56 protein-coding genes and 1 tRNA gene (1 of these 57 running past the window's edge) are annotated in these 55856 nt (G+C 66.5%); 35 read left to right on the forward strand and 22 right to left on the reverse strand.

Annotated features, from left to right (window positions below; genetic code table 11):
* From G3O06_RS07985 to G3O06_RS07995, 3 genes are all read right to left on the reverse strand, one after another.
* Positions 1-287, reverse strand: a 287-nt coding sequence (locus tag G3O06_RS07985) for an RtcB family protein (RefSeq protein WP_277403699.1), incomplete at its 3' end; no start/stop codon positions are given.
* Between the two features lie 59 nt (positions 288-346).
* Positions 347-1489: a slipin family protein gene (locus G3O06_RS07990; protein ID WP_205815672.1), complete on the reverse strand. Its 1143-nt coding sequence runs from the start codon at positions 1487-1489 to the stop codon at positions 347-349.
* Positions 1490-1747: 258 nt separating this feature from the next.
* Positions 1748-1818, reverse strand: a tRNA-Cys gene (locus G3O06_RS07995).
* 335 nt (positions 1819-2153) lie between these two features.
* Between G3O06_RS07995 and rtcR the strand changes: the two genes are divergently transcribed.
* Positions 2154-3770, forward strand: coding sequence for an RNA repair transcriptional activator RtcR (gene rtcR / locus G3O06_RS08000; RefSeq protein ID WP_205815673.1), 1617 nt, complete (start codon positions 2154-2156; stop codon positions 3768-3770).
* A gap of 63 nt (positions 3771-3833) precedes the next feature.
* Here rtcR and G3O06_RS08005 read toward each other — a convergent pair whose 3' ends face one another.
* The gene (locus tag G3O06_RS08005) at positions 3834-4427 is read right to left on the reverse strand and encodes a nuclear transport factor 2 family protein (RefSeq protein ID WP_205815674.1); all 594 of its coding nucleotides are present in this window, start codon (positions 4425-4427) and stop codon (positions 3834-3836) included.
* Positions 4428-4555: 128 nt separating this feature from the next.
* Between G3O06_RS08005 and G3O06_RS08010 the strand changes: the two genes are divergently transcribed.
* A complete protein-coding gene (locus G3O06_RS08010) occupies positions 4556-5098 on the forward strand; it encodes a MarR family winged helix-turn-helix transcriptional regulator (RefSeq protein WP_174968232.1) in 543 nt (180 codons plus the stop codon).
* Positions 5099-5156: 58 nt separating this feature from the next.
* Here the strand turns inward: G3O06_RS08010 and G3O06_RS08015 are convergent, their stop codons facing one another.
* The gene (locus G3O06_RS08015; protein WP_205815675.1) at positions 5157-6368 is read right to left on the reverse strand and encodes an IscS subfamily cysteine desulfurase; all 1212 of its coding nucleotides are present in this window, start codon (positions 6366-6368) and stop codon (positions 5157-5159) included.
* 255 nt (positions 6369-6623) lie between these two features.
* Between G3O06_RS08015 and G3O06_RS08020 the strand changes: the two genes are divergently transcribed.
* The 4 genes from G3O06_RS08020 (at position 6624) to G3O06_RS08035 (ending at position 9880) form a co-directional block, all read left to right on the forward strand.
* Positions 6624-7172: a flavin reductase family protein gene (locus G3O06_RS08020; protein ID WP_205815676.1), complete on the forward strand. Its 549-nt coding sequence runs from the start codon at positions 6624-6626 to the stop codon at positions 7170-7172.
* 36 nt (positions 7173-7208) lie between these two features.
* Complete coding sequence (locus G3O06_RS08025; protein WP_174979097.1) at positions 7209-8687, forward strand: 4-hydroxyphenylacetate 3-hydroxylase N-terminal domain-containing protein; 1479 nt, start codon at positions 7209-7211, stop codon at positions 8685-8687.
* Positions 8688-8731: 44 nt separating this feature from the next.
* A complete protein-coding gene (locus G3O06_RS08030; protein ID WP_205815677.1) occupies positions 8732-9118 on the forward strand; it encodes a cupin in 387 nt (128 codons plus the stop codon).
* Positions 9119-9190: 72 nt separating this feature from the next.
* Positions 9191-9880, forward strand: coding sequence for a DUF2848 domain-containing protein (locus G3O06_RS08035; RefSeq protein ID WP_205815678.1), 690 nt, complete (start codon positions 9191-9193; stop codon positions 9878-9880).
* Positions 9881-9904: 24 nt separating this feature from the next.
* Here G3O06_RS08035 and G3O06_RS08040 read toward each other — a convergent pair whose 3' ends face one another.
* Together G3O06_RS08040 and G3O06_RS08045 are read right to left on the reverse strand one after the other, a co-directional pair.
* Entirely contained in the window at positions 9905-10669 is a 765-nt protein-coding gene (locus G3O06_RS08040) for a methyltransferase domain-containing protein (RefSeq protein WP_205815679.1), read from the reverse strand.
* A gap of 13 nt (positions 10670-10682) precedes the next feature.
* Positions 10683-11309: a LysE family translocator gene (locus G3O06_RS08045; protein ID WP_011355998.1), complete on the reverse strand. Its 627-nt coding sequence runs from the start codon at positions 11307-11309 to the stop codon at positions 10683-10685.
* Positions 11310-11489: 180 nt separating this feature from the next.
* Here G3O06_RS08045 and G3O06_RS08050 point away from each other — a divergent pair, with 180 nt between their 5' ends.
* The 3 genes from G3O06_RS08050 to G3O06_RS08060 all read left to right on the forward strand — a co-directional run bounded on the left by G3O06_RS08050 (position 11490) and on the right by G3O06_RS08060 (position 13926).
* Positions 11490-12290 carry a helix-turn-helix transcriptional regulator gene (locus G3O06_RS08050; RefSeq protein WP_174968239.1) on the forward strand — a complete coding sequence of 267 codons (801 nt, stop codon included), beginning with the start codon at positions 11490-11492 and terminating at the stop codon, positions 12288-12290.
* 125 nt (positions 12291-12415) lie between these two features.
* On the forward strand, positions 12416-12835 hold the full coding sequence (locus tag G3O06_RS08055) for an ATP--cob(I)alamin adenosyltransferase (RefSeq protein ID WP_174968240.1): 420 nt from the start codon (positions 12416-12418) through the stop codon (positions 12833-12835).
* Between the two features lie 95 nt (positions 12836-12930).
* The gene (locus tag G3O06_RS08060; protein ID WP_346779497.1) at positions 12931-13926 is read left to right on the forward strand and encodes a LysR family transcriptional regulator; all 996 of its coding nucleotides are present in this window, start codon (positions 12931-12933) and stop codon (positions 13924-13926) included.
* A gap of 326 nt (positions 13927-14252) precedes the next feature.
* Here the strand turns inward: G3O06_RS08060 and G3O06_RS08065 are convergent, their stop codons facing one another.
* Positions 14253-15161, reverse strand: a complete 909-nt coding sequence (locus G3O06_RS08065; RefSeq protein ID WP_205815680.1) for a LysR substrate-binding domain-containing protein — start codon at positions 15159-15161, stop codon at positions 14253-14255.
* Between the two features lie 108 nt (positions 15162-15269).
* Between G3O06_RS08065 and G3O06_RS08070 the strand changes: the two genes are divergently transcribed.
* Both G3O06_RS08070 and G3O06_RS08075 read left to right on the forward strand, forming a co-directional pair.
* The gene (locus tag G3O06_RS08070) at positions 15270-16352 is read left to right on the forward strand and encodes a tartrate dehydrogenase (protein WP_089447237.1); all 1083 of its coding nucleotides are present in this window, start codon (positions 15270-15272) and stop codon (positions 16350-16352) included.
* A gap of 226 nt (positions 16353-16578) precedes the next feature.
* On the forward strand, positions 16579-17889 hold the full coding sequence (locus tag G3O06_RS08075; protein WP_175000256.1) for an MFS transporter: 1311 nt from the start codon (positions 16579-16581) through the stop codon (positions 17887-17889).
* 77 nt (positions 17890-17966) lie between these two features.
* Here the strand turns inward: G3O06_RS08075 and G3O06_RS08080 are convergent, their stop codons facing one another.
* The 5 genes from G3O06_RS08080 to G3O06_RS08100 all read right to left on the reverse strand — a co-directional run bounded on the left by G3O06_RS08080 (position 17967) and on the right by G3O06_RS08100 (position 24259).
* Positions 17967-18761: a polysaccharide lyase family 7 protein gene (locus G3O06_RS08080; RefSeq protein ID WP_174916061.1), complete on the reverse strand. Its 795-nt coding sequence runs from the start codon at positions 18759-18761 to the stop codon at positions 17967-17969.
* Between the two features lie 350 nt (positions 18762-19111).
* A complete protein-coding gene (locus G3O06_RS08085) occupies positions 19112-19609 on the reverse strand; it encodes a shikimate kinase (protein WP_205815681.1) in 498 nt (165 codons plus the stop codon).
* Positions 19610-19828: 219 nt separating this feature from the next.
* Positions 19829-21163: an argininosuccinate synthase gene (argG, locus tag G3O06_RS08090; protein WP_174916059.1), complete on the reverse strand. Its 1335-nt coding sequence runs from the start codon at positions 21161-21163 to the stop codon at positions 19829-19831.
* 329 nt (positions 21164-21492) lie between these two features.
* The gene (locus G3O06_RS08095) at positions 21493-22563 is read right to left on the reverse strand and encodes an FUSC family protein (RefSeq protein WP_205815682.1); all 1071 of its coding nucleotides are present in this window, start codon (positions 22561-22563) and stop codon (positions 21493-21495) included.
* A 163-nt stretch (positions 22564-22726) separates the two neighbouring features.
* Positions 22727-24259: a sensor domain-containing diguanylate cyclase gene (locus tag G3O06_RS08100; RefSeq protein WP_205815683.1), complete on the reverse strand. Its 1533-nt coding sequence runs from the start codon at positions 24257-24259 to the stop codon at positions 22727-22729.
* A 592-nt stretch (positions 24260-24851) separates the two neighbouring features.
* Here G3O06_RS08100 and G3O06_RS08105 point away from each other — a divergent pair.
* The 4 genes from G3O06_RS08105 (at position 24852) to G3O06_RS08120 (ending at position 28919) form a co-directional block, all read left to right on the forward strand.
* Complete coding sequence (locus tag G3O06_RS08105) at positions 24852-26387, forward strand: amino acid permease (protein WP_174916056.1); 1536 nt, start codon at positions 24852-24854, stop codon at positions 26385-26387.
* A gap of 264 nt (positions 26388-26651) precedes the next feature.
* Positions 26652-26897 (forward strand): DUF3717 domain-containing protein, encoded by a 246-nt coding sequence (locus G3O06_RS08110; RefSeq protein ID WP_089497522.1) that lies wholly within the window; start codon positions 26652-26654, stop codon positions 26895-26897.
* Between the two features lie 179 nt (positions 26898-27076).
* Positions 27077-27994, forward strand: coding sequence for a LysR family transcriptional regulator (locus G3O06_RS08115; protein ID WP_021157347.1), 918 nt, complete (start codon positions 27077-27079; stop codon positions 27992-27994).
* Positions 27995-28103: 109 nt separating this feature from the next.
* Positions 28104-28919 (forward strand): alpha/beta hydrolase, encoded by an 816-nt coding sequence (locus G3O06_RS08120; protein ID WP_205815684.1) that lies wholly within the window; start codon positions 28104-28106, stop codon positions 28917-28919.
* A gap of 37 nt (positions 28920-28956) precedes the next feature.
* Here the strand turns inward: G3O06_RS08120 and G3O06_RS08125 are convergent, their stop codons facing one another.
* From G3O06_RS08125 to G3O06_RS08135, 3 genes are all read right to left on the reverse strand, one after another.
* Positions 28957-29310, reverse strand: coding sequence for a hypothetical protein (locus G3O06_RS08125; RefSeq protein WP_174916054.1), 354 nt, complete (start codon positions 29308-29310; stop codon positions 28957-28959).
* Positions 29311-29489: 179 nt separating this feature from the next.
* Positions 29490-31094 (reverse strand): MlaD family protein, encoded by a 1605-nt coding sequence (locus tag G3O06_RS08130; RefSeq protein WP_346779498.1) that lies wholly within the window; start codon positions 31092-31094, stop codon positions 29490-29492.
* Positions 31095-31117: 23 nt separating this feature from the next.
* Positions 31118-31780, reverse strand: coding sequence for a DUF3313 domain-containing protein (locus G3O06_RS08135; RefSeq protein WP_205815685.1), 663 nt, complete (start codon positions 31778-31780; stop codon positions 31118-31120).
* Positions 31781-32169: 389 nt separating this feature from the next.
* On the opposite strand from G3O06_RS08135, the gene G3O06_RS08140 reads away from it, so the two are divergent.
* Complete coding sequence (locus tag G3O06_RS08140) at positions 32170-32772, forward strand: TetR family transcriptional regulator (RefSeq protein WP_175000251.1); 603 nt, start codon at positions 32170-32172, stop codon at positions 32770-32772.
* A 120-nt stretch (positions 32773-32892) separates the two neighbouring features.
* Here the strand turns inward: G3O06_RS08140 and G3O06_RS08145 are convergent, their stop codons facing one another.
* Positions 32893-33513, reverse strand: a complete 621-nt coding sequence (locus G3O06_RS08145; RefSeq protein ID WP_175000250.1) for a TetR/AcrR family transcriptional regulator — start codon at positions 33511-33513, stop codon at positions 32893-32895.
* 94 nt (positions 33514-33607) lie between these two features.
* On the opposite strand from G3O06_RS08145, the gene G3O06_RS08150 reads away from it, so the two are divergent.
* Positions 33608-34849, forward strand: a complete 1242-nt coding sequence (locus tag G3O06_RS08150) for a glycosyltransferase (protein WP_205815686.1) — start codon at positions 33608-33610, stop codon at positions 34847-34849.
* Between the two features lie 15 nt (positions 34850-34864).
* On the opposite strand, the gene hutC is transcribed toward G3O06_RS08150, so the two are convergent.
* The 4 genes from hutC to G3O06_RS48945 all read right to left on the reverse strand — a co-directional run bounded on the left by hutC (position 34865) and on the right by G3O06_RS48945 (position 37937).
* Positions 34865-35560 carry a histidine utilization repressor gene (gene hutC / locus G3O06_RS08155; RefSeq protein WP_174916049.1) on the reverse strand — a complete coding sequence of 232 codons (696 nt, stop codon included), beginning with the start codon at positions 35558-35560 and terminating at the stop codon, positions 34865-34867.
* Positions 35561-35742: 182 nt separating this feature from the next.
* Positions 35743-36870, reverse strand: a complete 1128-nt coding sequence (locus G3O06_RS08160; protein WP_174968256.1) for a porin — start codon at positions 36868-36870, stop codon at positions 35743-35745.
* A 177-nt stretch (positions 36871-37047) separates the two neighbouring features.
* Positions 37048-37362 (reverse strand): hypothetical protein, encoded by a 315-nt coding sequence (locus G3O06_RS08165; protein WP_241019589.1) that lies wholly within the window; start codon positions 37360-37362, stop codon positions 37048-37050.
* A 209-nt stretch (positions 37363-37571) separates the two neighbouring features.
* Positions 37572-37937: a hypothetical protein gene (locus tag G3O06_RS48945; protein ID WP_241019590.1), complete on the reverse strand. Its 366-nt coding sequence runs from the start codon at positions 37935-37937 to the stop codon at positions 37572-37574.
* On the opposite strand from G3O06_RS48945, the gene kdpA reads away from it, so the two are divergent.
* From kdpA to G3O06_RS08230, 12 genes are all read left to right on the forward strand, one after another.
* On the forward strand, positions 37917-39620 hold the full coding sequence (gene kdpA, locus G3O06_RS08175) for a potassium-transporting ATPase subunit KdpA (RefSeq protein WP_174968257.1): 1704 nt from the start codon (positions 37917-37919) through the stop codon (positions 39618-39620). The genes G3O06_RS48945 and kdpA overlap by 21 nt on opposite strands.
* Positions 39621-39630: 10 nt before the next feature.
* The gene (gene kdpC, locus G3O06_RS08180; protein ID WP_205815688.1) at positions 39631-40332 is read left to right on the forward strand and encodes a potassium-transporting ATPase subunit KdpC; all 702 of its coding nucleotides are present in this window, start codon (positions 39631-39633) and stop codon (positions 40330-40332) included.
* An 80-nt stretch (positions 40333-40412) separates the two neighbouring features.
* Entirely contained in the window at positions 40413-42437 is a 2025-nt protein-coding gene (gene kdpB / locus G3O06_RS08185) for a potassium-transporting ATPase subunit KdpB (RefSeq protein WP_174979589.1), read from the forward strand.
* A gap of 80 nt (positions 42438-42517) precedes the next feature.
* Complete coding sequence (locus G3O06_RS08190) at positions 42518-44224, forward strand: DUF4118 domain-containing protein (RefSeq protein ID WP_205815689.1); 1707 nt, start codon at positions 42518-42520, stop codon at positions 44222-44224.
* Complete coding sequence (locus G3O06_RS08195) at positions 44221-44955, forward strand: response regulator (protein ID WP_174916044.1); 735 nt, start codon at positions 44221-44223, stop codon at positions 44953-44955. Before G3O06_RS08190 ends, G3O06_RS08195 begins: the two co-directional genes overlap by 4 nt.
* Before the next feature lie 289 nt (positions 44956-45244).
* Entirely contained in the window at positions 45245-46018 is a 774-nt protein-coding gene (locus G3O06_RS08200) for an ABC transporter substrate-binding protein (RefSeq protein WP_174916043.1), read from the forward strand.
* Positions 46019-46192: 174 nt separating this feature from the next.
* Positions 46193-46882, forward strand: coding sequence for an ABC transporter permease (locus G3O06_RS08205; RefSeq protein WP_174968262.1), 690 nt, complete (start codon positions 46193-46195; stop codon positions 46880-46882).
* A complete protein-coding gene (locus tag G3O06_RS08210; protein ID WP_205815690.1) occupies positions 46879-47592 on the forward strand; it encodes an ABC transporter permease in 714 nt (237 codons plus the stop codon). The genes G3O06_RS08205 and G3O06_RS08210 overlap by 4 nt, the downstream gene beginning before the upstream one ends.
* A 33-nt stretch (positions 47593-47625) precedes the next feature.
* Complete coding sequence (locus G3O06_RS08215) at positions 47626-48393, forward strand: ATP-binding cassette domain-containing protein (RefSeq protein ID WP_085040736.1); 768 nt, start codon at positions 47626-47628, stop codon at positions 48391-48393.
* A gap of 93 nt (positions 48394-48486) precedes the next feature.
* The gene (locus tag G3O06_RS08220; protein WP_175003585.1) at positions 48487-48921 is read left to right on the forward strand and encodes a cupin domain-containing protein; all 435 of its coding nucleotides are present in this window, start codon (positions 48487-48489) and stop codon (positions 48919-48921) included.
* Between the two features lie 294 nt (positions 48922-49215).
* Complete coding sequence (locus tag G3O06_RS08225) at positions 49216-49353, forward strand: HHHH-motif protein (protein WP_167347852.1); 138 nt, start codon at positions 49216-49218, stop codon at positions 49351-49353.
* A gap of 60 nt (positions 49354-49413) precedes the next feature.
* Positions 49414-49881, forward strand: a complete 468-nt coding sequence (locus G3O06_RS08230) for a hypothetical protein (RefSeq protein WP_175000244.1) — start codon at positions 49414-49416, stop codon at positions 49879-49881.
* Between the two features lie 106 nt (positions 49882-49987).
* Here the strand turns inward: G3O06_RS08230 and phaZ are convergent, their stop codons facing one another.
* Positions 49988-51343, reverse strand: coding sequence for a polyhydroxyalkanoate depolymerase (gene phaZ / locus G3O06_RS08235; protein ID WP_205815691.1), 1356 nt, complete (start codon positions 51341-51343; stop codon positions 49988-49990).
* A 288-nt stretch (positions 51344-51631) separates the two neighbouring features.
* On the opposite strand from phaZ, the gene G3O06_RS08240 reads away from it, so the two are divergent.
* The 6 genes from G3O06_RS08240 to G3O06_RS08265 all read left to right on the forward strand — a co-directional run.
* A complete protein-coding gene (locus G3O06_RS08240) occupies positions 51632-52294 on the forward strand; it encodes a glutathione S-transferase family protein (protein ID WP_205815692.1) in 663 nt (220 codons plus the stop codon).
* Between the two features lie 202 nt (positions 52295-52496).
* Positions 52497-52883, forward strand: a complete 387-nt coding sequence (locus G3O06_RS08245; RefSeq protein ID WP_254607939.1) for a hypothetical protein — start codon at positions 52497-52499, stop codon at positions 52881-52883.
* A 14-nt stretch (positions 52884-52897) separates the two neighbouring features.
* Positions 52898-53281 carry a hypothetical protein gene (locus G3O06_RS08250; RefSeq protein ID WP_174979071.1) on the forward strand — a complete coding sequence of 128 codons (384 nt, stop codon included), beginning with the start codon at positions 52898-52900 and terminating at the stop codon, positions 53279-53281.
* A gap of 89 nt (positions 53282-53370) precedes the next feature.
* Positions 53371-53799, forward strand: a complete 429-nt coding sequence (locus G3O06_RS08255; RefSeq protein WP_241019612.1) for a lytic transglycosylase domain-containing protein — start codon at positions 53371-53373, stop codon at positions 53797-53799.
* A gap of 277 nt (positions 53800-54076) precedes the next feature.
* Positions 54077-55318: a cyclic nucleotide-binding domain-containing protein gene (locus G3O06_RS08260; RefSeq protein WP_174916036.1), complete on the forward strand. Its 1242-nt coding sequence runs from the start codon at positions 54077-54079 to the stop codon at positions 55316-55318.
* 13 nt (positions 55319-55331) lie between these two features.
* Positions 55332-55856, forward strand: the 5' portion of a protein-coding gene (locus G3O06_RS08265) for a flagellar motor protein (RefSeq protein ID WP_089453483.1). The gene runs 240 nt beyond the window's last position; the window shows 525 of its 765 coding nt (coding positions 1-525); it begins with the start codon at positions 55332-55334; its stop codon lies off the right edge, out of view.

The following is a 55856-nucleotide window of genomic DNA, read 5'->3' on the forward strand; positions in this document are numbered from 1 at the left end:
CGGTCGGACGCCGTCAGCGTCGTGCGCGCGGCCATCATCCCGCAGCCGATGTCGACGCCGACCGCGGCCGGAATGATCGCGCCCTTCGTCGGGATCACGCTGCCGATCGTCGAGCCCTTGCCGAGGTGGACGTCCGGCATCACCGCGACGTGGCTGAAGATGAACGGCATCTGCGCGGTGTTGCGCAGTTGCGCGCGTGCTTCGTCTTCAACGGCCACGCCTTGCGTCCACATCTTCACCGGCTTGCCGTTGGCCAGTTCCATCACCTGGTAATCCATTTCATTCATGTTCATCACCTTGCTACCTTGTTCGTGAGGCACGGCGCCCGCGCGCCGTGCCCGTTCATTCATTGCGCGCCCTTGATGCTGACGAGTCCGTTCAGCACCTGGTCGAGACCGCCGAACACCGAGATGCGGTCGATCCGTTCCGCGACGCGCTCGAGCGTTTCCAGCTCCTTGAGCCGCAGCGCGGTCGGGTTTTCTTCCATCACCTTCGCGGTGTTCAGCAGCGAACGCGTGGCTGCCGTTTCCTCGCGGCGGCGAATCACGTTCGCCTGTGCGGACTTCTCCGCTTCGACCACCCGCGCGAGGATCGTCTTCATGTCGCCCGGCAGCACGATATCCTTCACGCCGACGCTGCGCACCTCCACGCCCGATTGGTCGAGGCGGGCACGTACCTGCGTGATCACGACGTCGTCGATCGACTGCTTGTCTTCCAGCAGTTCGTCGAGCGAGCGCGTGCCGACCGCCGATCGCAGCGCGAACTGCAGCTTGCGATACAGGTGTTCGACCGGCTTCTGCAACTGGCCGAACGCATGCAGCACGTCCGCATAGCACCACGTCGCCGACAGGTTCAGCCGTAGCGCGACCTTGTCGCGCGTCAGGATTTCCTGTCCGCCGACTTCGAGCGCCTGCAAACGCAGGTCGACGAGTTCGACCGCGACGTCGCGGTTGAAGCGCCAGAACGCTGCTACGCCCGCGTCCAGCAGCCGCTCGATCTTGCCGTCGATCTTCAGCACGCCGACGTGGTACGCCGGCACCTGCGCCAGCAGCACGCCCGTCAGGCCCGCCACGCCGCGCGCACGCAGCGCCGGTTGCGCGATGCGCTTCACGAGCGCGGCCGGCAGCATGCTGTCCTGCGCGAGATCGACGCGTTCGAGACGGTGCGTGGTCAGGCCGCGCCAGTACAGCCGGCGCGTGCCGGGCGCCAGAATCTCGACGAGCACGTCGTCTTCGTAGCGCAGGCCCGCTTCATCGTCGGCGAGATCCATCGCGACGAAGTACTGCGCGAGCACGTCCGGTGCGTCGTGACGCAGGTAGTCGGCCAGTGCCGCGTCGGCGAGCGGCGCGTCGAGACGCGCGGTCTGCACCGACAAACGCTTGAACGGATCGAAGGCCTTGAACACACCCGGTTCGAGCACCTTCACGAAATCGCCCTCATTCATCAGCAGCGCGCGTTCGTTCTTTTTCACTACATGTCGCATCCACATATTCTTGTCCTTTTCTTCAATGACCGCCGGGTGACACGCATCGTGCGGATCGCGGGGCGACGCAACCGGGCGGGCGGCGCGCTGGCCCGGCGCCGAAGGGCACGGCGACGCATCCTGCATCGCGTCGTCGTGCGCCTTCGCGCGGGCCGTGCGGCCGTCCGGCCGATCGCGCGGAACCGCAACCGGTCCGACGCGCGGCGGGCCTTGCGGCCCGCACCGGCGGGTACTGCTTTCATTACAAAGCTGTCCTTGCGGACAGCGTTCGAGCGGGATTCGAACCCGCTACACACCGGCTTGCGCCGGCTGCTCTACCTATGAGCTTCCGAACGGAGGGCGCCCCGGGACTCGAACCCGGGCGAAGCGCCTTGCGCGCCCGTTTGCCTTCGTCTGCCCATGGCGGCATGCACTGCCGCGACGAACCAGGTTCGGCGGCGGCGCACCAGCAGGGCTTTGTGAACCCTGGCTCGTGGGCCAGCGGGACATCCGGCGCTTTCTATTTAGCGAGGAGCGTGCCAGCGGGCGGCTTGATGCTCGAGAAAAATCTCAAGCCGTTGAAGTAAAAGGGGAAATTATTTCAAGTGGCGGGTGGGGCTTGCAAATCCCGTGGTAGCTCGATCCGGAAAATTCGATACAATCAGATCGCTTCTTATCCCATGAGATAAACATGCGAAAGACTGTTGCGATCGGTTTTCTCGGCACCGTGCTCGACCAGGGCGGCGGCTCGCAGCGCCGCTGGCGCAACTGGCGGCCGACGATTTCGCTGTGCGAGCAGCGCGACACGCCGATCGACCGGCTCGAACTGTTGCACTCGCCGAACTACGCGCGGCTCGCGAACCGCGTGAAGCAGGATCTGGAGCGCGTGTCGCCGCACACCGACGTGCGGCTCATCCCGATGGAGATTCGCGATCCGTGGGATTTCGAGGAGGTCTACGCGACGCTGCACGATTTCGCGCGCGCCTACCCGTTCGATCTCGACCGCGAGGAGTACCTGATCCACATCACGACGGGCACGCACGTCGCGCAGATCTGCTGGTTCCTGCTGGCGGAGGCGCGCTACCTGCCTGCGCGTCTCGCGCAAACGGCGCCGCCGCAGAAGACCGATGAAGGGCTGAGCGGGCCCGGCACGATGTCGGTGATCGATCTCGACCTGTCGCGCTACAACCGCATCGCGCAGCGCTTCACGCGCGAGCGCGACGAAACCGTGTCGTTCCTGAAGGCCGGCATTGCAACGCGCAACGCGCGCTTCAATGCGCTGATCGAGCAACTGGAGCGCGTGGCCGTGCGTTCGCGGGCGCCGATGCTGCTGGTCGGGCCGACGGGCGCCGGCAAGTCGTTTCTCGCGAAGCGCGTGTACGAGCTGAAGCGCGGCCGCCATCGGCTCGCGGGGCCGTTCATCGAGATCAACTGCGCGACGCTGCGCGGCGACGCGGCGATGTCGACCCTGTTCGGTCATGTGAAGGGCGCGTTCACGGGCGCGCAGTCGGCGCGGGCCGGGCTGCTGCGCGCGGCGGACGGCGGCCTGCTGTTTCTCGACGAGATCGGCGAACTCGGGCTCGACGAGCAGGCGATGCTGCTGAAGGCGATCGAGGAGAAGCGTTTCCTGCCGGTCGGCGCGGACGTCGAGGCGACCAGCGATTTCGAGCTGATCGCGGGCACGCACCGCGACCTGCGGCAGATGGTGGCGGCCGGCGCGTTCCGCGAGGATCTCTACGCGCGGATCAACCTGTGGACGTACGAACTGCCGGGGCTGGCCGAGCGGCGCGAGGACATCGAGCCGAACCTCGAATTCGAACTCGACCGTTTCGGCCGCGAGCAGGGCGAGCAGGTGCGCTTCAACGTCGAGGCGAAGCGGCGCTATCTCGCGTTCGCCGCATCGCCGCGCGCGGCGTGGGCCGGCAACTTCCGCGAGCTGTCCGCGTCGGTCACGCGGATGGCGACGCTGGCCGATGCCGGGCGGATTACCGAAGCGCTCGCCGAGCAGGAAGTCGAACGGCTGACGCGCACGTGGTCGTCGCCGGGCGGCGCGGGTGCGTCCGATGCTTGTGTCGACGCGGTGTTCGGCGCGCGGGCGGCGGAACTCGACCTGTTCGACCGCGCGCAGCTCGAACGCGTGCTCGATGTGTGCCGCGTGTCGGCTACCTTGTCGGAAGCCGGGCGCACGCTGTTCGCGGTATCGCGGCAGAGCAAGAAGCAGCCGAACGATGCGGACCGGCTGCGCAAGTATCTCGCGCGGTTCGGGCTGGATTGGGAAGGTGTGCGGCTGGTGCTCGACGGGGCATGACGAGTCCGATGGCGCGAGCGCCGCGTGGAGCCGGAAGGCCCGGCACGCGGCCGACGTGACCGGTTATGCAGCCGCCGCCGCTGCCTGCCGGAACGGCGCCAGGAAGGCCCACTCCGGCTGCGCCGCCGCGACATCCGCGAGCCCGTGCGCGAACGCGTGCGCCGGCAGCCACGGATACCCGAATGCCGCGTGCAGCGCATCGAGTTTCGCCGACTCCGGATCGTCGATCGTATCCATCCGTGCGATATGAATATGCAGCGCGGCAATCCGCGCGACGTCTTCGTTTTCGTCGTTGCCCGCGAACTGCCAGCGGTACGTGCCATGCCCGATCCGCAATGCGCCGTTGTCCTTCTGCCGCATCACGACGAGCCACGACATTCCGCTGACGCCGTGCGGGTCGACTTCGGGTTCCGTGCAGACGTAATAGGTCCGGCACCGTTCGAACCGCTCGCCGAATTCCTCGACCAGCGTACGCGCAATCGCAGCCGCGCCCGTCACGCGCGGCGGGAAATCGATATCGTCGTTTGCGAGCGAAAAGCTCAACTCGGCGTCGGCCGCGAAGCAGTCGGCGATCAGCGCGGGCCGGTTCAGGTCCTTCGCGCGCAGATAGCATTCGAGCAGCGCGCGAACCGTTGCGGGATGAAGCGGGAAGGGCATGGACGTGGCTCCTGTATCGGGAAATCGGGGCGCATGCACCGGCCGGGCCGGGTCAGGGGCGCATGTGCCTTTGCCGTATAATTTCGTTTCAAAGCTAAATTCGCATGACCGTACGGAGCGTCGAAGTCATGGCCAAGCAGCAAGAGGAGTCCGTTCTGACCATTACCAACCCGGCCTGCCTGATCGACGGCACGGACACGGAATTTCGCCACCTGATCAACGGGCTGCTGCCGTTCGCGGCCCGCCTGCTGTCGGTGCGCGACGGCTTCGGCTCGCTGATCGGCCTCACCGGCATCCAGTATTCGCTGCTCGTATCGGTCGCGCATCTATCGCACGACGACGTCGTGACCGTCAACCGCCTCGCCGATCACCTGCACCTGAGCGGCGCATTCGTCACGATCGAGACCGGCAAGCTGAAGAAGCTCGGCCTGATCGACAAGCGCTCGGACCCGGACGACAAGCGCAAGATGCGGCTCACGGTCACACCGGCCGGCTCGAAGCTGCTGAAGGCGCTTACCGATACGCAGCAGCGCATCAACAACGTGCTGTTCGAAGGCGTGACGAAGACCGAGTTCAAGGCACTCTGCTCGGTGATCGACCGCCTCGTCACCAACGGCGACCGCGCGACGCTCGATCTTGCCCACCTGATCGCGCGCCAGGAAAAAAGCTGACGCACGCGAGCCGCAGGCCCGCCCGCGATCGCCGGCCGGCCTGACGCATCGGCTGCGCTCAGTGCGCGGCCCACTCGATCGTATTCAGGTCGACCCCTTCGAGATGCATGTCCCACAGCGGGCTCAGCGCGCGCAGCTTGCCGACCGTGTCGCGCACCTGCGCGATCACGCTGTCCACATCGGCTTCGGTCGTGAAGCGGCCGAGCGTGAAGCGGATCGAGCTGTGCGCGAGCTCGTCGCTGCGGCCGAGCGCGCGCAGCACGTACGACGGCTCCAGCGATGCCGACGTGCACGCGGAGCCTGACGATACCGCGACCCCCTTGATTCCCATGATCAGCGATTCGCCTTCGACGAAATTGAAGCTGACGTTCAGGTTGTGCGGAATCCGGCGGGCGAGATCGCCGTTCACGTAAACCTCGTCGAGCGTCGACAGGCCGGCCAGCAGCCGGTCGCGCAATGCGCCGACGCGGCGGCTTTCCTCCGCCATCTCTTCCTTCGCAAGCCGGAACGCCTCGCCCATCCCGACGATCTGGTGCGTCGGCAGCGTGCCCGAGCGCATCCCGCGCTCATGGCCGCCGCCGTGCATCTGCGCTTCGATCCGCACGCGCGGCTTGCGGCGCACGTATAACGCGCCGATCCCCTTCGGGCCGTAGACCTTGTGCGCAGTCACCGTCAGCAGGTCGACGTTCAACGCATTCACGTCGACCGGAATCTTGCCGGCTGCCTGCACGGCGTCGCAGTGGAACACGATGCCGCGTGAGCGGCACAGCGCGCCGATCTCGGCGACCGGCTGGATCACGCCCGTTTCATTGTTCGCGAGCATCACCGACACCAGGATCGTATCGGCGCGCAGCGCCTGCTGCACCGTATCGAGATCGAGCAGGCCGTCTTCCCGCACGTCGAGGTACGTGACGTCGAAGCCTTGGCGTTCGAGTTCGCGGCACGTATCGAGCACCGCCTTGTGCTCGGTCTTCACCGTGACGAGATGCTTGCCCTTGCCCTGATAGAAGTGCGCCGCACCCTTGATCGCGAGGTTGTTGCCCTCGGTCGCACCGGAGGTCCACACGATTTCGCGCGGATCGGCGCCGAGCAACGCGGCGACGTGTGCGCGCGCTTCCTCGACGGCCTGCTCGGCATCCCACCCGTAGCTGTGGCTGCGTGAAGCCGGGTTGCCGAACTGCTCGTGCAGGAACGGCACCATTTTGTCGACCACGCGCGGATCGACGGGCGTCGTCGCGCTGTAGTCCATGTAGATCGGGCGGGATTGCATCGAAGCGGCTCCGGAAAGCGGTGTCTCCCGCAGTGCCCGAAAGCACCGGGGAATAGGGTAGCCGCAGTGTACGTGGACATTCACGGACGCCGCGCAACATCCATCCCGGCAGTAGGGTTGTCTTTCAAACAAAGCTTTCAAGGTCAGGGTTTACGACAGCTTGAACCTGCCTTTGTGTTTACATTTAATAAAAGCTAAATAACAAAGCTAAATCGCGGTGCTTTGTTGGCCCGGATTCCGCAGCGGAATCCGGCGATGCAACCCAAGGAGGACGAGATGAGCGAGAACCATGCCGGAACCGGCGCCGGTGCCGACGCGCAGCGGCGCTTTCGCACCGCGCTGTCGATGTTCGCGACGGGCGTCGCGGTGATTACCGCCACGCGCAAAGAGGGGATGCCGATCGGCATCACGGTCGCGTCGTTCAATTCGGTGTCGCTGGACCCGCCGCTGATCCTGTTCTCGGTCGACCGTCGCAGTCTGAGCCTCGGCGACCTGGCCGGCGCGGGCGGCTATGCGGTCAACGTGCTCGACGAGACGCAGCAGCACCTGTCGAACTGCTTCGCGAAGGCGAACGGCGACAAGTGGGGCTGGCGTGCCGACACAGTCGATGACGACGGCGCGGTGCTGCTGCCCGACGCGCTTGCGACATTCGAATGCGAACCCTATGCGCAGTACGACGGCGGCGATCACGTGATCTTCGTCGGCCGCGTGACGCGGCATTGCGCGCGCTCGGAAGGGCGCCCGCTGATCTTCTTCGGCGGCCGCTACCGCACGCTCGACGGCATGCACGCGCCGTCCGCCTGAATGCAAACCACGCTTCATTCCACCCTGGAGGACATCATGATCAAGAACGGGACTCAGCACATCGCGTCGCTGCGCGACGGACGGCAGGTCTACCTGAACGGCCAGCCGGTCGGCGACGTGACCGCGCATGCGGCATTCCGCAATTCGATCCGCAGCTACGCGAGCCTGTACGACTACCAGGCACGCGACGAGAACGTCGAGAAGATGACGTTCGTATCGCCCGACTCGGGCAACCGCGTCAGCCGGATCTGGCAACTGCCGACGTCCTATGACGAACTCGTCGAGCGCCGCGCCGCGATGGAGGCGTGGTCGGAGCTGCATTACGGCTTCATGGGTCGTTCGCCCGATCATGTCGCATCGTGCCTGTCCGGTATGGTCATGGGCGCCGACGTGTTCGAGCAATACGATCCGGCGCGCGCGGGCGCACTGCGCGACTACTACCGCTATGCGCGCGACAACGACCTGTTCCTGACCTACGTGATCGTGAATCCGCAGGCGAACCAGTCGAAGGCCGCGCACGAGCAGGAGGACAAGTACCTCGCGGTCGGCATCGTCGATCAGGATGCCGAAGGCATCACGGTGCGCGGCGCGAAGATGCTCGCGACGAGCGGGATCATGGCGAACGAGGTGTTCTGCAGCTGTATCCAGCCGCTGCGCGAAGGCGACGAGATGTACGCGCTGTCGTTCGCGGTGCCGATGAACGCGAAGGGCATGAAGATCCTGTCGCGCAAGTCGTACGAGGAGAACGCGACGTCGGTGTTCGACAACCCGCTGTCGAGCCGCTTCGACGAGAACGACGCGGTGCTGTATTTCGACGACGTGAAGGTGCCGTGGGAGCGGATCTTCGTCGCCGGCAACACGGCGATGTGCGCGAAGCAGTTCCACGCGACGCCCGCGCACGTGTACCAGAACTACCAGTGCCAGGTGCGCCTGATGACGAAGCTGCGCTTCCTCGTCGGGCTCGGGCTGAAGATCTCCGAGGTCAACGGCACGAACACGTTCCCGCAGGTGCGCGAAACGCTGGGCCAGCTCGCGGCCGAAGCGTCGATGGTCGAGGCGTGGGTCTACGGGATGGAAGCGAAGGGCACCGTCGTCAACGGCTTCTACGTGCCCGATCGCAACATGCTGTACGGCTCGCAGGTCGTCACGCAGCAACTCTACTCGAAGGTGCTCAACACGCTGCGCGAGCTCGCCGGCGGCGGAATGATCATGCTGCCGTCGAGCGTGCGCGACTTCGAGAACCCCGACCTGCTGCGCATCATCGAGAAGACGCAGAAGTCGCCCGTGTGTTCGTCCGAGGAGCGCGTGAAGTTCTTCAAGCTCGCTTGGGATGCGGTCGGCTCCGAATTCGCATCGCGCCACAACCAGTACGAGCTGTTCTATGCCGGCGCGTCGTTCGTCACGAAGGGGCATGCGTATCGCACGTACGACTGGCAGCGCGCGTCGCATCTCGTCGATTCGATGCTCGGCAGCTATTCGCTGAACCAGGAACTGTCGACACCGCGCGCCGCCTGACGCGCCGCGCCTGACTCAACCGCTATCGCTTACAGGAGAGACAGATGGCCATCAACAAGCTTCACGACGAATTCCACACGCTGGACATGCAGCGCGACTGGCGGCTGCCGGAGGGCTATGACCCGGCGTCCGGCGCGCAGGAACTGATCCTGTCCGGCGCGCTCGACACCGAGCGCAAGCGGGGCAGCCGCACGCGCCTGCTGCGCCTGCCGGCCGGGCTGCACACGAAGAAGCCGTTCGTGCACGACTACTGGGAGGAGGTGTTTCTCGTCGAGGGCGACCTGACCGTCGGCAACGACGAGCACGGCAACGGCGGCACGCCGTTCACGGGCTACACGTACGCGGTGCGTCCGCCCGGCGCATGGCATGGCCCGTTCAAGTCGAACGGCGGCTGCGTGCTGCTGGAGATCCACTACTACGACCCGGCGTAAGCACGGCCGATCAACGACACACGGCGGGCGGCGGCACGCAGCGCGTGCACTGCCCGCCACGAGGAGCATTCGATGAAAACCATCACGTTCGCGATCGACGGTCGCGACGGCCGCACCGAGCGCGCGATCGCGATCGACACGCTCGTGATCGCGGGCTGGACCGGCCGCGACACGGTCGCCATGGAGAAACACATCCGCGAGTTGGAGGAACTGGGCGTCAAGCGCCCGGCGACGACGCCCGTGTTCTACCGCGTCGCGGCCGATCGTCTCGATTCGTCGCCCGCGATCCAGGTGTCGGGCGGGCAGAGCAGCGGCGAAGCGGAATTCGTGCTGGTGCGCGACGGCGGCGAAACGTTCGTCGGCATCGCGTCCGACCACACTGATCGTGAAGTCGAGACCTACGGGATCACCGTGTCGAAGCAGATGTGCGGCAAGCCGTGCGCGAACACGCTGTGGAAGTTCGACGACGTGGCCGGGCACTGGGATCAGCTCGTGCTGCGTGCATACGCGACGATCGACGGCGAGCGCGTGCTGTATCAGGAAGGCAAGGTGACGGCGATGCACGCACCGGACGACCTGCTCGCGCAGTTCGCGCGCCACGACGGCCGCTTCGTCGACGGCACCGCGATGCTGTGCGGCACGCTTGCCGCGATCGGCGGCATCCGGCCGGCCGAGCGGTTCGAAGTCGAGCTGGAGGATCCGGTGCTGGGCCGCACGCTGCGGCATGCGTACGCGGTGGACACGCTGCCCGTGGCGGGCTGACGCCGTAGAAGAACGCAGGCGCGCTCACGCGCGGCAGATCGCGATGATCTCCGCGCTGGTCGCAGCGTTGAACGGCGCGTGTTGCCAGTCGCCGTACCAGTCCGCCGACGAGAATCCGGCTGCGATCACGCGCGCCTGCAGATCGGGTTGCGCGATGAAGCGCAGCCGGCTCGTGTTCGTCAGCGCCGTATCGTCGCGGCGGAAGCGGTAGTGCGTGTCGAACGTCACGATCGCGCCGTCCACCGAGCGCACCGCATGATGAAGATCGACGATGCCCGATTCGCGCGACTCGACGCTGCGTGCCGAATGCTCCGGCGTCCATGCACGCCACGGCGCGATGTGCGGGTTGCGGGTCTCGAACAGGAAGCGGCCGCTATCGGCGAGCACGCGCCGCACACCGCGCAGCGTCGCGTCGATATCGGGATCGGTCAGCAGGCACTGGAACGCATGCCCGGTCATCACGACCGCATCGAACGGGGGTACGCCGGGCGGCAGGTTGTCGAGCCCGCACGCGAGCCAGTGCACGGCTTCGGCGTTTGGCTGGCGCCGCGCGTATTCGATCATCGCCGGCGCGGGATCGATCGCGACGACGTCGTGCCCGGCCGCCGCGAGCCGGCGCGCGAACGTACCGGTGCCGCAGCCGAGATCGAGGATGCGTTGCCGCCCGGCGCCGATCACGGCGGCGTAGAACGCAAAATCCTGATCGCCCGCGTTGAACAGGTCGTACGCCGCGACGAGGCGCGGGTCGGTGTAGAGGGCTTCGCCGGCGGGCGCCGCGGCGGACGTCATGCGGCCGTGTGGGTCAGCGCTGCTGCACGGCCACGCGTAGCCCGAGCGCGATGAAGATCGAGCCGATGATCTTCCCCTGCCAGCGCGTGAGCCACGTGAGCCGCTTCACGAGGCGGCCGAGCGGGCGGATCGAGCACGCGATCAGCGTCGTGTAGAGCGAGCTGAGCACGACGAAGATCAGCCCGAGCACCGCGAACTGCACGAACGTCGAGCCGCGTTCCGGATGCACGAACTGCGGCATGAACGCGAGGAAGAACAGCGCGGTCTTCGGATTCAGCACTTCGGCGGGAATCGCCTGCAGGTACGCCTTGAGCGGCGTGACGGGCGACACGCTCGGCAGCGACGGATCGGACGGCTTCTCGATCAGCGCGCGCACGCCGAGGTAGATCAGGTACGCGGCGCCGACCACCTTCACGACGTTGAACGCGAGTGCCGACGTCATCAGCAGCGCCGACAGGCCGACGGCCGCGAACAGCGTATGCACGAAGTCGCCGCTCGCGACGCCGAGGCCGGTCAGGATGCCGGTCTTGCGGCCGCCCTGCACGGTGCGGCTCAGCACGAGCAACACGGCGGGGCCGGGGATCAGGAACAGGCCCAGGACGACGGCCGTGAAGGTGGTCAGCGTGGTCAGGTCGAACATGGCGGCTCCGGCAGGTGGGCGCAGCGGCGGGGGATCGGGGCATTGTATTCGCTTCGGCGTGCGGCTGCAGACGCAGCCCGGGCAGCGTCCCGGTGGCAGGGCCGCGCCGGCCCCTTTCTGGTATAAGCACGAAAGGGCGCGCGGTCAGCGCGTCCGGCTTCCTCCATCGTCCACCGTTTCATGCGCAAGCTTCCACCGACCACCGATCCCGCAGCGGATGACGAAGTCTTCCACGTGCCGCGTCCGCTCGTCGTGTTCGGCGGCTCGGTCGTCGAGCCCGAATGGCGGCTCGAGCGGCACAGTCATCCGCAGGCGCAGTTGCTCTATACGCTGAGCGGCGTCATCTATTGCGAGATCGACGGCGGCGTGTGGAGTGCGCCGCCGCAATGCATGGTGTGGATTCCGGGCGACGTCCCGCATGCGGCGCGCGGCTCGGCCGGTGCGACGTTCTACGCGGTGCTGGTCGAACCCGACGCGGCGCTCGACCTGCCTGCGCGCTGCTGCACGCTGTCGGTGTCGCCGCTGCTGCGCGAGCTGTTGCTGAAGGCGGCGAGCTTCCCGAACCTGTACGACGTCGACGGGCCGCAGGGGCGATTGATCGCGACGCTGCTCGACGAGCTGGTCGCGGCGCCGGTCGAGGATCTGTACCTGCCGATGCCGGCCGATCGCCGGCTGCGCAAGCTGATCGACCATCTGCTCGACGATCCGGCCGACAAGTCGCCGCTGGCCGAACTCGCGCGGCGCGCGGGCATCAGCGAGCGCAGCCTGACCCGGCTCGCGGCGAAGGAGCTCGGGATGAGCCTCGGCGACTGGCGCCGGCGGCTGCACGTCGCGCTGTCGCTGCGGATGCTGACGACCGGCCGCCGCGTGCACCAGATCGCGATCGATCTCGGCTACGAGAGCGCGAGCAGCTTCGTGACGATGTTCCGCAAGGCGACGGGCAAGTCGCCGACGCAATTCCTGACCGATCGACAACGCTGAGCGATGAAGGCCGTGCCGCCGCGCGTGCGCGATTGGCCGGATTGAGCAAGCGGTTGGCCGGGACGACAAATGACGCGGTGGGTCTCGATCCATAAAATGAGAATTGTTCTCATTTGGAGGTCGACATGCACATCACCACGACTGAATTCCCGTTTGTCTGGTTGCGTTACACCGGCTCGACGCACACCGACCCCGCCCGCCTGATCGCCGAACTCGACACGTTGCTGGCGCGTCACGAACGGTTCGTTCTTCTGACCGACGACGCGCCGTCCGGCGACGATCGCGGCGCGGACGATCACGAACTGCGCAAGCAACTCGCGAAGTGGAGCAAGGCCAACCGCGCGCAGTCGCGCGAATGGATCCCCGCGATGATCGCGATCGAGCCCGACGCGTCGCGGCGCGTGGCGCTCAATGCATTCTCGGGGGCGTTCGAGAAGGTATGGGGTTATCCGCTGAACGCGGCCGCAACCCGCGACGACGCGCTCGCGCTCGCGCAGCGGCTGCTCGACGAACCGGTGCGCGACGCCGTGGCGGCGAACGGCTGAACCGTCTGCCGCGCCGGCGGCGCGGCGTTCCTCGATATGCATGCACGGCGCGCGTTCGCGCGCCGCGGCATGCGGCAAACAGGCAGGGGTGTCCGGTGGACAATCCGATCCGCGCGATGCGCATCTTCACGCGCATCGTCGAAATGAACAGCTTTACGCGTGCGGCGGAGGCGCTCGGCATTTCGCGGGCCACCGCGACGCGGACCGTGCAGGAACTCGAAACGGCGCTCGGCATGCCGTTGCTGGTGCGTACGACGCGCGCGCTGCGGGCGACGCCCGAAGGTGATGCGTATTACCGGCGTTGCGTGCGTATCACGGCGGACGTCGACGACCTCGAAGCGAGCATCCGCGGCGCCGCGCTGCATCCGAGCGGGCCGCTGCGTGTCGAGCTGCCGGCGGCGGTGGCGGACTCGATCGTGCTGCCGGCGCTCGGCGAATTTCATGCACGGCATCCCGATCTGGTGCTGACGTTGGGCGTGTCAGGGCGTGCGGCCGATCGGGTCGGCGATGCGATCGATTGCAGCATCCGGCTCGGCGAGCTGCCCGATTCGTCGCTCGTCGCGCGCCGGCTCGGCACGCTCGAGCGCGTGACCTGCGCGAGCCCCGCGTATCTCGACCGCCACGGCGCCCTGCGCACGCTCGACGATCTGGCCGCGCATCGCGCGGTCAGCGTGTCGTCCGTTCCGGGCCAGCGCACGGCCGAACTCGATTTCCTCGTCGATGGCGCGGTGCGCAAGGTGCGGCTCGGCGGGATCGTCAGCGTGGACGACGAGCCGGCGTATCTGGCGTGCGGCGTGCATGGCCTCGGGCTGATCCAGCCGCCGCGCGTCGCCGCTCAGCCGCTGATCGACGCGGGACGGTTGCGGGAAGTGCTGCCGCGCTGGCGGCCCGATGCGATCGCGGTGTCGGCCGTCTATGTGAAGCGCCCGCATGTGTCGCCCGGCGTGCGCGCGTTCGTCGACTGGATCGCCGAGCGGTTCGAGGCCGCGGTGAGCGACCACGTGGGCATGGTCACCGCACGGGTGTGGCGGCCGATGACGGATGCCGTGGACAGGGTCGATCAGGTGGATGCCCAGATGGCCGTCGCTTGATCGGCGGGCATCGAATCAGGCGCGTTCAATCGTTCGCAAGGTGGAATGCGGCGCCGATGCGTTCCTGCTCGCGGGCGGGAAGCCCGAGTCTCGTCGCCAGTGTTCTCCATTTACCGACGATGTTGCGGAAGCTGTCGATGCGCTCATCGGGTTGTCTCGGGGGAGCGGTCGGCTGAAACCGCGCGCGGTTTCGGCGGCGGCCGGTTCATATGAAAGTGCCAATATTCTGGCGATTTTTTCGGCGAAATAGCTGAAATATTGGCTCTTTTGACCGAGCCTCACGTCTGTCGCTCCCGGATCGGCGTGCGTCGTTTCCAGCGTCCCGCTTACCCTCCCAGCTCACCTGCCAGAAAATCGACGAACGCCCGAATTCGCGTGGACATCTGGTGACGCTGCGCGTACACCGCATAGATGTCGGCGCTCGGCGTTTCGTGGTCGGGCAGCACGACCACGAGGCGGCCGTCGGCGAGATAGTCGCGCAGATCCCATTCCGCGCGCATCAGGATCCCGTGCCCGTCGAGCGCCCACTTCACGGCGATCTCGCCGTCGTTCGTCGTCAGGTTGCCGTTGATCCGCACGGCTTCCGTGTGGCGTCCCGCGCCGCGTCCGCTCGTCAGGCGCCAGACGCCGTAACCCTCGTCCCCCTGCCGGATGCCGATGCAGTTGTGCCGCGTCAGGTCGTGCGGTGTGCCGGGCGTGCCGTGCCGCGCGAGATACGCGGGCGCCGCGCACAGCAGCCGGCGATTCGGCGCGAGCCGCCGCGCGACGACGCGCGTATCGGGCGGCTCGCCGAAGCGGATGCACACGTCGAACGCATCGTCGGTGAGCGGTGGCGGCATCACCGACAACTGCAGTTGCACCGACACTTCCGGGTAGCGCGCGACGAAGCGCGAGATCGCGGGGCCGACTTGATTGCGCCCGAAACCGAGCGTCGCGTTCACGCGAAGCAGCCCCTTCGGGCGCTGCTTCGCGCTGCCGAGCAGTTCGCCGAGTTCGTCCATCTGGTCGAGGATCCGGCGCGCGTAGTCGAGATACACGTCACCTTCGGGCGTCAGCATCATCCGCCGCGTCGTGCGGTTCACGAGCGTCACGCCCGCGCGCCGCTCCATCTGCGTAAGGCGCTTGCTGACGGCCGCCGCGGTCAGCCCGAGTTCGCGCGCGGCCGCGCTCAGGCTGCCGGACGCGGCCAGCGTCGAGAAGAAGCCGAGATCGGCAGGCTGGACGGTATCCGCCATGACGGGATTCATGAATTTAAGTTAAAGATGCTTTGAGTCTAGCACCGGTTCCCGCACTTCTGGTTCGGTAAAGTGCATCCACGCTGACGATCAATCGAGGATGTGCGCATGAAGACCTACCGTATCGCAACGATTCCCGGCGACGGGATCGGCAAGGAAGTGGTGCCTGCGGCCAAGCAGGTGCTGGAAGCGCTGGCCCGCGGCAGCGACCGTTTCGCATTCGAGTTCGAGGATTTCGACTGGGGCGCCGATTACTACCGCCAGCACGGCGCGATGATGCCGGCCGACGGCCTCGACGCATTGCGCGGCAAGGACGCGATCCTGTTCGGCTCGGCGGGCGACCCCGACGTGCCCGATCACGTGACGTTGTGGGGCCTGCGCCTGAAGATCTGCCAGGGCTTCGACCAGTACGCGAACGTGCGGCCGACGCGCATCCTGCCCGGCATCGACGCGCCGCTGAAGCGCTGCGGGCCCGACGACCTGAACTGGGTGATCGTCCGCGAGAACTCCGAAGGCGAATATGCGGGCGTCGGCGGCCGTGTGCACCAGGGCCATCCGATCGAGGCCGCGACCGACGTGTCGATCCTCACGCGTGCCGGGGTCGAACGCATCATGCGCTTTGCGTTCCGGCTCGCGCAGTCGCGCCCGCGCAAGCTGCTGACCGTGATCACGAAGAGCAACGCGCAGCGGCACGCGATGGTGATGTGGGACGAGATCGCGAAGCAGGTCGCGCAGGAGTTTCCCGACGTGACGTGGGACAAGGAGCTCGTCGACGCGGCGACCGCGCGCATGGTCAACCGGCCGGCGTCGCTCGACACGATCGTCGCGACCAACCTGCACGCGGACATCCTCAGCGATCTCGCGGCCGCGCTCGCCGGCAGCCTCGGCATCGCGCCGACCGGCAACATCGATCCCGAGCGCCGCTATCCGTCGATGTTCGAGCCGATCCACGGCTCCGCGTTCGACATCATGGGCAAGGGGCTCGCGAATCCGGTCGGCACGTTCTGGTCGGTCGTGATGCTGCTCGAACACCTCGGCGAAACGGCCGCCGCCGCGCGCGTGATGCAGGCGATCGAGGCGGTGACGGCCGACCCGTCGCTCCATACGCGCGACCTCGGCGGCAGCGCGACGACCGCGCAGGTGACGGCGGCCGTTTGCGAGCGCGTCGCGAACGCGGCGGTCGCAGCCTGACGGCAACGGTGGCGATGCTCAGGCAGGCCGCGACGTAGCGGCTGGCGGCGGCGCGCTTGCGCGACCGGTAACCGGCTGTTGCCCGTTCATCGTCACACGGATTTTCCTGCCCGAGACTCGCGCATCCGACGCGAGCCGGGCGCCGGCCCGCCCGCTTCGCGGCGGTGCCGGCGAGCATTCATACACCGAGCACGACTCGACGGCTCGACCTCGAAGGAGGAGACACATGCAAGCGGATCTGGAAACCCGTGTCGCGCGGAAGCTGATGTGGCGCATCATTCCGTTCGTGATGCTGCTTTACTTCGTCAGCTTTCTCGATCGCGTCAACGTCGGCTTTGCCGCGATGACGATGAACAAGGCGATCGGCCTGTCGCCGACCGCGTTCGGGTTCGGCGGCGGCCTGTTCTTCATCGGCTACTTCCTGTTCGAGGTGCCGTCCAACCTGATTCTCCACCGCGTCGGCGCACGCATCTGGATCGCGCGCGTGATGATCACGTGGGGGATCGTGTCGGCCGTGTCCGCCTTCGCGGCCGGGCCGACGAGCTTCTACGTGCTGCGCTTCCTGCTCGGCATGGCCGAAGCCGGATTCTTCCCCGGCATCATCCTGTACCTGAGCCTGTGGTTTCCCGCGAAGCAGCGCGCGGTGGCCGCCGCGTGGTTCATGGCGGCCGCGCCGATCTCGACCGCGATCGGTTCGCCGCTGTCGGGCGCGATCATGCAGATGCCGCCGATGTTCGGGCTCGCCGACTGGCAGATGCTGTACGTCATCGAGGCGCTGCCGGCGGTCGTGCTCGGCTTCGTCGTGCTCAGGTGCCTGACCGATTCGCCGTCGAAGGCCGCGTGGCTGCGCGCGGACGAGCGCGACTGGCTGGTCGCGAAGCTGAAAGCCGAAGCCGATGCGCGCCACACGCATGCCGGGCATACGGCCGGCGCGTGGCAGGCGCTGCGTGATCCGCGCGTGCTGGCGCTTGCGCTGATCTACTTCGGCACGTCGGCGGGGCTCTATACGCTCGGCCTGTGGGCGCCGCTGATGGTCAAGCAGTTCGGCTTCACCGCGCTGCAGACGGGCCTGCTCACCGGGATCCCGAGCATCGCCGCCGTCGTCGCGATGATCGCTTGGGCGCGGCATTCGGATCGCAGCGGAGAGCGCACGTGGCACGTCGTGATTCCGTGCGTGCTCGCATGCATCGGCTTCGTGTTCGCAGGGCAGGCGAGCACCGCGCTGCTGACCGTGCTCGCGCTGGTCGTCGTCAACATCGGGATCAGCGCCGCGAAGGCGCCGCTGTGGGCGATGCCGAGCGCGTTCCTGTCGGGTGCCGGCGCGGCGGCCGGCATCGCGATGATCAACTCGATCGGCAATCTCGGCGGGTTCGTCGGACCGTTCGCGATCGGCTGGCTGAAGCATGTGACGGGCGGGTATGCAGCAGGGCTCTATGTGGTGGCGGGCACGCTCGCGGTGTCGGCGGTCGTCACGTTGATGCTGAGCCGCAAGGGTGCAAAGGAAGCTGTCGTGCCGGGCGTGCGGCATCACTCGTAGGCGCGACGCTTGCATCGAAACGCCGGACGGTCGCGCATGACGTGCGCCCGTCCGGCTTCATGCGTCATGCGGCGCGATCAGCTATGCGTGAGCGTCAGCGCATAGAACTTCACGACGGTGCCGGGCGTCGTCAGCGGCGTGCCGGATACGGCCGTCTGGTCGTAGTCGCCGGCCTTGAAGTAGAAGCTCTCGCCGTCGAAGCTCGAATCCATCGTGAAGGTCTTGGTCGTGCCGTTCGCCGTGACGGTGATCGTCGTCCCGCTCAGGCTCAGCGCGTAGCTGAACTGCTTGCCGACACCGACCGTGGTGATCGGCGTGATCGTCGACTTGCCGCCCTGGTTGGTGCTTTCGAGCAGCAACTGCACGACGCCGCCGGACGTGAACTGCAACTCGCACAGCGGCTTGCTCGGGCCGGTGCCCTGGAAGATCTGGCCGATCGTCGTGTGATCGGGCACCTGCGTGACGGCCACCGTCGCATTCAGCCGGTTCGTGCCGGAGGTCGGCCAGATCGCGTTCTCGCGCAGCTCCGTGCGCGGATGCAGCGAGCCGGATGTCGTCCAGCCTTGCGTCGGGTCCATCATCACCATCGATCCGTCGCTGCCGTCCGTGTAGAAATACGTCGGGTTCACGTAGCCGCCCGCGAGCGACGAGCCGCTCACCGTGTCGACCTTGCCGGACGAGCCGGTCGGCAACTGTAGTGTGAACGGCGCAAGGTTGAAGTTGGAGCCGGGCGGGTTCGACGGGCTGAGGGCCATCGCGGTGGCTTGCTGGCGGGCGGCGGCGGCCGGGCTGGCCGGATCGTCGCCGCCGCACGCGGACAGGCACGCAACGGACAGAACGGCGACGACGCACGGGATGATCCTGTTCTTCATGGTGTCTCTCTCTGATGGTCCGTGGCTGGGCGCCACGTTGTGGATAACGTTTTCCTAATTTGGCGCGCGATCATCGAATTGAGATCGGTTGCCCGTAGAAAGCACTCCAAAATACAGAAAGCAGGTGTGGCTCGACGGCGGATAAGGAGATACGGAAAAGCGGGGGAATATTGGAGCTTTCGATCGGCTTTCCAGGTGTCTGGGGCGGCCGGTCGGAAACGATGCTAGCAAGAAGCCTCAGAAGAGTAAACGTTTTCCTTTGTGGGGTGATGTGACTGCGGGCCGCCGGGTCACGGCAAGCGCGATGGGTGCAACGACGTGAAGTGTGTGGGCGGGCGTAGTCGCAGGCGTCACGACTCCGTCGCTACGACGTGCTGCGCGATACGCGCGGCACAAGCATCGGGCGTCGCATCGGACGTATCGAGCATCATCTGGCTGAATGGCCGCGACGCATAGCCTTCGCGATACATCTCGGCGATCCGGTTTCGCTCCCAGTCCGTCAGTGCGCGCGAGCCGCGATTCGACGAGGCGACCGCTTCCGGTGGCGCGAGCGTCACGACGAACAATCGCGCATCACGCGCATCGCAAGCGGCGCGCAGCCGCTCGAATTCCGGTTCGCCGATTGGATAGGCAATGACCAGATGACGCTCACGCGCAGTCGTGATCTGCGTGACGAGACGTTCGAGCGCGATCGCCCACTGCACGTCGAACGGTGCATCTTCGGGCGCATCGTGATCGTCGCCGTCGATGAAGCGCGCATCGGGCAGCACGCGTGCGAGTGCGAGACCGATCGTCGTCTTGCCGCTGTTGATCGGGCCGTTCAGGTGGATGACGGTAAGGGCGGTCATGAGTCAGTGCGGGAACCGGAAGACTCGCAGCTTGCCATGACTGGCGCGGTGGTGCAGGGCCGTTGGTGCGTCGAGCGGTGTGATGCGAGTGCGGAAAGGAAGGAGGAACGGCGGAGGAGAGGCGGAGGGACGGCAGGCTGCGTGCGCGAAGGATGCGCCCACACAGCCTGCCCTACCGTACCGCATCCAGCGATGCGGCACGGCGTCGAGCGGTGCGACTTACTTCTCGTCGCCCTTGATCTGCGGCAGCGCCGACGTCTCACCCGGCGTCAGCAGCCCGACTTGCGAATACACGCGCAGCTTGTCGCGCGTATCGGTGATGTCGAGGTTGCGCATCGTCAGCTGGCCGATCCGGTCGCGCGGCGAGAACGTCGATGCGACCTTCTCCATCGACAGGCGTTCCGGCTGATACGTGAGGTTCGGCGACTTCGTGCTCAGGATCGAGTAGTCGTTGCCGCGGCGCAGTTCGATCTTCACTTCGCCGGTGATCGCGCGCGCGACCCAGCGTTGTGCGGTTTCGCGCAGCATGATCGCCTGCGGGTCGAACCAGCGGCCCTGGTACAGCAGGCGGCCGAGGCGGCGGCCGTTCTCGCGGTACTGCTCGATCGTGTCTTCGTTGTGGATGCCGGTGACGAGACGCTCGTACGCGATGTACAGCAGCGCGAGGCCCGGGGCCTCATAGATGCCGCGGCTCTTCGCCTCGATGATCCGGTTCTCGATCTGGTCGCTCATGCCGAGGCCGTGGCGGCCGCCGATGCGGTTCGCTTCCAGCAGCAGTTCGACCGGGTCGGTGAACTCGACGCCGTTCAGCGCGACCGGCTGGCCGGCTTCGAAGCGCACCGTCACTTCTTCCGCTGCGATCTTCACGTCGTCGCGCCAGAACGCGACGCCCATGATCGGGTTCACGATCTTGATGCCGCTTTCGAGGCTTTCGAGATCCTTCGCTTCGTGCGTCGCGCCGAGCAGGTTCGAATCGGTCGAGTAGGCCTTCTCGGCCGACATCTTGTACGCGAAACCGGCCTGGTTCATGAATTCGGACATTTCGGCACGGCCGCCGAGCTCGTCGATGAACGTCTGGTCGAGCCACGGCTTGTAGATCTTCAGATCCGGGTTCACGAGCAGGCCGTAGCGGTAGAAGCGCTCGATGTCGTTGCCCTTGTACGTGCTGCCGTCACCCCAGATGTTGACGCCGTCTTCCTTCATCGCGGCGACGAGCATCGTGCCCGTCACTGCGCGGCCGATCGGCGTGGTATTGAAGTACGTGACGCCGGCCGTCGTGATGTGGAACGCGCCGCTTTGCAGCGCAGCGATGCCTTCGGCGACGAGCTGCGCGCGGCAGTCGATCAGGCGGGCGCCGGCTGCGCCGTATTCGATCGCGCGTTTCGGGATCGCGTCGTAATCGTCTTCGTCGGGCTGGCCGAGGTTCGCCGTGTATGCGTACGGGACGGCGCCCTTGAGTTTCATCCAGTGCAGTGCAGCGCTGGTGTCCAGGCCGCCGGAAAAGGCGATACCGACCTTCAGGCCGGTCGGGAGGCTTTCGAGAATCGTGCTCATAGGAATTACCGTGGATTGAAGCCGGTGGGATCGTATTTCGCGGAATATGCGAGTATCGGCTGTCCGGGAGGTTGGGGCAAGGGCTGATTTTCGTGCGGAACCGTCGTCCGGCCTGTCGCGGCGGGCCTGGCGGGCGGTTAACCGGGTGGAGAACGCCACGCAATCCGGTGCGAAATCGCAGTAAAAACAGGCACCGGCGAGCCCGGCTGCGGGCCCTGTTTCCGGGGCCGGATCGGCCGAAAGGCGGGGCTTCCGCCGTCAGGATGCCGGCGCGTCACTCCGAAAGATAATTGAAAGAAAACTAAACGAAGCCCGGATGCCCGCGAACGTCAGATGTTCCACGACTGCGCGGTGTCGAGCAGCTTCTCGCGCAACTGGTCGACTTCCCCGGCCAGCTTGGCCGTGATCGACACATAGCCGGACAACTGCGGAGGCGGCCCATCGTGCGGCGGGTCGGCCGGCCGGCGGCGCGGCGAGAGCCGGCTCGGCGTGCCGAATTTGAGCGCGCGGCTCGCGCCGACCAGCGTATCGCGGATGCGCCGGTTCACGGCCTTCATGTCGACGCGCATGTATTCGCGGGCCGCGACATCGTCGCGGGCCGGCACCGCGCTCGACAGGATCTCCAGATAGCCGATGCACAGGCGCAGGCTGCGCTGGATCGCCTCGAGCTGCGCCATCGACGTCTCGCATTCCTTCGATACCGACGGCATCAGCGAGCGCAGCTGCACGAGCAGCGTGCTCAACGCGGCCATTTCCTTCAGGTGCGCGTCGTCGCTGATCTGGCGGTCGCCCGCGAGCCGCGCATGCACGGCCGCGCACGCGCGCAGCGCGTCGGCGAGCTTGTAGCGCCACGAGTAGGTCGCATAGAGCGGCAGCGCGAACGAGAACGCCAGCGCGATCGCGATGCCGGTCAGCACGTTCACCGCGCGCCACAGGCCGTCGACGATCTCGTTGTCGCCGTGCCCGGCGACGATCACCATCGTGATCGCCGACAGCAGCGCGATATAGCCGGCCTTGCCGATCGCGTGATACGCGCAGAAGCCGCACGCGAGCGCCATCAGCAGGTAGATCGCGAGCGGCGCGTGCACGAACGAATACAGCAGGATCAGCCCGAGCCCCGCGAGCGCGCCGATCGACGTACCGAGCGCGCGCTCGGCCGCTTTCTTGCGGATATTGCCGTGGTGCTGCAGCCCGCCGACGACGATCAGCACGGTGATCGTCGACCACTCGCCGTGCGGCACGTTCAGGCCGGTGGACAGCGCAATCGACACGAGAATCGCGAGGGAGACGCGCGCTGCATGGATCAGCTTCGCGTGCCGGTAGCGGCGATACGGGTCGAGCAGCGGGCGGAGCGCGTTGCGCAGGAGCGGCGGCAGCCGGGTAGGGAGCGGGGTGGTCATGGCGGAGCTGGAGTGGCCGGAACGCGCACGGCGGCCTGCGCGGGCCGGCGCCGCGCCGCATGCGCAGCAGATGTAACGCTAGCCGAACCCGGCAGGACTGTCCACGGCGCGGTCATCCGGCCTGGCCGGTTGCCGCGCGACTTGAGGTCACGTCATCGCGATGTCACGTGTCCGCGGTGCTCGGCTGCGCCTCCAGCACGCGGTTGCGGCCGCCGGACTTCGCGCGGTACAGCGCCTCGTCGGCACGCCGCAGCAGCGTCGCGGCGTTCAGGCGGCCGTCGGCGGCGGTCGCCGTGCCGATGCTCGCCGTGACACGCCCGTACGGGCTTTTCACGTGCTCGATGCCGAGCGCCGCGATCGCGCGCCGGATGCCCTCGGCGACGGTCAACGCGCCTTGCGCATCGGTGTCGGGCAGCGTGACGACGAATTCCTCGCCGCCGTAGCGCGCGACGTGATCGCTGTCGCGCCGCAGGCAGTGCGACGCGGTTTGCGCGACGCGCCGCAGCACGTCGTCGCCGGCCGGGTGGCCGTAGTAGTCGTTGAACGCCTTGAAGTGATCGACGTCGACGAACAGCACCGACAGCGGGCGGCCGCTGCGCGATGCGCGCTGCGCCTCCTTCGCGAGTACGGTGTCGAACGTGCCGCGGTTGTCGAGGCCGGTCAGCGCATCGGTGTGCGCGAGCCGGTACAGCTTCGATTCGGCGACCTGCCGGCGCTTCAGTTCGCGCGACAGCGCCAGCGATCCCCACGCGATGAACCCGGTGAACAGGCACATCAGCACGACGGTCCAGACTGCGCGGTGGTGCCACGATGCGTAGATGTCGATCTCGGCGGGCGCGACGTCGACGATCAGCGGCAAGTCGGCGAGATGCTTGTAAACATAGACGCGCCGGATGCCGTCGATCGCGCCGGTGCCGGTCAGCACGCCTTCGCGGCTGCGCAGCGCCTCGATGAACAGCGGCGAATCGTGCAGGTCGAGGCCGACCACGCGCGCGTCGTAAGGCAGGCGGCTCACGAGTATGCCGTTGAGCTCGGCGATCGCCGCGCTGCCGTGCTTGCCGACCGCGAGGCCGTCGAGCAGCGCGCGGAAGTAGTCGATGCTGAGCGTGCCGACGACGATGCCGGCGAACGTGCCGTCGGGCCGGTTGATCCGGCGGCTGAGCGCGATCGTCAGGGCACCGCCGCGCAGCCGGGACGCATACGGCCGGCTGATGAAGAGGCCCTGCGCGAGCCCGTCGCGATGCACGACGAAATAGTCGCGGTCGGCGAAATTGCCTTGCCGGGCGGGCGACGCGCTCGAATCGATCACGATATTGCCGTGCGCGTCCATCACGAAGATCGACCCGAGAAATTCGCCGGTCGCCGCGCGGTCGAACAGCAGCCGGTGGCGCTGGCGCGGCGACAAGGTCATCAGTTCAGGATCGGCAATGCCGTCGACGACGTTCTGCAGCGACAAATCGTAGAGTTCGATATTGCGCGCGATATCGCGTTCGATCAGCAACATCAGGTTGCGTGCATTTTCGACCGCATGGTCATATGCATCGCGATGCGCCTCGATTAAAAGCGACGTGGAAAGCCCCCAGCTGAACATCAGCAGCACGATCCCCGCAACGAGTACGCCGCGGGGCGACAGAATGCGTGCCACGATCGACGCGGTTTGGCGGCGCAGCGTGGCGGGCAGCGTGAATGACTTCATCCTCGATGGGCGGCGGGCGGCGGATTTTCGCGTCGTTGGCGACTCCGTACGCTGTTTATTTTGAATCGGGGCGCATTATCTCGCGAATTCCCGACATTCGCGTGCACATGCAAAACATGCATGCGGATACGGCGATTCGAAACGATTACGCATCATTACCGCTATGTGCGCGGGTGATTTGATTTGAATCAATTGTCGATATCGGTTGTTTTGTCTGAATAATCCCCCTGATTACCCGGCGATTATGTACGCCGGCGTGGTATCTGGCGGATTGCGACAGGACGGTGGTGAAACGCCGGGCGGATCGGAAAGCCGGATAACCCCCAAAGGTATGGGGTTTTTACGCCGGCCCGCGGCCACGGCCCGGTTCGACGCGGCCAACCCGTTGATTCTGCGAAATCTCCGCGGCGGCGGCGGGCGGCGGCACCTGAGCTGCCCCCGTGACGAATCAGGTAGAATCCGCGCTTCGCCGCAGGCGCCCGCCGCGCAACGCGTATCGGGGCCGCATCGAATGCATCGCAGGACGCTCACCGCGCTCCGATTCCGCATGCGCCGGCTACGGATGCCGGCCCGCTCAACGTTCGTCTCGTTTATGTCCGCAATTCCGAAATCCGACCCATCCGGTTCGCCAGCGAACCCACCCAAGCTTCATCGCGCGCTGAAGGCGCGCCACCTGACGATGATCGCCATCGGCGGCTCGATCGGCACGGGCCTGTTCGTCGCGTCCGGCGCGTCGATCTCGCAGGCCGGCCCTGGCGGCGCGATGGTCGCGTACATGGCGATCGGCCTGATGGTCTATTTCCTGATGACGAGCCTCGGCGAAATGGCCGCGTTCATGCCCGTGTCGGGCTCGTTCGCGACCTACGGCGCGAAATACGTGGACGAAGGCTTCGGCTTCGCGCTCGGCTGGAACTACTGGTACAACTGGGCCGTGACGATCGCGGTGGAGCTCGTCGCCGCGCAGCTCGTGATGCATTACTGGTTTCCGGACGTGCCGGGCGTGTGGTGGAGCGCGGCGTTCCTCGGCGTGATGTTCCTGCTCAACGCGCTGACCGTGCGCGGCTTTGGTGAAGCCGAATACTGGTTCGCGCTGATCAAGGTCGTCACCGTGGTCGCGTTCATCGGCGTCGGCCTGCTGATGATCTTCGGCATTCTGAAGGGCGCGCCGAGCAACGGCTGGGGCAACCTGACGATCGGCGACGCACCGTTCGCGGGCGGCCTGCCGGCGTTGATGGGCGTCGCGATGATCGCGGGCTTCTCGTTCCAGGGCACCGAGCTGATCGGCGTCGCGGCCGGCGAATCGGAAAACCCGCGCACGACGATCCCGCGCGCGGTGCGCCAGGTGTTCTGGCGGATCCTGCTGTTCTACGTGTTCGCGATCTTCGTGATCGGCGTGCTGATTCCCTATACCGACCCGAACCTGCTGAAGACGGACGTGACCGACATCGGCGTGAGCCCGTTCACGCTCGTGTTCCGCCACGCGGGCCTCGCGTTCGCGGCCGGCGTGATGAACGCGGTGATCCTGACGGCCGTGCTGTCGGCCGGCAACTCGGGCATGTACGCGTCCACGCGGATGCTCTACAACCTCGCGACCGAAGGCCGTGCGCCGAGGATCTTCGCGAAGCTGTCGCGCGGCGGCGTGCCGCGCAACGCGCTGTACGCGACGACGGCCGTAGGCGCCTTGTGCTTCTTCACGTCGCTGTATGGCGACAAGACCGTGTACCTGTGGCTGCTGAACACGTCGGGGATGACGGGCTTCATCGCGTGGCTCGGCATCGCGGTCAGCCACTACCGCTTCCGCAAGGGCTACGTGAAGCAGGGCTACTCGCTCGACCAGTTGCCGTACCACTCGAAGTGGTTCCCGTTCGGCCCGCTGTTCGCGTTCGTGCTGTGTCTCGTGATCGCGCTCGGCCAGGACTATCAGGCGTTCCTCGCGAACCGGATCGACTGGGCGGGCGTCGCCGCGACCTATGTCGGCATTCCGCTGTTCCTCGTCGTGTGGCTCGGCTTCCGGTTCCTGAAGAAGAGCCGCTTCGTGCGCTACGAAGACATGGAAATCGCGCCGTGGATCGCCGCGAGCCGCGGCGCGCAGCGGCAGCCGGTGGCGAACCGCGAAACCGCGGGTTGACGCCGGCGCGGCACGTGGCCGCGTGACGTACGACGAAACGGGAAGCCTCGCGCTTCCCGTTTTTTTTGCCCGGCTTTTGCCTGCACGGGGTCAAAGCCGGTTATATTGCCCGACCCTACCGGGCCACGGCCCGGCCGGCGCGAGGCGCGCAGCGCGGATCGGCATCCGGCGCGCGCGACGTGCGGCGGCCGGCGAAATGCCCGGCGTTTTCATCGTTCCGTCCGGGCCGATACGGCCCGCGGAGCGCGCAACCCAGAGGAATCCATGAGCGCATCACCCGCCGAGCGGAAGGCCGGACCCGTTTCCATCGTGCGACTCGAAGCCGCGATCAACGCGTGGCGCGAAGTGTACCCGCCGGCTCCGGACGGCGAGGATGGCTACGCGCTCGACGCCGGCAGCAATTGCCTCGCGGAGCTGTACGGCACGATGATCTGCTACAAACTGCCGGACGTGCCGCTCGACTCGCTGAGCGACGCGCAGCGCGACGCGCTCTACGCGACCGAGGTGTGACGGACGGCGCGTTGCGCCGTCGTTCCGCGGCGTCGATGAAACAACGGGAAGCTCGCGGGCTTCCCGTTTTGCTTTGGGCGGCGCGGAGCCTTGCGTGGCGGTTTGCGCCGCGTGCGGTATCGTGATGACATCATCCGGCCAGGGTTGAACGCCGGATCGCTGTCCGGGAGGCATCGAACATGGAGTTGAGACACCTCCGCTACTTCGTCGCGGTAGCCGAAGAGCGGAATTTCACGCGGGCGGCCGAGCGGCTGCATATCGCGCAGCCGCCGCTGAGCCGGCAGATCCAGCAGCTCGAGGAAGCGCTCGGCGTGCCGCTGTTCGAGCGCAACGCGCGGCCGTTGAAGCTGACCGACGCGGGCCGCTTCTTCTACTCGCACGCGGTGCAGCTGCTCGCGCAGACGACCGAGCTCGAATCGATGACGAAGCGGGTCGGCAAGATCGAGCGCAGCATGTCGGTCGGCTTCGTCGGTTCGACGCTGTACGGGATGCTGCCGAAGATCATCCGGCGCTTTCGCAGCGAGTATCCGGCCGTCGAGCTGAGCCTGCACGAGATGTCGACGATGGACCAGATCAAGGCGCTGAAGGAAGGGCGCATCGACGTCGGGTTCGGGCGCATCCGCCACGAGGATCCGAGCGTGCGGCGCGTCGTGCTGCGCGAGGAGCGGATGATCGTCGCGCTGCCGGTCGGCCATGTGCTCGACAGTGCGAAGCCGGTGCTGTCGCTGCACGATCTCGTGAACGACACGCTGATCATCTTTCCGAAGGCGCCGCGCCCGAGCTATGCGGACCAGGTGCTCGCGGCCTTCCACGATCGTGCGTTGCAGCCGCGCAAGATCTACGAGACGCGCGAACTGCAGATCGCGCTCGGCCTCGTCGCGATGGGCGAGGGCGTGTCGGTCGTGCCGCACAGCGTGTACGGGCTGAAGCGCGACGACATCAGCTACAAGCCGCTCGACGATCCGAACCTCGTGTCGCCGATCATCATGAGCATGCGGATGCTCGACGAATCGGAGGACATCCGCGCGATGCAGGCGCTGATCTACCGGCTGTACGACGAGGCGCAGATGGAGTATCTGCCGCCGCAGCCCGAATGAACGCGCGGGCGGTGGGGGCTTGCTTGACGCTGTGTACGGGCGCGGGCCAACATCGCAGGATCCGACACGGCCGCCGAGGGGCGGCCGCTTTCATGCAGACGACAGACACATGACCGATATCCTGATCGAGGAGACATCCGTCGAGACGCCGCAAGGGCGCCTCTTTGCGAAACGCTGGCGCGGTGGTCCGGCGCAACAGGCGGCGGGTGCGTCGAAACAGTCCGCACCGATCGTCCTGCTGCACGATTCGCTAGGCTGCGTCGACCTGTGGCGCGACTTCCCCGCGCAACTCGCGAGCGCCACGCAGCACGACGTGATCGCCTACGACCGCCTCGGTTTCGGCCGTTCCGATCGTCATCCGGGGACACTCGGCACGACGTTCGTGCGCGACGAGGCCGATCACGCGTTCGCGGCACTGCTCGAACAACTGGGCGTTGATACGTTCGTCGCGTTCGGGCACAGCGTCGGCGGCGGGATGGCGGTCGGGTGTGCGGCCGCGTATCCGGCGCGTTGTCGCGCGCTCGTGACGATCGCCGCGCAGGCATTCGTCGAGGATCGCACGCTGGCCGGTATCCGCGACGCGGGGCAGCAGTTCGACGAACCGGGCCAGCTCGACCGGCTTGCGCGCTATCACGGCGACAAGGCCGAATGGGTGCTGCGCGCGTGGGTCGACACGTGGTTGTCGCCGGCATTTCGCGACTGGAATCTCGACGACGAATTGCCGCGCGTGCAATGCGCGACGCTCGCGATTCACGGCGAAGACGACGAATACGGGTCCGACGTGCATCCGAAGCGGATCGCCGCGCGCGTTGCGGGGCCGTCGTCGTATCTGTTGCTCGGCCAGTGCGGGCACATGCCGCACCGCGAGCGGACCGACGACGTGCTGGCCGCCGTGACGACGTTCCTGCGCGACGCGCTCGCCTGAGCGCTGCTGCCACCGGCGGGCGGGCGCCCGCCGGCCATCAGAACGCGAGCTGGATCACGAGATCGATCGCAAGCAATGCGATCGAGCAGCCGATCCCGAGGACTACGTTCGGCAGCCGGTGCTCGAAGTCGCGATGATCCTTGCGCATCGCGGCGCCGAGCAGGAAGATCGCCTCGACGACGATCTGCAGCCCGACGAACAGCAGCATCAGCAGATACTCGTAACCCATCTGCTTGAACGCGGCGAATTGCATCCCGTGATCGCGGATCCATTGGCCGACGCGCAGCAGTTCGTACACGAACAGCAGGGCGGGAAACAGGTAGCTGATGAAATAGGTCGGCGCGGTGGCGTGCCGTAGTTCGAGGTGGAAGTGCTGATGCGTGGTGGCCATCACGAATCCCTCCTTGCAACGCATGATTGCGGTCGCGACGGCGGCGCGACAACGTGCAAACGAAGGGATTACCCGAAGCGTCGTGCGCAGCCGTACGACATCAGCATACTGCTGCACGGGAAATTTGGCATGCGATGCGTGCGTTCGTCGTAAAAATGCATCTGCGCCGCGCGACGCATCTATCGCGCCGTATTCGACGGACGCGCTGCACCGGCGGGTTGCGTGGTGCGCGATGCATTCGGCAGCCACCCCTCCGGATGCTGTTCCAGATCGTCGGCCAACGCGCGCAGCGCGCTTGACGTTCGCGCGAATTGCGTCAGCGTGCGGCGGACGTTCGATGTATCGGCACCTTGTTGCGCGAGCATCGCCTGCGCGGCCGTGAATGATTGCCGTGCGGTGCCCAGCGCGATGCGTGCATGCGGTGCGAGTTCGGTATCGAGTTGCTTGAACAGCGCATCGGTGTTCGCGAGTGCCGCATTCATATCCATGCCCATGCGATCGAGCGGCAACCGGGAAAGCGTGCCGGCGATATCGGTAATCTGCACGCGCAGCACGTCGAGCGTGCCGGGCACGGTCGGCAACACGATCGGCTCGCGATTCGTGTCGACCGATGCGGGCGGTGCATGCGGGAACATGTCGAGTGCGACATACGAGCGGTTCGCGATCGGGTTGCCGACGCGCAACTGGCCACGCAAGCCGCGCGCGACGAGCGTGCGCAGCAGCGCCTTGCCGGCTTCACTGGCGCCGTTGCCGAGCACGTCGCGATAGCGCTGCCCGAGGCGATCGGGATAGAGCGCCATCGTCACGCGCATCGTGACGTCGCCGCGTGCTGCATCGTATTCGGTACCGACGGCCGTCACGTTGCCGAGTTCGATGCCGCGAAATTCCACCGGCGCGCCGACCTCGAGGCCGCGCAGCGAACGATCGAAACGCATCACGACGGGCGCGGCCGCCGCGTTCGGCGTGCGCATCGCGTCGATTTCGTCATCGGCCACGCGAAAGCGCGCGCCGTCCGGCGCCGCGATGCCCGGTGCGCGCCCGGGTGGCGACGCGAATGCAAGCGCACCGCTGAACAATGCGGCGATCGACGGCGTGTCGAGCTTCATGCCGCCCGCACCGAGCCGCAGGCCGAGGCCGCCGGCCTGCCACCAGCGCGCATCGACGTCGACGGTTCGATCGAAGGGCGCGGCGACGAACACGTCGATCGAGACGCCGTGCCCGTTGGGATCGAGCGCATAGCCGGTCACCTGGCCGACGCGTGCGCGCCGGTGATAAACGGGCGAACCGATCGCGACCGAGCCGAGCGATGTCGCGTGCAGCGTGTAGTGACGGCCGCCTTCTTCGGTGACAGGCGGCGCATCGAGCCCGGCGAACGTCGTGCGCGCTTCGCGCGAATGGCCAAGCGCGGCCGCGATGTACGAACCGGACAGCACCGTATCGAGACCGGAGAGGCCACCGGGCCCGATGCGCGGCCGCACGATCCAGAAGCGTGTGTCCGCCACCGCCAGTGCGTGCGCGTCGGCATCCAGCCGTACATCGATCATCACGCCCGGTTGCCCGCGCAACGCGCGAACGCGAGTGACGCGGCCGATTTCGACATTGCGCAGCCGCAGCGTCGATCGGCCGGCCGCCAGCCCGTCGGCGGTCGCGAAGGCGATCGTGATCGTCGGCCCGCGGCTGCCGAGCGACGCGATGCCCCATGCGAGGCAGAGCACAGCGGCCGCGAGCGGCACGATCCAGACGAGCGCCGCCCGCGCACGCGCCGGCACGCCTCTGCGCAACACGGGCCAACGTGCGCCGGCGGGTTTCAGTCGAATTGCGCGACGAGTGCATCGGCGCCCTTGTCGATGCCTGTCTTTGCCGCGCTGAGCGCGCCGAAACTCGCACCGATGTTCATCGCATTCGGATACTGCTTCGTCACGTACGCGTTGATCAGTTGGTTCGTCGATGCATCGCGGATCTCCACCGCGTACATGACCGAGCCCGTGAACGCGCCTTCGCGCCCACGGATCGCCTGCACGCCGTTGTATACGTTGCCCGCGAGATCGAAGTGCGCGAATGCGCCGGCAAACGTCGTCGTCGTCACGGCGCCCGTGAGCGTCAGCTTGACGCGCAGCGTGCCGGGGCCCGGAGCGCTGGTCAGTTCGAAGCGCTTGCCGAGCTTTTTCGCGAACGTGTCGCCCATGTACGTGGCGAGCGTCGACTTGTCCTGGTCGGTCAGGTCACCGAACTGATGGTCGGTGCCGCGATAGATGGCCACCGGATCGAGGATCAGCTTCCGGTAGATGTGCCAGTCGGCCGGCAATGCGTAGCGGTAGGGCACGCGGCCGGACTTGTCCTGCGGATCGCTGCGCAGGTATGGCGACGATTCGATACCGCTGTAACGGCCGGGCTGGACGCCGGCGCATCCGGCGAGCGCGAAGCAGAGCGCGGCGTTGAGCAGGTGGCTGGACTTGAACAAAGGGTTCATCTGACGCTCCGGGTCGGGGTTCGCGCCGGTAGAGCCGGGCGAAGGGTGGTGAAACTGGGCGGCATCGCCGCTTCGGGTTAATGAAAAAAACCAACCAGACGGTTTGTTTTTGGGGCGCAGTAACCCCATGAATAGCGGGAGTAACAAGCCGTCGGGCAACGGTGATCGGCCGGATAGCCCGGCTGCGGGCCGTGTTCACATCGCGCAGCGTGATGCGCGGTGCGCCCCCGCATCCGGCCAGGCCCGATGCGGGAGCCGATCGTAGCACCGCCATTTCTGGAAGTAAACCGACCAGGCGGTTTGTTTGTGATAGACTCCGCGCACTTCCTTCATACGATCGTGCCGGTCCGGCGCGGCCGCATTGCATGACTCCATAGCGGGGACAGTTCATGGACAACCCGACGCGTTCCGAGCGAACGCGCACTGCCGCGATCCAGGCGGCGCTCGCGATCCTCGAGCGCGACGGCCCGGGCAAGCTCACGTTCGATGCGATTTCGCGCGAAAGCGGCATCAGCAAGGGCGGGCTGATGCATCAGTTCCGCACGAAAGGCGATGTGCTGAACGCGCTGATGGAACATCAGCAGGACTACTACCAGCGATTCCAGCGCGACTACCTGGCCGCACGCGATCCGGGCGAGGCCCAGCCGACGCTGTCCGCGCAGATTGCGACGATGCGTGAAGTGATCGACCAGCAGCCGTCGGCGGCGCTCGCGATCATGGCGGCGCTGGTCGAGGATCCCACGCCGCTGCAGCAAGTGCGGGATATCGACGCCGAGAACGCGAAGCGCATCGCGGCCGAATCCGGCGATCCCGATCTTGCGCTGCTGCGCTGGAAGGCGGCCTGGGGGCTCGCGCTGTCGGCGATGTTCGGGCTGTGCCCGTTGTCGGCCGACGAGCGCGCGCGGCTGTTCGACCGGCTGCTCGACGAGACGCAATGGCCGTCGGGAAGCAGCGATGCCGCGCCGGCCGCGAAATCGGCTCGGAAAAAATGAAACGCGCGTTTGTTGCATGCGGGGTGGCGGTCGTCCGCTTCGGGCGCTCGCTGCTCGCGGTCGTGCTCGGGCGCTTGTGATCCAATGAGCGCCTGACCGGCCACCACTCACCGGCGCCGCTCAGCTTTTCGCTTCCGCGCCTTCGACAAACAGCTTCGCGACCGCCTGGAACTCCCGTTTCAGCGACAGCCCCGGCACGGTCAGCCAGCGCAGCATCGCCGCGAGATACAGGTGATGGAACCACGTCGCGAGCTGGTCGGCGCGCAGCGCGCCGTTCAGTTCGCCGGATTGCTGCCCGGCTGCGATCAGTTGCTGCCACACGAGCGCGATATCGCTGCCGTTCTCTCCACCGCTTTCCGGTTCGACCGCGCCGATGCTCAGGAAGCGATGGCGCAAATACGCGAGCAGGTAGGCGGGATGCTGCTCGCACCACGCCGCCGACGCGTCGAGCACGCAGCCGATGCGCGACGCGAAGGTCTTGCGTCGCGCGACGTCTCGCTGCAGATGCGCGAGATCGCGTGCGAGTTCACCTTCCAGCCAGTGCGCGAGCACGGCTTCCTTCGTTGCAAAGTGGTTGTACAGCGTGCGCTTCGCGACATCGGCCTGCGCGGCAATCTGTTCCATCGTGACGGCTTCATAGCCGTGCGCGTCGAACAGGCGTGCGCCGGTGGCGGCGAGATGCGCGAGCATCTGGATGCGCTTGCGTGCGCGGCGGCCCGGATCGTCGGTCGGAATCGGCATGGAGAGAGGTTGACTGAAAGTGCACGAGTTGCATTAGTATACGACGTGCACTTTTTTGAATCCACCCATTGCCGCCGCGCACGAGGAGTCACGCATGAAGCTCGTCATTGCCACCTACGGCACCGAAGGCGACACGCGCCCGCTCGCGGCGCTCGGCCGTGCGCTGATCGATGCCGGTCACGATGTCCGGCTGCTGGCCGATGCGGCAACGCTCGGCGCGGCCGCGGCGCTCGGTGTGCCGTCGGCGCCGTTGTCGGGCGATATCCGCGGGGCGATTGCGCCGGATGGCGCGTTGGCGGATGCGGTGCGCGGGCGTGGTGGTTTCAACGACACGTCGAAGGCGCTCGCGGCGATCGCCAATGCGAACACGGCCGCGTGGATGCGGGAGATCACGGATGCATCGGAAGGCTGCGACGCGATCCTCGTGTCGGGGCTCGCATCGTTCGTCGGCTTGTCGGTCGCCGAGTATCGCGGCGTGCCGGCGATCGGCACCGGCATGATCCCGATCACACCCACTGCGGAATTCGCGTCGCCATTCCTGCCACCCGGCAAACTGCCGCGCTGGCTGAACCGCGCGAGCCACCGGTTCGTGAACGCGCTGTTGTGGCAGGCGTTCAGGAAGGCGACGAATGCGGCGCGAGCGAGCGTGTGCGGGTTGCCGCCGCGCAAGCATGTGTGGACCGATCATCCGATGCTGTACGGCGTGTCGCCGGCGCTGCTGTCCGGCCCTGGCGACTGGCCGTCGAATGTGCAGGCATGCGGCCAGTGGCGGATCGATGCGCGGGCATGGGAACCGCCACCCGAGCTCTCGGCTTTTCTCGAAGCGGGAGAGCCGCCCGTGTACATCGGTTTCGGCAGCATGGCCGGCTTCGATCGCGCCGCGATGGTCGATGCGCTCGTGCACGCGCTCGCCGGCCGGCGAGCGTTGTTCTATCCGGGCTGGAGCGGCATCGATGCGTCGATGCTGCCGGCGCACGTTCACGTGATCGGCGATACGCCGCACGACTGGCTGTTCTCGCGCGTGTCGATGGCGATCCATCACGGCGGATCGGGCACCACGCATTCGGCTGCACGGGCCGGCATTCCGTCGGTCGTCGTGCCGTTCGCGGGCGATCAGTTCTTCTGGGCGAACCGGCTGCAAAGGCTCGGCGTGGCGGATGCGCCGGTGGCGGGGCGGCGCGTTGACGCCGCTGCGCTTGCGCGGGCCATCGCGTTTGCCGAACGGGACGAAACGAAAGCGCGCGCGCTCGAACTCGGCGCGCGCATTGCGCAAGAGGAAGGTTTGAAGCGGGCCGTCAGTGCGATCGAGCGATGGGGGCAGCGGGGCGCGCGGTAAGCCCGCGCAGCAACCTCAGAAATGCCCGGTGAACCGATAGCGGCTGCCCGGGTGCCACAGATTGGCGACCGACGCGACCAACCCCTGCGACCACGTGCGCCGATGCAGCAGCAGGCACGGCTCGCGGTCGTCCATCGTCAGGTGGCGGCGCGTTTCGGCGTCGGGCATCGCGGCCTCGATCCGGTATTCGACGCGCTGCAGCGGCGCGACGCGCGTCAGGTACTGGTTCGGCGTCGTGGTCGTGAAGTCCTGCAACGCATACTCGGGCGCGCAGGCCGGATTGACCCAGCGTTCCTCGAGCTGCACGGGCGTGTCGTTCTCGAAGTGCAGCACGCGCGAATGGAAGATCGGGCTGCCCGTGTCGATCTGCAGCTCGTCGGCGAGCTTCGCATCGGCGACGGCCGCGCCCACCTGCAGCACCTGCGCGCGATAGCCGTGGCCGCGTGCGGCGACTTCGTCCGAGATGCTGCGGATCGCGACGAGCGTCGATTCGTACTTCGGCGACGCGACGTACGTACCGGAGCCGCGCGTGCGCGTGAGCACCTGCTCGGCGGTCAGCTCGCGCAGCGCGCGGTTGACGGTCATCCGCGCGACGTTGAATTCGCGCGCAAGCTCGTTCTCCGACGGCACCTGGTCGCCTTCCGCCCATTCGCCGGCATGAATGCGCGCGAGGATGAAGTCCTTGATTTCCTGATAGATCGGTGTGGTCATGGGATCACGATTCGAGAGTCGGCAGCGGCCCGCCGCCGAATGCCGATCCGGCGCGCGCCCGGCGCCGAGTGTACCGGTTTCGCGGACGCGCAGGCCCGGATTCCCCGAATGATCCCTTTTTGGCCGACGCGCGTCCATGCGGGATTGCACAGAGCGGCCGGCCCTGGACAGCCGGCGTGCGGTCAGAACCGATGCCGGATGCCGACCGTCGCGACCACCTGCGTGTTGGTCGACGAAGCCGCGAGCCCCGTGACGTTCGCGAAGCCGAGCGTCGCGCCGGACGGCACGCCGAACTGGTGCTGGTAGACGGTTTCCGCGTACACGTCGGTGCGCTTGCTCAGCGCGTAATCGGCCATCAGCGTCACCTGGTGCCATTTCGGCCGGTGGCTGCCGGTTGCGTCGTCGTAGCGGCCGTTGGTGAACGTATAGGCGCCCGCGAACGAGACGGCCGGCGTCAGCGCATAGCGCGCGTTGACCTCGAAGTTGTCGAAGCGCAGCGCGTTCAGCGCGCCGGGCAGCGACGACGCGGCCGTTTCGTCGAACATCGAATGCGTCCACAGCGCGCCGACCGTCAGCCGGTCGAACGCGTAGCTGCCGCCTGCACCCATCACGCGCTGGCGCACGGCCGGGAAGTTCGGGCCGTCGTTGGTCGACAGTGCACCGCCGGCCGTGAGCCCGCCGCGATTGAGCTGCAGGTACGCGGCGCCAAGGCTGACCGGCCCGTTCGCATACGACACGCCCGCGCTGTATGCGCGGTTGTTCGCGAAGCCACCGGCCGCGTTGCTGAACCCGTACAGGCCGCCGAACTGCCAGCCGGCGAGCGTCGGGCTCGTGTATTTCACCGCGTTGTCGATGTAGAACGAATCGTCGATGTTGTCGTTGTCGAACGGGTGCGATGCGAGGTTGTTGCCGTCGCCGTTGTTCGCCATCGCGAGCGGGCCGAGGTAGTCGACCACGGCGTCGTACTGCCGGCCGAGCGTCAGCGCGCCGTACTGGTCGCTCTGCAGGCCGACGTACGCGCGGCGGCCGAACATCGTGTTCTTGTAGGACTGCGTGCCGTTGTTCAGGTTGAAGCCGTTCTCGAGGCGGAACAGCGCATGCAGGCCGCCGCCGAGATCCTCGTTGCCGCTCAGGCCGAAGACCGTATTCGACAGCAGGCCGCTGCCTTGCTGCCACGCGCTCTTACCTGACTGGTTGTTCGTATAGGCGATACCGGCATCCAGCATCCCGTAGAGCGTGACGCTGCTTTGCGCATGCGCGGCGGCGCTGAGGAACGCGAGGGAGAGGGTACCGACGACTGCTTTTTTCATTGTTTGCTTCCTGGAAAGGCCCGTAGCGACGGGAACGACGATCCGTTGCGCGCACCGGCGGCGAACAGGCGCGGCTCGTGACGAACCGCGCGCGTTCGCACCGGAGACGCGCGTTCGAATCGATGAAAGGGGAGCGGGCGCGTGACGCGTGTCACGCGCGGCCGCAACGGACGCCGGCTAGTGCTGCAGCAGGCGGATCGTGCCGAACTCGGCGGCCGGAAGCAGGCGGAGGATCGACAGGATGGCGGGCGACGCCTGCGACCGCGCGACTTCAAGCTCGATGCACGCGCGCCCGGTGCGGTTGTCGATCGCGGCCGTATAGAAATTGAGCGCGGTGCCGACCGCCTGGTGCAGCAGGCGCCGCACGACGGCGAGGTTGTCCGATTCGACGCGGATCGACAGCAGCACGAACTCGTCGGCAGGGCACCGGCGCCGCGAACGAACGGGCGGCAGATCGCGTGAAGCGGCGGTTTCGGTTCTGGTCGGTTTCATGCTGGCACCCCGGGTCGCATCGTGCTCCGCACCGCGGAGATTTCGTCTTGGACATGCCGCCCATTCTAGGAATCGCGGTGACGATACGGTGTATAGACTCGAACCGGCCCTGAAAAGAACGTATAAAAACGCTATCGCCACCGGCTTTCGTCTTTACAGCTTTTTTATTCCTTGTAAAGAAATTGAACACCGCTTTGATACGCGGATTTCTACACTGTCGCATCCCATTCGCCAGATGAGCATGGGGGCGTCACCGGGGCTTGCGCCGACACGGCAAGGCCCGAGACGCCAACGATCGCGCAGCGTTGCCGCGCATACGAAAAAAGGGGAAAGCCATGTTGTGGATCACCGGCGCGTTGTCGCTCGCGCTCTTTATCTATCTGTTTCATGCTTTGATCAAACCCGAGCGGTATTGATCGGCGCGATTCAACAGGAATTCGAAAATATCGGTGGATGTCATGAGCGATCTGCTTTTCATTCTGTTCACGCTCGCGTTCTTTGCCTTGACGGCGGGTTTCATCACCGGCCTTGACCGGATCTGAGCGAGCGTCGACATGTTCAACAATCTCATTCAATTTGCGATCGTTCTCGCGATCATGCTTGCGCTGGTGCCCGTCGTCGGGAAATGGCTCGCGCACGCCTTTACGAGCCCGCGCCACGCGTGGGTCGAACGCCGTACCTATGCGCTGCTCGGCGTGAACCCCGACGAAGCGATGTCGTGGCAACGCTACGGCATGGTGCTGCTGCTCAGCAATGCCGGGATGATGCTGGTCGGCTACCTGCTGCTGCGCATCCAGGACGCACTGCCGTTCGATGCGCTGCAGCGCGCCGCGCAAAGCCCGGACCTCGCGTTCAACACGGCCGCGTCGTTCATCACCAACACGAACTGGCAGGCGTATGCGGGCGAGAGCAGCCTGTCGAACTTCTCGCAGATGGCCGTCATCACGTTCCTGATGGTGGTCAGCGCGGCGACCGGCGTTGCGGCCGCGGGCGGCTTCATCCGCGGGCTGAGCCGCAAGAGCGCGGCGGACCTCGGCAACTACTGGGTCGATTTCACGCGCGTGACCTATCGCGTGCTGCTGCCGCTCAGCTTCGTGATGGCGCTCGTGTACGTGTGGCAGGGCATGCCGCAGACGCTCGCGTCCGATGCGTGGGCGACCACGCTCGAAGGCGCGCGCCAGCAGATCGTGATGGGGCCCGTTGCCAGCCTCGAATCGATCAAGCATATCGGCACGAACGGCGGCGGCTTCTTCAGCATGAACGCCGCGCATCCGTTCGAGAACCCGACGCCGCTCACCAACACGCTGCACATGCTGTCGATGCTGCTGATTCCGTCCGCGCTGACCTATGCGCTCGGCACGATGATCGGCCGGCGCCGCCAGGGCTGGGTGATCCTCGCTGCGTTCGTCGTGATGTTCGTCGGCTTCCTGGCCGTGATCTATTCGGCCGAGCAGCACGGCAATCCGCTCGTGGCCGGGCTTGGAGTCGACCAGCAGATGAGCGCCACGCAGCCGGGCGGCAACATGGAAGGCAAGGAGATGCGCTTCGGCATCGCGCAGACGAGCCTGTTCGCCACCGTCACGACGGCCGCGACCACCGGGTCGGTCGACGCGATGCATGACTCGCTGACGCCGCTCGGCGGGCTCGTGCCGATCGCGCAGATGATGCTGAACAACGTATTCGGCGGCGACGGCGTCGGGCTGATCAACCTGTTCACGTTCGCGATCCTCACGGTGTTCCTGGTCGGGATGATGATCGGGCGCACGCCGGAATTCCTCGGCAAGAAGATCGAGGCGCGCGAGATGAAGCTCGTGATGCTCGCGGTGCTTGCGCATCCGTTCAGCATCCTCGGCTTCACCGCCGTGGCGTCGATGCTGCACTCGACGATGGACAGCCTCGCGAACCTCGGCCCGCACGGCTTCAGCGAAGTGCTGTACGCGTACACGTCCGGCACCGCCAACAACGGCTCCGCGTTCGCGGGCCTGAACGCGAACACGCCGTTCTTCAACACGACGATCGGCTTCGCGATGCTGATCGGCCGCTACCTGACGCTGCTGCCGATGCTCGCGGTCGCGGGCAGCCTCGCCGCGAAGAAGAGCGTGCCGGAAAGCGCGGGCACGCTGTCGACGTCGACGGGCCTGTTCGCCGGCCTGCTGGTCTTCGTGATCCTGGTCGTCGGCGGTCTCACGTTCCTGCCCGCGCTCGCGCTCGGCCCGGTCGTCGAGCACCTGATGATGTCCGGCGGCCAACTGTTCTGAGGAAAACACCATGATGCAAGGCAATCGCCAGGCAGCGGCCGCCGCCGCGCCGGCACCCGGTTCTTCGTTCGGCGCGGCGACGCGCGGCCTCGTGCGGCCCGTGATCGCTTCGTCGGTCCTGTTCATGCTCGTCACGGGGATCGCGTATCCGCTGGTCACCACGGGCATCGCGAACGTGTTGTTCCCGTCGCAGTCGCGCGGCAGTCTCGTGCAGCAAAACGGCACGACGATCGGCTCGGCAGTGATCGGGCAGCAGTTCAAGCGTGCCGGCTACTTCCACGGGCGGCCGAGCGCGACGGTCGGCACCGATCCGGCCGATCCGTCGAAGACGGTCGACCAGCCGTACAACGCGGCCGGCAGCGGCGCCAGCAACCAGGGCGCCACCAGCAAGAAGCTGCTCGCGGATATCGCGCAGCGTGTGCGTGCGTACCGCCAGGAGAACGCGCTCGCCGCCGGCACGCCGGTGCCGGCGGATGCGGTGACCGCATCGGCGTCGGGGCTCGATCCTGAGATCTCGGTCGCGAATGCACGGCTGCAGGCGGCACGCGTCGCGCAGGCGCGCGGCGTCGATGCCGCGCAGGTCACGGCGCTGGTCGACCGCATCGCGTCGCCGCGCCAGCTCGGCGTGCTCGGCGAACCGCGCGTGCGCGTGCTCGCCTTGAACCTCGCGCTGGACCGCGCATTCGGCCAGGCGGCCGGCGCGAAGCAATAGCAGGAACCACGGAGTCACTCATGTCCCATATCGAAACCCCGATCAATCCAGCAGTGATGCCGGTCGGCGGCGTGCCGCCGATGCGCTGGACGGCCGTGCTGCGCGAGGCATTCCGCAAGCTTGCGCCGCGCGTGCAGTTGAAGAACCCCGTGATGTTCGTCGTGTATCTCGGCAGCATCGTCACGACCGTGCTGTGGCTGCAGGCGCTGACCGGCACGGGCGACGCGCCGGCCGGCTTCATCTTCGCGGTCGCGTGCTGGCTGTGGTTCACCGTGCTGTTCGCGAACGCGGCCGAGGCGCTGGCCGAAGGCCGCGGCAAGGCGCAGGCCGATGCGCTGCGCGCGGCGCGCAAGCGCGTGTACGCGAAGGTGCTCGACGAGCCGAAGCAATACGACAGCACCAGCCATCGCGTGCCGAGCGACGAGCTCGCCGCCGGCAGCATCGTGCTCGTCGAGGCCGGCGACACGATTCCCGCCGACGGCGAAGTGATCGACGGCGTCGCGTCGGTCGACGAATCGGCGATCACCGGCGAATCCGCGCCGGTGATCCGCGAGTCGGGCGGCGATTTCTCGTCGGTGACGGGCGGCACGCGCGTGCTGTCCGACTGGATCATCGTGAAGATCACCGCGCAACCGGGCGAGGCATTTCTCGACCGGATGATCGCGATGGTCGAAGGCGCGAAGCGCGGCAAGACGCCGAACGAAGTCGCACTGACGATCCTGCTCGTTGCGCTGACGATCATCTTCCTGCTCGTGTGCGTGACGCTGCTGCCGTTCTCGCAGTTCAGCGTGCTGCTGAACGCGTCGGGCACGGCGGTGAGCCTGACCGTGCTGATCGCGCTGCTCGTCTGCCTGATCCCGACGACGATCGGTGCGCTGCTGTCGGCGATCGGCATCGCGGGGATGAGCCGCATGATGCGCGCGAACGTGCTCGCGACGTCGGGCCGCGCGATCGAGGCGGCCGGCGACGTCGACGTGCTGCTGCTCGACAAGACCGGCACGATCACGCTCGGCAACCGCGAGGCCGTGCAGTTCCGGCCGGCACCCGGCGTGGACGAGCGCGCGCTGGCCGAGGCCGCTCAACTGTCGTCGCTCGCCGACGAAACGCCCGAGGGGCGCTCGATCGTCGCGCTCGCGAAGCAGCGCTTCTCGCTGAACGTGGCCGCGGCCGCCGGCAGCATCACCGTGCCGTTCAGCGCGCGCACGCGGATGAGCGGCCTCGATATCGGTGAACGCCAGGTGCGCAAGGGCGCGGCGTCGGCGATCCGCGCGCATGTCGATGCGCTCGGCGGTGTGTTTCCTCAAGCGGTCGAGACGGCGGTCAACGATATCGCGCGGCGCGGCGGCACGCCGCTCGTCGTGGCCGACGGTTCCCGCGTGCTCGGCGCGATCGAGCTGAAGGACATCGTCAAGCACGGGATCGCCGCGCGCTTCGCGGAGCTGCGCAAGGTCGGCGTGAAGACCGTGATGATCACCGGCGACAACCGGCTCACCGCGGCTGCGATCGCGGCGGAAGCCGGCGTCGACGACTACCTTGCCGAAGCGACGCCCGAGGACAAGCTGCGGCTGATCCGCGAGCACCAGGCGAAGGGCCATCTCGTCGCGATGACGGGCGACGGCACCAACGACGCGCCCGCGCTCGCGCAGGCCGACGTGGCCGTCGCGATGCACAGCGGCACGCAGGCGGCGAAGGAAGCGGCCAACATGGTCGACCTCGACAGCAACCCGACGAAGCTGATGCAGGTGGTCGAGGTCGGCAAGCAGATGATCATGACGCGCGGCGCGCTGACCACCTTCAGCGTCGCCAACGATCTCGCGAAGTATTTCGCGATCATCCCGGCCGCGTTCGTCGCGACGTATCCGGCGCTTGGCGCGCTGAACGTGATGGGGCTGCACAGCCCGACATCGGCGATCCTGTCGGCGGTGATCTTCAATGCGCTGATCATCGTCGCGTTGATCCCGCTCGCGCTGAAGGGCGTGAAGTATCGCGCGGAGCCGGCCGAGAAGCTGCTGGGGCGCAACTTGCTGATCTATGGCGTGGGCGGGATCATCGCGCCATTCATCGGCATCAAGCTGATCGACATGTTGTTGACGCCGTTTATCTGACCGAACGCGCCGTCGCGGCCCCGCTCACGCCTTCTCGGCGTGCGCGGGGCCGTTCGGCGTTTCAATTGCCGGAAGCGATCATGGATGTGAATGTGAACGTGAGCGAAGCGAATCGACGGACAACGGGGCAGCGGGACACCGCCGCCCGCCGCGGCGAGGCCGGCGTGCGCCGCGACCGCTGGCGAACCGTGCTGCGCGCGTGCGCGGCGCTGGCCGACCGCATCGCGGGCGCCGGGCCCGACACGCGGCCGACGCTGGCCGTGCGTGAAGCGCGCCCGCGCACGCACGTGTGGGTGTCGCAGTACGCGGTGCCGCTGCTGCTCGCCACGCTCGTGTGTGCGCTGGCGACGCTCGCGGCGAGCGCGCTGCTGCGCGTGTTCGACCTGTCGAACGTCGTGATGCTGTTCCTGATGACCGTCGTGCTGATCGCGCTGCGGCTCGGCCGGCTGGCCGGCGCGTGGGCGGCGTTCGTGTGCGTCGGCTGCTTCGACTTCTTCTTCGTCGAGCCGAGGCTGTCGTTCGCGGTGTCCGATACGCAGTACGTGTTCACGTTCGCGCTGATGCTGGCCGTCGCGCTCGCGATCGGCCAGCTCGCGGCGCGCTTGCGCGCGGAGGCGCGCGCCGCGCGCGCGAACGAGAAACGCTCGGCCGCGCTTGCACGGGTCGCGCATGACCTGTCGGCCGCGATCGAGACCGAGCAGATCGCGTCGATCTGCACCGGCACGATCGCGCCGCTGCTCGGTGTGCGCGTCGCACTCGTGCTGCCGGATGCGGATGACCATCTGATGCCGGCGCAGCACGCCCGGTTCGTCGAAGCACCGATCGCCCGCTGGGTCTACGAGAATGCGCGCGGCGCCGGGTGCGGGCTGCCGCCGTTCGAGCGCGCGGCCGCGCAATACCTGCCGCTGAAGGCGCCGATGCGCGTGCGCGGCGTGCTCGTGCTGTTCGGCGACGCGCAGCCGGTACCGACGGACCCCGACGATCGCCGCCTGATCGATGCGCTGTGCTCGTCGATCGCGATGGCGCTCGAACGCGTGCACTACGTCGGCGTCGCGCAGCACACGCTCGTCCGCATCGAAGGCGAGCGGCTGCGCAATGCGCTGCTCGCCGCGGTGTCGCACGACCTGAAGACGCCGCTGACCGCGATCCGTGGGCTCGCCGAGACGCTGGAGCGGCCCGAGCGGCTGGCCGAAGGGCAGCCGGCGGCACTCGCACACGGCATCCGCAACCAGGCCGAGGCGCTGCACGGGCTCGTCGTGAACCTGCTCGATCTCGCGCGCATGCAGAGCGAGGGCGTGCGGCTGAATCGCGAGTGGCACATGCTCGACGAGATCGTCGGCAGCGCGCTCGCGCATTCGGCGGGCGTGCTGGCCGGCCGCGACGTGAGCGCCGACTTGCCGGCCGACCTGCCGCTGATCGACGTCGATGCGCTGCTGATCGAGCGCGTGCTGATGAACCTGCTCGACAACGCGTCGAAATACGCGGGCGCGGACGCGGCCGTGGCGGTGCGCGCACGCGTGTTCGGCGAAACGCTCTACGTATTCGTCGAGGACGACGGGCCCGGCTTCGTCGCGCGCAACACCGAGCCGCTGTTCGAGCCGTTCGAGCGCGAACGCAAGGAATCGTCGATCAGCGGCGTGGGGCTCGGGCTCGCGCTGTGCCGCAGCATCGTCAACGCGCACGGCGGCTCGATCCGCGCGGTGCCGCTCGATCCGCACGGCGCGCGGTTCGAGATTCGCCTGCCACTGGGCGCGCCGCCCGATATCGAACACGAGAGCCGGACATGATCAGATCGCGCGTACTTATCGTCGAGGACGAAGCGGACATCCGCCGTTTCGTGCGGATGGCGCTGGAACAGGAGGGGCTCGACACCTGCGAGGCGTCGACGGCCCGCGAGGCCCGGATGTATGCGTCGAGCAGCAAGCCCGATCTCGTGATCGTCGATCTCGGGCTGCCGGACGATGATGGCAAGACCTTCATCCGCGAGCTGCGCGAGTGGTCGACGGTGCCGGTGATCGTGCTGTCGGCGCGCCAGCAGGAAGTGGAGAAGGTCGCGGCGCTCGATGCGGGCGCGGACGATTACCTGCCGAAGCCGTTCGGCGTGCCCGAATTGCTGGCGAGGGCACGCGCTCAGTTGCGGCGCGCGGCATTCGTGTCGGCCGACGGGCAATCGTCGTCGATCGTGCGGTTCGGCGACGTGACGGTCGATCTCGGCAAGCACGAAGTCGCGCGTGGCGGTGAGCCCGTCCACCTGACGCGCCTCGAATTCCGGCTGCTCGCCGCGCTGATTCGCGCGCGGGGCGGCGTGATCGCCGCGCGGCAATTGCTGGCGGAGGTCTGGGGTATCCACGACGCGGATCGCGCGCACTACGTGCGCGTGTACATGACGAACCTGCGGCAGAAGCTCGAACCGGTGCCGGCGCGCCCGCGGCACTTGCTGACGGAGCTGCAGTTCGGCTACCGGCTGGTCGGTCTGGAAACGGTCGGGATGGCGGACGGGCCGCGCGGTGCGGTGTAGTCAGGTCTAGACAAGTGAAAGCCGGCTCACGGCGGCGCGCGTACGTCTGGAGAAAGCTGTTGTTTAGCTTTTCGTAATTCGTAATTAATTGAAATTAAAGGAAAAATGCCGTTGTCGAAACAATCCGCCGACAACTAGTGATAAACACGGATTGCTGGCACACCTTCTGAAAAGGCAAAGTTGTATGTACAACTTGGGGCGTCGCCGGAAGGGCGACCCCGGGTTGGAAGGGTTCACGGCGGCGCCGCCCGACGGGACCCCTGCCCAGTTCGCCTCTGACAGGAACGCCATGAAGAAACTCGCGCTCAGTATTGCCCTTGCCTGCATCGCGGTCGGTGCCCACGCCAAGGATTGGTCGACGATCCGGTTCGGCGTCGACGCCAGCTATCCGCCGTTCGAATCGAAGGACGCAAGCGGCAAGGTCGTCGGCTTCGACGTCGATCTCGGCAACGAGATCTGCGCCCGCCTGAAGGCGAAATGCGTGTGGATCGAGAACGACTTCGACGGGATGATTCCCGCGCTGAAGGCGAAGAAGTTCGACGGCGTGTTGTCGTCGATGTCGATGACGCCGGCGCGTGCCGAGCAGATCGCGTTCTCCGACAAGCTGTTCAACACGCCGACGCGTCTCGTCGCGAAGAAGGGCGCGAACCTGCAGCCGACGGCTGAATCGCTGAAGGGCAAGTCGGTCGGCGTCGAGCAGGGCACCATCCAGGAAACCTACGCGAAGGCGTACTGGGCGCCGAAGGGCGTGCAGGTCGTGCCTTACCAGAACCAGGACGGCGTGTACCAGGACCTGATGTCGGGCCGCCTCGACGCGGCGCTGCAGGACGCGGTGCAGGCCGACATCGGCTTCATGAAGACGCCGCGCGGCGCGAATTTCGAATTCGCCGGCAAGGACATCGACGATCCGAAGACGCTCGGCAATGGCGCCGGCATCGGGCTGCGCAAGGACGACGCCGACCTGAAGGCGAAGATCGACCACGCGATCGCCGACATCATCAAGGACGGCACGTACAAGAAGATCGAGAAGAAGTACTTCGCGTTCGACGTCTACGGCGGCTGACCCTGCATGCGGCGCGCATCGGCTGTGGCGCGCGCCGCGTTCGTTATGGGTGCAACCCGCTTCGCGTGATGCGTCCGACTTGATGAGCAGGTTGCATCAGGTAGTGCGCAGATATCGTTTGATGCGCGGCTAATGGCTATTGACAATCCAGCCACCTCGTTCTGGATCCCTCATATGATCTTCCAAGGATTTGGCCCGCTGCTGTGGGCCGGCACGGTCGAGACCGTGAAGCTCGCGGTGCTGTCGCTCGCCGCGTCGCTCGTGCTGGGCCTCATCGGCGCGAGCGCGAAACTGTCGACGAACCGCATGCTCAAGTCGGTCGGCACCTTCTACACGACGCTGATCCGCGCGGTGCCGGACCTCGTGCTGATGCTGCTGCTGTTCTACGGGATCCAGATCCTGCTGAACAACTTCACCGACATGCTCGGCTGGGACCAGATCGACATCGATCCGTTCGTGGCGGGCGTCATCACGCTCGGCTTCATCTACGGCGCGTATTTCACAGAGACGTTCCGCGGCGCGTTCCTCGCGGTGCCGCGCGGCCAGCTCGAAGCCGGCTTCGCGTACGGGATGAGCGGCTGGCGCGTGTTCCGCCGCATCCTGTTCCCGCAGATGATGCGCTTCGCGCTGCCCGGCATCGGCAACAACTGGCAGGTGCTCGTGAAGGCCACCGCGCTCGTGTCGATCATCGGCCTTGCCGATGTCGTGAAAGCGTCGCAGGACGCGGGCAAGAGCACGCTCGATTTCTTCTTCTTCACGCTGGCTGCAGGCGCGATCTACCTCGCGATCACGACGGTGTCCAACGTCGTGCTGCATCACCTCGAGAAGCGTTATTCCGTGGGCGTCCGGAGGCTCGCACTGTGATCGAACTCGTCAGCCAGTACTGGCAAAGCTATCTCTACACCGACGGCTACCGCTTCAGCGGCCTCGCGATCACGCTGTGGCTGCTGGTCGTGTCGATCGCGCTGGGCTTCGCGCTCGCCGTGCCGCTTGCGATCGCGCGCGCATCGTCGAACCGCTGGATCTCCGGCCCGGTGTGGCTCTATACGTACGTGTTCCGCGGCACGCCGCTCTACGTGCAGCTGCTGATGTGCTACACGGGCATCTACAGCCTGCAGGTCGTGCACAACCACGTGCTGCTCGACACGTTCTTCCGCAACGCGATGAACTGCACGCTGCTCGCGTTCGTGCTGAACGAATGCGCGTATGCGACGGAGATCTTCGCGGGCGCGATCAAGGCGACGTCGGCCGGCGAGATCGAAGCCGGCATGGCCTACGGGATGTCGCGCTTCAAGCTCTATACGCGGATCATCCTGCCTTCCGCGCTGCGCCGCTCGCTGCCGAGCTACAGCAACGAAGTGATCCTGATGCTGCACGCGACGACGCTCGCGTTCACGGCAACCGTGCCCGACATCCTGAAGGTCACGCGCGACGTCAATTCGGCGACGTACATGTCGTTCGAGGCCTACGGCATCGCAGCCGTGCTGTACGCCGTCGTCGTGTTCACGCTCATCTGGGCGTTCCGCAAGCTCGAGACGCGCTGGCTCGCGTACCTCTCGCCGCGCGGCCATTAACGCATTCGCAAGATTCGCAAGGAAGGACCCAGCATGTACAAGCTTACCGTTGACAACCTGCACAAGAAGTTCGGCGACAACGAGGTGTTGAAGGGCGTGTCGATGAAGGCGAAGGCCGGCGACGTGATCAGCATCATCGGCTCGAGCGGCTCGGGAAAGAGCACGTTCCTGCGCTGCATCAACTTCCTCGAGCAGCCGTGCTCGGGGCAGATCACGATCGGCAGCGAGCCGATCCAGACCACCCGCGACCGCAACGGTTCGCTGCGCGTGGCCGACCAGAAGCAGCTGCAGCGGATGCGCACCAAGCTGTCGATGGTGTTCCAGCACTTCAACCTGTGGGCACACATGACGGTGCTCGAGAACGTGATCGAAGCGCCGATGGCCGTGCTCGGCGTCAGCAAGGACGAAGCGATCGCGCGGGCGCGCAAGTACCTGGAGAAGGTCGGCCTCGCGCCGCGCGTCGAGGGCATGTATCCGTCGCACCTGTCGGGCGGCCAGCAGCAGCGCGTGGCGATTGCACGTGCGCTCGCGATGGAGCCGGAAGTGATGCTGTTCGACGAGCCGACGTCGGCGCTCGATCCGGAGCTGGTGGGCGAAGTGCTGAAGGTGATGCAGAAGCTCGCCGAGGAAGGGCGTACGATGGTTGTCGTCACGCACGAGATGGGCTTCGCACGCAACGTGTCGAATCACGTGATCTTCCTGCACCAGGGGAAGATCGAGGAGGAAGGGAATCCGCAGGAGATTCTCGTGAATCCGAAGAGCGAACGGCTCGGGCAGTTCCTGTCGGGGCGGTTGAAGTAAGCCGGCAGGCGGCGTCGCGGGCTGCCCGGGACGCCGCACACTGGAACGCTAAATGCTTGTCACGCGTGATCCTTTCGATGAAGGAGCACCGCGATGAGCACACCGACCACCACCGCCTTTTCCCATGTGAAGCCGCAGGACACCGCCTATCACGGCGAAGGCCTGCGCGACTTCTTCCTGTACCGCGATCTCGGTATCGCGGCCGCGACGAACGGCAAGGTCGTCGCGCAACTCGTCCGGGCGAATCATGCACCGGAGGCGGGCACCGGCTGGCACCGTCACGAGGCCGAGTTCCATATCGTGATCATGCTGAAGGGCTGGGCGCGCTTCATGTACGGCGAACGCGAGACGCTGGTGAGCGCCGGCGACTGCGTGCATCAGGCGCCGGGAATCGTCCATTACCTGTTCGACTACTCGCCGGACATGGAGTATCTGGAGATCGTCGGGCCCGCCGATTTCAAGTCGATCGATGTCGAGGGGCCGTGCGCGGTGCCGCCGCCGACGCCGTGGGGAGAGGCGGGGGCGTAGCTGCCGCGCATGATGCGCACGCGTGTGACAAACCGCCTTCGGGCGGTTTTTTCGTTATGGCGCTCCGAGCGCACCCGCGGCCCGCTTTCCTCTTCGTTACATTCTTTCGAATCCTAAGGGTTGCGAATCTGAAGATCCGGAAAGAAAAGAAAGACATTCGTCAGCTTCGGCGCGTTGACGGCACTGCGATGTCAAAGATCGTCAATTGCGGGTGGATGCGGTGCACGGCCTGTCGACGACCGGCGTTAAGGAGGTACCAGCCGGATCACCGGTTGATTTACCCGGGAGAGTTTCATGAAGCGCATCGCGAAGATCCTGACGGCCACCGCAGTGGCATGTGCCGTTCTTGCTCCGGCACTGGCCGAAGCGCATTCGCACCGTGTGTGCCATTTCGATCACCACCACCATCGCGTGTGCCGCTGGGTGCGGTAACGCGACTTTCCCGGGGATACCCGGAACGCATTCGTTGTTCAGGCAAATCAGGAGAGGATCATGAAAAAGACGATGTTGATCGCCGCGCTGGTCGCCGGCATGGGTATGTCGATCGGTGCGTTCGCGCAGGTGCCGGCCAGCGCGCCGGCCGGCACGACCGGTCTGTGCAAGGACGGCTCGTTCTACTCGGGCGCGTCGAAGAAAGGTGCATGCGCGGGCCACAAGGGTGTGAAGACCTGGTACGGCGCATCGTCGGCGGCAGCCGCGAGCGCACCGGCCGCAGCGCCGGCAACGGCAGCCTCCGCTGCGCCTGCATCCGGCACCGCGCCGGCGAAGAGCGCGGCTGCAACGACCGCGGCGGCAGCGCCGGGCGGCGGCGCGGGCAAGGTATGGGCCAACGACAGCACGAAGGTCTATCACTGCTCGACCGACAAGTACTACGGCAAGACGAAGCACGGCAGCTACATGTCGGAAGCGGATGCGAAGACGAAGGGCTACCACGCGTCGCACGGCAAGGCCTGCTCGTAACGCAGGCTGACGCGCGAGGCCGCTTCCTCGCGCGTCGTCCGCTCGCTGCAGCACCTCGCGCCCCGCCATCCCCGGCGGGGCGTTTCATTTTCAGCGCCGTATGGCTTCAGTGGGCGTGATTCGATTGCGTGTCGGTCGCCGCATCGTGCTCCGCTGCGCGGGCATCGAGCAGCGCGCGCAGCGTCACGTAGTGCGTGCCGTTCGTGTCGCCTTCCGCACCCGCGGTGCGATCGTACGGCTCGTTGTCATGGATCGTCGCGCGTACGATCGGATAGATCTGCGTTTCCCATCGGCTGCCGTTGAACACACCGTAGTGGCCCGCCCCCGTCTGCACGTGGTGCGTCTTCAGATACGGCGGTAACCCCGAACACAGTTCCTGCGCGGCCACCGTCTGGCCCACTGCGCAGATATCGTCTTTCTCGCCTTCGATCGTCAACAGCGCGGTGCGATGAATCGCCGCCGGTTCGACGAGCCGATCCCCGACCGTCAGTTCGCCACGCGCGAGTGCATATTGCTGGAACACCTTCTCGACCGTTTCCAGATAGAACTCCGCAGTGAGATCGGCAGTGGCGAAGTATTCGTCGTAGAAGTGCCGCAGCGTGTCGGCCTTCGCCGGATCGCCTTTCGCGCGCTCGTAGTACAGGTCGGCGAACGACGCCGCATGACGATCGGGATTCATCGACATGAACGCGCCGACCTGCACGAAGCCCGGATACACGCAGCGCTGCGCCCCGACGAAGCCCGCCGGCACGACGCTGATCAGGTTGCGCGCGAACCATTCGATCGGCTGGCTCGTCGCGAGCGCGTTGACCTTTGTCGGATTCACGCGGCAATCGATCGGGCCCGCCATCAGCGTCAGGCTCGCGGGCTGCGCCGGATCGCCGCCGGCGGCCATCAGCGCGACCGCCGCGAGCGCGGCGACGGTCGGCTGGCAGATCGCGAGCACGTGGGCATCCGGGCCGATCTGACGGATGAAGTCGATCACGTGCGCGACGTATTCGTCGAAACCGAAGCGCCCGGCCGACAGCGGGATGTCGCGCGGGTTGTGCCAATCGGTGATGTACACGTCGTGGTCGGCCAGCATCGTATGCACGGTGCCGCGCAACAGCGTCGCGAAATGCCCGGACATCGGCGCGACGATCAGCACGCGCGGCTGGCGCGCCACCGGCAGCGCCTTGCGGAAATGCAGCAGCGTGCCGAACGGTGTGGCCGCGGCGGCTTCCTCGACGATCGGCACCGTTTCGCCGTCGACGACGATCGACGCGATGTCGAACGGCGGACGCCGATGCGAGAACGCGCAGCATTCGAGCAGTTCGCACAGCGCGTCGAGCATGCGGCCGGTCGGCGTCGATGTAGCGGGCGGCCACAGCGACATCGTCGCGCGGGCGGCGGCGGCCCATGCGCGCGCCGGGCGCGTGCATTCGGCAGACCATTGATAGAACGGATAGGCAAGCAGATTCATGACCTTCGCTCGTTGTGCCGCGTTGCCTTGAACGAGGCAAGCGATGTGCCAGCCTGCGGCTGGCACGCGCGTTGCACGCGGTTCGGGAGCGCGGCGACGCAGGCGGCACGCGACACACGGCAGCCGCGCGCGATGCGTTGCCCGGCCGGCCTGGCGTGCGGCACGTGCCGCGACAGCGTGCGGTGCTGCGCCAGTTCGGCGAATGTGCCGCACAGGCATGGTGCGGGTGATGCCGCGTGGCGTCCGTTTCGGTGCAGGGGCACGAACGGCTTTGGACAGGGGAGCGACATGGAAGTCACCGGACAGACGACGCTGACCATCAGCAGCCGCAATTACTCGTCGTGGTCGATGCGCGGCTGGCTGCTCGCGAAGCTGAGCGGGCTCGTGTTCGAGACGGTCAGCGTGCCGATCGATGCCGCGTCGCGTGCGGAATTGCTGCTGCTGTCGCCGTCGATTCTCGTGCCGTGCCTGACACACGACGGCAACACGGTGTGGGACACGCTTGCGATCGCCGAATACCTGAACGAAATCCGGCCGCAGGCGCGGCTGCTGCCTGAAGACCGGAAAGCACGCGCGCATTGCCGCTCGATCTGCGGCGAGATGCATTCCGGTTTCAGCGCGTTGCGATCCGCATTGCCGATGAACCTGCGCGCGCATTTCCCCGGCTTCCGGATCTGGTCGCGCGCGCAGCACGACATCCAGCGGATCGTGACGATCTGGCGTGAATGCCTGGCCGCGTACGGCGGCCCCTGGCTGTTCGGCGCGGAGATCGGCATTGCCGACGCGATGTATGCGCCGGTTGTCACGCGCTTCCTGACCTACGACGTGAAACTGGAGCCCGATATCGCCGAGTACTGCATGCAGGTGCTCGCGCATCCGTTCGTGACGGAGTGGATCGATGCGGCGAAGGCGGAGCACGAAGACATCGACGAACTCGACATGGAGTTCTGACGCGCCGGATCACGTGCGGCGCACGCGCTGTGACGCACGACGCATTCAAATGTCGGATGAATGGCGTCTGGCCAAAGCGCGCTTAAATCGGACGAATCGTTGCACGGCGTGAGGCCCCGTGCGGCGGGCCTCGCGCGCTATCGGGGTAAACATCGCGGGCGCGCTGCCGATAACGCAGGTCCAGTGACCGCAAGAGAAACACGTGAAACCGTTCGTCATGCTTGTCTTTGCCGCTGCGCTCGTCATGTCAGCCGGCTGCGCCCAACTTCAATCCGGGCGCCAGGACGCGAATGCGCACAACGACGCCCCCGCCGCGTCGACGTCGCTCGTCGATTTCGTCATACCAGCCGATGCGCTTGGCGCACGCGATCCCCAGTTGACCGCGTTGCTGGCGAAAGTCGGCGCACTCGCATCGAAGCAGTCGCAACCGATGACAATTCGCGTGGCCGCGCTGCCGCAGGATTTCGGCTACCTGAACCAGTCCATCCGGCGCGGCATCGCGACGCCGCGTGTCGCGGCGGTTCGCGTCGAGAACGTCGCGGCCGGCAGTTGCCGGCCGTACAGCGTCCAGGTCGGACCGACCCAGTAACAGGAGATCCCGCGATGCTACGACTATCGATCTGTGCGGCCATGCTCGTGTGCGGCACCGCGTGTGCGGCGCCACCCGGCGACGGTGCGCCGTTTGCCCCTGCCGCATCCAATCAGGTGTTTCCGCCGCTACCGCCGTTCGCGTCGCTGCCGCCGGGGGCGGGCGGTGACGATGAAGTGCAGGCTCCCGCGCCGGCGGGTGGTCGTCACGCGAAGAAGCTGCGCCACGCACCGTCCGTGAAGAAGGCCCCGGAATTTCAGGTGCGTCTCGTCGTGACCGACGAGTCGCGCGCGGCGCTCGCCGCCGAGGACAAGAAGCTCGACGACGCGCTTGCGAAGAGCACACACGAACGGCGCACGACGGGGGCCGGTGCAGCTGCGCTGGCGATGACGCCATGAACCCGCGAAATCGAAGCGGCGGATACGTGACGGCCCGGGCCCGCAATGTCTCGATGCGGCCGGGCTGGATGCCGTGGCTATGGCTCGCGATGTTGCTGACTGCGCTCTTCGTCACGCCGGTGCGTGCGGACGACGCCGTGCCCGGCAGCGAATGCTTCGAGCGCGCAGCCGGCTATCAGGGCGTCAACCCGCAGATCCTGCGTGCGATCGCCTGGTACGAATCGAAGGGCAATCCGGCTGCCGTGCATCGCAACGCGGACGGCAGCATCGACGTCGGCCAGACCCAGATCAACTCGGTGCACTTCGGCGAGTTGCGTCGCTATGGCGTGCCGCCGGGTGCGCTGAAGGACGCCTGCGTGAACATCTACGTCGCGGCGTGGATGCTGAAACGCAAGATGGTCCGCTACGGGAATACCTGGCAGGCGATCGGCGCCTATCACTCGGAAACGCCGCGCTTCCGGGACGAATACGCGCGAAACATCCACGCGGTGCTCGTGTCGTGGGGCGTGCACGAGTGAGCCACCTCGTTGTGAGCGTTGAAGGCCGGAAGTAAGGAACGCGGCGGGCCGGGCCGATCCAGGGAACGTGTTTCGACCTGTCGTTTTCCCTGATGTATCGCGCCTTATCCGCAGCGCAAACGATTTACATCAAATTCTGCTCACGGAACCCCTGAGACGAGGTTAAAGAACCCCAGCGCGCGTGTCGTAAACGGGAGTACGGGGAACGGCGGCGATGATCGCACATGAAGCGCGACGCGCGGCCGTACAAGAAAGCAAGCGCAGCAGGGGAATCGACGTGAATCGTCAGCAATCGTGGACGCGTACAGCGGCGCCCGGGGAAATCATTTACTCCGAGGGCTTTGCGGGTGAGCCCGTCATCTTCTTGATCACCGACGGCAAGGTCGAGCTGTCCACGCGATGCGACGACAAGCGCGTCGTCGTCGCGACACTCGGCCGAGGCGAGTTCTTCGGTGAATCGGCGTTGCTCGCGGCCGAGCCCCGTGCTCATACCGCGAAGGCGCTTTCATTCTGTCAGCTCACGGTCGTGCCGGCCGGCACGCTCGATGAAGAAATCGAGCGTGTGTCGGCGCTGCTGCGTCACATCGTGCGGACGATGATCCGCCGCGTGAAGCGCAAGGACGACCAGCTCGCCACCTACACGCATGCCGACTTCATGCCGGGCGTGCTGTCGTATGCGCATGTGCTGGCGCTGATGGCGGGCGGCGATGCGCGCGATGGCGGCGACGCGTGGACGCGCCGGCCGATGCAGGCTCATGCGGCCGAAACCTCGGTGCCGCTCGCCGAAGTGATCCGCAAATGCCGCGCGATTGCCGGCCACTCGCGGCCGCACGTGCTCGCGATGCTGCGACGCATGGAGAAGCTCAATCTCGTCACGATCGAAGCGGCGCAGGCGGACCATGCGGGCGGGGCAGTCGACTATGCGTCGTCGTCGGATGCACGCCAGGTCGTCACGTTCGACGCCGCGCGCGTGATCGATCGCGCGCAGCAGGTGGCCGATCACGATCTCGACCTGTCGATCAACAGCGAACTCGAACTCATCGAGCTGGCCGATCTTGAAGCGCTGATCGGTGTCGAGAAGACGATGCTGCTCAACAAGCTGTCGAACGGCGAGATTGCCGACGAAGTGTTCGCGTTCCGCAAATCGAAGGTGCTCAGTTACGTCGAGCAGAAGGGTGTCACGTACTTCTCGCGACGCAATGCGCGTCGTGGAGAGGTGCGCTCGCTGGAGGATCTCGTGTCGATCGACCAGCGCACGCTGTTCGACGTCATCAGCGCGTTCGATACCTACGATCTCGCGAAGCTGATCGCGAATCTCGACGATCGCGCGGTGGCCGACAAGCTGTTTTCCGTGATGACCGAGGCGCGGCGCAACGAGGTGTCGTGGGTGATGCGCCGCGAGCTCAAGCTCGATCCGGTCGAAATCGAGGATATCGAGCAACGCGTGCTGGATGCCGTTCGCGCGGCGAAGGCGCCGGCGGCGGGCACTGCACCCGTCGCATCGGCATCGGATGCATGACAAGGGGGCGCACATGGATCTGTTGACCCTGGCCGGTGTGGTGTTGGGTGGTGCGGCGATCGTGTTCGGTTTCGCGCTGGAAGGCGGGCATTTCTCGATGCTGTTCCAGTTCGAGGCGCTCGTGATCGTGCTCGGCGGTACGCTCGGCGCGGTGATGATCCAGAACACGTGGGCGCGCTTCTTCGACGCGGTGAAACAGCTGCGGCTCGCATTCGTGCGGGCGCGCGAAGTCGATCGCAAGAACCTGTCCGACCTGCTCGAATGGGGCGACCGCGCGAAGCTCGACGGGCTGCTCGCGTTCGAATCGATGGACGTGAGCGGCATCCATCCGTTCGCGCGCCGCGGGCTCGAACTGCTGGCGAACGGTGTATCGACCGCCGTGCTCGAGGACGCCTTGCAGCGCGAACTCGATGCCTACGAACGCAGCCGCCTCGCCGCCGCGCGCGTGTGGCAGCAGGCCGGCGGGTATGCGCCGACGTTCGGCATTCTCGGCTCGGTGCTGGGGCTCGTGCAGGTGACGAGCCACATTCTCGAACCC

Source organism: Burkholderia sp. Ac-20345 (genome assembly GCF_017104825.1).
Lineage (GTDB): Bacteria > Pseudomonadota > Gammaproteobacteria > Burkholderiales > Burkholderiaceae > Burkholderia > Burkholderia lata_B.

Bases quoted from the DNA above. Each gene is read 5' to 3' on its own strand.
- G3O06_RS07990 (WP_205815672.1), bottom strand. From the start codon at position 1,489: ATGTGGATGCGACATGTAGTGAAAAAGAACGAACGCGCGCTGCTGATG.
- rtcR (WP_205815673.1), top strand. From the start codon at position 2,154: ATGCGAAAGACTGTTGCGATCGGTTTTCTCGGCACCGTGCTCGACCAG.
- G3O06_RS08005 (WP_205815674.1), bottom strand. From the start codon at position 4,427: ATGCCCTTCCCGCTTCATCCCGCAACGGTTCGCGCGCTGCTCGAATGC.
- G3O06_RS08010 (WP_174968232.1), top strand. From the start codon at position 4,556: ATGGCCAAGCAGCAAGAGGAGTCCGTTCTGACCATTACCAACCCGGCC.
- G3O06_RS08015 (WP_205815675.1), bottom strand. From the start codon at position 6,368: ATGCAATCCCGCCCGATCTACATGGACTACAGCGCGACGACGCCCGTC.
- G3O06_RS08020 (WP_205815676.1), top strand. From the start codon at position 6,624: ATGCAACCCAAGGAGGACGAGATGAGCGAGAACCATGCCGGAACCGGC.
- G3O06_RS08025 (WP_174979097.1), top strand. From the start codon at position 7,209: ATGATCAAGAACGGGACTCAGCACATCGCGTCGCTGCGCGACGGACGG.
- G3O06_RS08030 (WP_205815677.1), top strand. From the start codon at position 8,732: ATGGCCATCAACAAGCTTCACGACGAATTCCACACGCTGGACATGCAG.
- G3O06_RS08035 (WP_205815678.1), top strand. From the start codon at position 9,191: ATGAAAACCATCACGTTCGCGATCGACGGTCGCGACGGCCGCACCGAG.
- G3O06_RS08040 (WP_205815679.1), bottom strand. From the start codon at position 10,669: ATGACGTCCGCCGCGGCGCCCGCCGGCGAAGCCCTCTACACCGACCCG.
- G3O06_RS08045 (WP_011355998.1), bottom strand. From the start codon at position 11,309: ATGTTCGACCTGACCACGCTGACCACCTTCACGGCCGTCGTCCTGGGC.
- G3O06_RS08050 (WP_174968239.1), top strand. From the start codon at position 11,490: ATGCGCAAGCTTCCACCGACCACCGATCCCGCAGCGGATGACGAAGTC.
- G3O06_RS08055 (WP_174968240.1), top strand. From the start codon at position 12,416: ATGCACATCACCACGACTGAATTCCCGTTTGTCTGGTTGCGTTACACC.
- G3O06_RS08065 (WP_205815680.1), bottom strand. From the start codon at position 15,161: ATGGCGGATACCGTCCAGCCTGCCGATCTCGGCTTCTTCTCGACGCTG.
- G3O06_RS08070 (WP_089447237.1), top strand. From the start codon at position 15,270: ATGAAGACCTACCGTATCGCAACGATTCCCGGCGACGGGATCGGCAAG.
- G3O06_RS08075 (WP_175000256.1), top strand. From the start codon at position 16,579: ATGCAAGCGGATCTGGAAACCCGTGTCGCGCGGAAGCTGATGTGGCGC.
- G3O06_RS08080 (WP_174916061.1), bottom strand. From the start codon at position 18,761: ATGAAGAACAGGATCATCCCGTGCGTCGTCGCCGTTCTGTCCGTTGCG.
- G3O06_RS08085 (WP_205815681.1), bottom strand. From the start codon at position 19,609: ATGACCGCCCTTACCGTCATCCACCTGAACGGCCCGATCAACAGCGGC.
- argG (WP_174916059.1), bottom strand. From the start codon at position 21,163: ATGAGCACGATTCTCGAAAGCCTCCCGACCGGCCTGAAGGTCGGTATC.
- G3O06_RS08095 (WP_205815682.1), bottom strand. From the start codon at position 22,563: ATGACCACCCCGCTCCCTACCCGGCTGCCGCCGCTCCTGCGCAACGCG.
- G3O06_RS08100 (WP_205815683.1), bottom strand. From the start codon at position 24,259: ATGAAGTCATTCACGCTGCCCGCCACGCTGCGCCGCCAAACCGCGTCG.
- G3O06_RS08105 (WP_174916056.1), top strand. From the start codon at position 24,852: ATGTCCGCAATTCCGAAATCCGACCCATCCGGTTCGCCAGCGAACCCA.
- G3O06_RS08110 (WP_089497522.1), top strand. From the start codon at position 26,652: ATGAGCGCATCACCCGCCGAGCGGAAGGCCGGACCCGTTTCCATCGTG.
- G3O06_RS08115 (WP_021157347.1), top strand. From the start codon at position 27,077: ATGGAGTTGAGACACCTCCGCTACTTCGTCGCGGTAGCCGAAGAGCGG.
- G3O06_RS08120 (WP_205815684.1), top strand. From the start codon at position 28,104: ATGACCGATATCCTGATCGAGGAGACATCCGTCGAGACGCCGCAAGGG.
- G3O06_RS08125 (WP_174916054.1), bottom strand. From the start codon at position 29,310: ATGGCCACCACGCATCAGCACTTCCACCTCGAACTACGGCACGCCACC.
- G3O06_RS08135 (WP_205815685.1), bottom strand. From the start codon at position 31,780: ATGAACCCTTTGTTCAAGTCCAGCCACCTGCTCAACGCCGCGCTCTGC.
- G3O06_RS08140 (WP_175000251.1), top strand. From the start codon at position 32,170: ATGGACAACCCGACGCGTTCCGAGCGAACGCGCACTGCCGCGATCCAG.
- G3O06_RS08145 (WP_175000250.1), bottom strand. From the start codon at position 33,513: ATGCCGATTCCGACCGACGATCCGGGCCGCCGCGCACGCAAGCGCATC.
- G3O06_RS08150 (WP_205815686.1), top strand. From the start codon at position 33,608: ATGAAGCTCGTCATTGCCACCTACGGCACCGAAGGCGACACGCGCCCG.
- hutC (WP_174916049.1), bottom strand. From the start codon at position 35,560: ATGACCACACCGATCTATCAGGAAATCAAGGACTTCATCCTCGCGCGC.
- G3O06_RS08160 (WP_174968256.1), bottom strand. From the start codon at position 36,870: ATGAAAAAAGCAGTCGTCGGTACCCTCTCCCTCGCGTTCCTCAGCGCC.
- G3O06_RS08165 (WP_241019589.1), bottom strand. From the start codon at position 37,362: ATGAAACCGACCAGAACCGAAACCGCCGCTTCACGCGATCTGCCGCCC.
- kdpA (WP_174968257.1), top strand. From the start codon at position 37,917: ATGTTCAACAATCTCATTCAATTTGCGATCGTTCTCGCGATCATGCTT.
- kdpC (WP_205815688.1), top strand. From the start codon at position 39,631: ATGATGCAAGGCAATCGCCAGGCAGCGGCCGCCGCCGCGCCGGCACCC.
- kdpB (WP_174979589.1), top strand. From the start codon at position 40,413: ATGCGCTGGACGGCCGTGCTGCGCGAGGCATTCCGCAAGCTTGCGCCG.
- G3O06_RS08190 (WP_205815689.1), top strand. From the start codon at position 42,518: ATGGATGTGAATGTGAACGTGAGCGAAGCGAATCGACGGACAACGGGG.
- G3O06_RS08195 (WP_174916044.1), top strand. From the start codon at position 44,221: ATGATCAGATCGCGCGTACTTATCGTCGAGGACGAAGCGGACATCCGC.
- G3O06_RS08200 (WP_174916043.1), top strand. From the start codon at position 45,245: ATGAAGAAACTCGCGCTCAGTATTGCCCTTGCCTGCATCGCGGTCGGT.
- G3O06_RS08205 (WP_174968262.1), top strand. From the start codon at position 46,193: ATGATCTTCCAAGGATTTGGCCCGCTGCTGTGGGCCGGCACGGTCGAG.
- G3O06_RS08215 (WP_085040736.1), top strand. From the start codon at position 47,626: ATGTACAAGCTTACCGTTGACAACCTGCACAAGAAGTTCGGCGACAAC.
- G3O06_RS08220 (WP_175003585.1), top strand. From the start codon at position 48,487: ATGAGCACACCGACCACCACCGCCTTTTCCCATGTGAAGCCGCAGGAC.
- G3O06_RS08225 (WP_167347852.1), top strand. From the start codon at position 49,216: ATGAAGCGCATCGCGAAGATCCTGACGGCCACCGCAGTGGCATGTGCC.
- G3O06_RS08230 (WP_175000244.1), top strand. From the start codon at position 49,414: ATGAAAAAGACGATGTTGATCGCCGCGCTGGTCGCCGGCATGGGTATG.
- phaZ (WP_205815691.1), bottom strand. From the start codon at position 51,343: ATGAATCTGCTTGCCTATCCGTTCTATCAATGGTCTGCCGAATGCACG.
- G3O06_RS08240 (WP_205815692.1), top strand. From the start codon at position 51,632: ATGGAAGTCACCGGACAGACGACGCTGACCATCAGCAGCCGCAATTAC.
- G3O06_RS08250 (WP_174979071.1), top strand. From the start codon at position 52,898: ATGCTACGACTATCGATCTGTGCGGCCATGCTCGTGTGCGGCACCGCG.
- G3O06_RS08255 (WP_241019612.1), top strand. From the start codon at position 53,371: ATGTTGCTGACTGCGCTCTTCGTCACGCCGGTGCGTGCGGACGACGCC.